General features: G+C 67.4%; 52 protein-coding genes (1 of these 52 cut by a window edge). 41 read left to right on the forward strand and 11 right to left on the reverse strand.

From position 1 onward, the window contains the following. From ALI44B_RS00280 to ALI44B_RS16320, 5 genes are all read left to right on the forward strand, one after another. Positions 1–929 (forward strand): aldehyde dehydrogenase family protein (locus ALI44B_RS00280; RefSeq protein ID WP_143458856.1); only part of this gene is annotated, 929 nt, incomplete at its 5' end. Then, positions 926–1,786: an aldehyde dehydrogenase family protein gene (locus ALI44B_RS00285; RefSeq protein ID WP_077052807.1), complete on the forward strand. Its 861-nt coding sequence runs from the start codon at positions 926–928 to the stop codon at positions 1,784–1,786. The genes ALI44B_RS00280 and ALI44B_RS00285, both read left to right, overlap by 4 nt. A 150-nt stretch (positions 1,787–1,936) precedes the next feature. Further along, positions 1,937–3,457 (forward strand): SDR family oxidoreductase, encoded by a 1,521-nt coding sequence (locus tag ALI44B_RS00290; RefSeq protein ID WP_077052808.1) that lies wholly within the window; start codon positions 1,937–1,939, stop codon positions 3,455–3,457. Between the two features lie 205 nt (positions 3,458–3,662). Continuing rightward, positions 3,663–5,915 (forward strand): DEAD/DEAH box helicase, encoded by a 2,253-nt coding sequence (locus ALI44B_RS00295; RefSeq protein ID WP_083709328.1) that lies wholly within the window; start codon positions 3,663–3,665, stop codon positions 5,913–5,915. Continuing rightward, the gene (locus tag ALI44B_RS16320; RefSeq protein ID WP_083709330.1) at positions 5,915–6,442 is read left to right on the forward strand and encodes a hypothetical protein; all 528 of its coding nucleotides are present in this window, start codon (positions 5,915–5,917) and stop codon (positions 6,440–6,442) included. Before ALI44B_RS00295 ends, ALI44B_RS16320 begins: the two co-directional genes overlap by 1 nt. Positions 6,443–6,532: 90 nt before the next feature. On the opposite strand, the gene ALI44B_RS00305 is transcribed toward ALI44B_RS16320, so the two are convergent. Then, positions 6,533–6,790, reverse strand: coding sequence for a mycoredoxin (locus ALI44B_RS00305; protein ID WP_077052809.1), 258 nt, complete (start codon positions 6,788–6,790; stop codon positions 6,533–6,535). Positions 6,791–6,884: 94 nt separating this feature from the next. On the opposite strand from ALI44B_RS00305, the gene ALI44B_RS00310 reads away from it, so the two are divergent. Continuing rightward, positions 6,885–7,913: a 6-phosphofructokinase gene (locus tag ALI44B_RS00310; RefSeq protein ID WP_077052810.1), complete on the forward strand. Its 1,029-nt coding sequence runs from the start codon at positions 6,885–6,887 to the stop codon at positions 7,911–7,913. A gap of 96 nt (positions 7,914–8,009) precedes the next feature. Here ALI44B_RS00310 and ALI44B_RS00315 read toward each other — a convergent pair whose 3' ends face one another. Continuing rightward, the gene (locus tag ALI44B_RS00315; protein WP_077052811.1) at positions 8,010–10,145 is read right to left on the reverse strand and encodes a S9 family peptidase; all 2,136 of its coding nucleotides are present in this window, start codon (positions 10,143–10,145) and stop codon (positions 8,010–8,012) included. Positions 10,146–10,230: 85 nt separating this feature from the next. On the opposite strand from ALI44B_RS00315, the gene ALI44B_RS00320 reads away from it, so the two are divergent. From ALI44B_RS00320 to ALI44B_RS00330, 3 genes are all read left to right on the forward strand, one after another. Then, a complete protein-coding gene (locus ALI44B_RS00320; protein WP_077052812.1) occupies positions 10,231–11,070 on the forward strand; it encodes an aldo/keto reductase in 840 nt (279 codons plus the stop codon). 246 nt (positions 11,071–11,316) lie between these two features. Then, positions 11,317–12,489, forward strand: a complete 1,173-nt coding sequence (locus tag ALI44B_RS00325) for an inorganic phosphate transporter (protein WP_077052813.1) — start codon at positions 11,317–11,319, stop codon at positions 12,487–12,489. Then, positions 12,486–12,818 (forward strand): peptidase, encoded by a 333-nt coding sequence (locus ALI44B_RS00330; RefSeq protein ID WP_077052814.1) that lies wholly within the window; start codon positions 12,486–12,488, stop codon positions 12,816–12,818. The genes ALI44B_RS00325 and ALI44B_RS00330 overlap by 4 nt, the downstream gene beginning before the upstream one ends. A gap of 63 nt (positions 12,819–12,881) precedes the next feature. Here the strand turns inward: ALI44B_RS00330 and ALI44B_RS00335 are convergent, their stop codons facing one another. Beyond that, positions 12,882–14,156: a uracil-xanthine permease family protein gene (locus ALI44B_RS00335; RefSeq protein ID WP_077052815.1), complete on the reverse strand. Its 1,275-nt coding sequence runs from the start codon at positions 14,154–14,156 to the stop codon at positions 12,882–12,884. 95 nt (positions 14,157–14,251) lie between these two features. On the opposite strand from ALI44B_RS00335, the gene ALI44B_RS00340 reads away from it, so the two are divergent. The 3 genes from ALI44B_RS00340 (at position 14,252) to ALI44B_RS00350 (ending at position 18,650) form a co-directional block, all read left to right on the forward strand. After that, entirely contained in the window at positions 14,252–15,742 is a 1,491-nt protein-coding gene (locus ALI44B_RS00340; protein ID WP_083709331.1) for an NCS2 family permease, read from the forward strand. A gap of 75 nt (positions 15,743–15,817) precedes the next feature. Continuing rightward, positions 15,818–16,789, forward strand: a complete 972-nt coding sequence (locus ALI44B_RS00345; protein WP_077052817.1) for a phosphodiesterase — start codon at positions 15,818–15,820, stop codon at positions 16,787–16,789. A gap of 325 nt (positions 16,790–17,114) precedes the next feature. Next, positions 17,115–18,650, forward strand: a complete 1,536-nt coding sequence (locus ALI44B_RS00350) for an aspartate ammonia-lyase (protein WP_083709344.1) — start codon at positions 17,115–17,117, stop codon at positions 18,648–18,650. Here ALI44B_RS00350 and ALI44B_RS00355 read toward each other — a convergent pair. Then, on the reverse strand, positions 18,588–19,466 hold the full coding sequence (locus ALI44B_RS00355; protein ID WP_077052818.1) for a fumarylacetoacetate hydrolase family protein: 879 nt from the start codon (positions 19,464–19,466) through the stop codon (positions 18,588–18,590). The genes ALI44B_RS00350 and ALI44B_RS00355 overlap by 63 nt on opposite strands. 83 nt (positions 19,467–19,549) lie before the next feature. Between ALI44B_RS00355 and ALI44B_RS00360 the strand changes: the two genes are divergently transcribed. The 3 genes from ALI44B_RS00360 (at position 19,550) to ALI44B_RS00370 (ending at position 22,279) form a co-directional block, all read left to right on the forward strand. Further along, entirely contained in the window at positions 19,550–21,052 is a 1,503-nt protein-coding gene (locus tag ALI44B_RS00360; RefSeq protein WP_083709333.1) for a PrsW family intramembrane metalloprotease, read from the forward strand. A gap of 327 nt (positions 21,053–21,379) precedes the next feature. Then, the gene (locus tag ALI44B_RS00365; protein ID WP_077052819.1) at positions 21,380–21,754 is read left to right on the forward strand and encodes an FKBP-type peptidyl-prolyl cis-trans isomerase; all 375 of its coding nucleotides are present in this window, start codon (positions 21,380–21,382) and stop codon (positions 21,752–21,754) included. A gap of 18 nt (positions 21,755–21,772) precedes the next feature. Next, positions 21,773–22,279 (forward strand): adenine phosphoribosyltransferase, encoded by a 507-nt coding sequence (locus ALI44B_RS00370; RefSeq protein WP_079728407.1) that lies wholly within the window; start codon positions 21,773–21,775, stop codon positions 22,277–22,279. A 107-nt stretch (positions 22,280–22,386) separates the two neighbouring features. Here the strand turns inward: ALI44B_RS00370 and ALI44B_RS00375 are convergent, their stop codons facing one another. After that, positions 22,387–22,794, reverse strand: coding sequence for a DUF1304 domain-containing protein (locus ALI44B_RS00375; protein WP_077052860.1), 408 nt, complete (start codon positions 22,792–22,794; stop codon positions 22,387–22,389). A gap of 119 nt (positions 22,795–22,913) precedes the next feature. On the opposite strand from ALI44B_RS00375, the gene ALI44B_RS00380 reads away from it, so the two are divergent. After that, entirely contained in the window at positions 22,914–23,963 is a 1,050-nt protein-coding gene (locus ALI44B_RS00380) for an LLM class flavin-dependent oxidoreductase (RefSeq protein WP_238591935.1), read from the forward strand. A 104-nt stretch (positions 23,964–24,067) separates the two neighbouring features. Here the strand turns inward: ALI44B_RS00380 and ALI44B_RS00385 are convergent, their stop codons facing one another. Next, positions 24,068–24,883: a hypothetical protein gene (locus ALI44B_RS00385; protein WP_077052822.1), complete on the reverse strand. Its 816-nt coding sequence runs from the start codon at positions 24,881–24,883 to the stop codon at positions 24,068–24,070. 207 nt (positions 24,884–25,090) lie between these two features. Between ALI44B_RS00385 and rpsO the strand changes: the two genes are divergently transcribed. Next, on the forward strand, positions 25,091–25,360 hold the full coding sequence (rpsO, locus tag ALI44B_RS00390; protein WP_077052823.1) for a 30S ribosomal protein S15: 270 nt from the start codon (positions 25,091–25,093) through the stop codon (positions 25,358–25,360). A 241-nt stretch (positions 25,361–25,601) separates the two neighbouring features. On the opposite strand, the gene ALI44B_RS00395 is transcribed toward rpsO, so the two are convergent. Beyond that, the gene (locus ALI44B_RS00395) at positions 25,602–26,738 is read right to left on the reverse strand and encodes an acyltransferase family protein (RefSeq protein WP_077052824.1); all 1,137 of its coding nucleotides are present in this window, start codon (positions 26,736–26,738) and stop codon (positions 25,602–25,604) included. A gap of 451 nt (positions 26,739–27,189) precedes the next feature. Here ALI44B_RS00395 and ALI44B_RS00405 point away from each other — a divergent pair, with 451 nt between their 5' ends. The 5 genes from ALI44B_RS00405 (at position 27,190) to ALI44B_RS00425 (ending at position 33,221) form a co-directional block, all read left to right on the forward strand. Further along, on the forward strand, positions 27,190–29,481 hold the full coding sequence (locus ALI44B_RS00405; RefSeq protein WP_077052826.1) for a polyribonucleotide nucleotidyltransferase: 2,292 nt from the start codon (positions 27,190–27,192) through the stop codon (positions 29,479–29,481). Positions 29,482–29,688: 207 nt separating this feature from the next. Next, a complete protein-coding gene (locus ALI44B_RS00410; protein WP_083709335.1) occupies positions 29,689–31,074 on the forward strand; it encodes an aldo/keto reductase in 1,386 nt (461 codons plus the stop codon). Positions 31,075–31,230: 156 nt separating this feature from the next. Further along, complete coding sequence (locus ALI44B_RS00415; protein ID WP_077052827.1) at positions 31,231–31,833, forward strand: histidine phosphatase family protein; 603 nt, start codon at positions 31,231–31,233, stop codon at positions 31,831–31,833. A gap of 117 nt (positions 31,834–31,950) precedes the next feature. Next, positions 31,951–32,781, forward strand: a complete 831-nt coding sequence (gene dapB / locus ALI44B_RS00420; protein WP_077052828.1) for a 4-hydroxy-tetrahydrodipicolinate reductase — start codon at positions 31,951–31,953, stop codon at positions 32,779–32,781. After that, positions 32,778–33,221 (forward strand): tetratricopeptide repeat protein, encoded by a 444-nt coding sequence (locus ALI44B_RS00425; RefSeq protein ID WP_077052829.1) that lies wholly within the window; start codon positions 32,778–32,780, stop codon positions 33,219–33,221. Before dapB ends, ALI44B_RS00425 begins: the two co-directional genes overlap by 4 nt. A 21-nt stretch (positions 33,222–33,242) precedes the next feature. On the opposite strand, the gene ALI44B_RS00430 is transcribed toward ALI44B_RS00425, so the two are convergent. Then, complete coding sequence (locus ALI44B_RS00430) at positions 33,243–34,133, reverse strand: TIGR01777 family oxidoreductase (RefSeq protein WP_077052830.1); 891 nt, start codon at positions 34,131–34,133, stop codon at positions 33,243–33,245. Positions 34,134–34,135: 2 nt separating this feature from the next. Beyond that, a complete protein-coding gene (locus ALI44B_RS00435; RefSeq protein ID WP_077052831.1) occupies positions 34,136–34,561 on the reverse strand; it encodes an OsmC family peroxiredoxin in 426 nt (141 codons plus the stop codon). Between the two features lie 85 nt (positions 34,562–34,646). On the opposite strand from ALI44B_RS00435, the gene thyX reads away from it, so the two are divergent. The 16 genes from thyX (at position 34,647) to dapF (ending at position 52,623) form a co-directional block, all read left to right on the forward strand. Continuing rightward, positions 34,647–35,372, forward strand: a complete 726-nt coding sequence (gene thyX / locus ALI44B_RS00440; protein WP_077052832.1) for an FAD-dependent thymidylate synthase — start codon at positions 34,647–34,649, stop codon at positions 35,370–35,372. An 84-nt stretch (positions 35,373–35,456) separates the two neighbouring features. Next, complete coding sequence (gene dapA / locus ALI44B_RS00445) at positions 35,457–36,431, forward strand: 4-hydroxy-tetrahydrodipicolinate synthase (protein WP_077052833.1); 975 nt, start codon at positions 35,457–35,459, stop codon at positions 36,429–36,431. Between the two features lie 25 nt (positions 36,432–36,456). Next, the gene (locus ALI44B_RS00450; RefSeq protein ID WP_077052834.1) at positions 36,457–38,133 is read left to right on the forward strand and encodes a ribonuclease J; all 1,677 of its coding nucleotides are present in this window, start codon (positions 36,457–36,459) and stop codon (positions 38,131–38,133) included. Positions 38,134–38,524: 391 nt separating this feature from the next. Next, positions 38,525–39,583 carry an efflux RND transporter periplasmic adaptor subunit gene (locus ALI44B_RS00455; protein WP_077052835.1) on the forward strand — a complete coding sequence of 353 codons (1,059 nt, stop codon included), beginning with the start codon at positions 38,525–38,527 and terminating at the stop codon, positions 39,581–39,583. Next, positions 39,580–40,269: an ABC transporter ATP-binding protein gene (locus tag ALI44B_RS00460; RefSeq protein WP_077052836.1), complete on the forward strand. Its 690-nt coding sequence runs from the start codon at positions 39,580–39,582 to the stop codon at positions 40,267–40,269. Before ALI44B_RS00455 ends, ALI44B_RS00460 begins: the two co-directional genes overlap by 4 nt. Beyond that, the gene (locus ALI44B_RS00465) at positions 40,266–41,492 is read left to right on the forward strand and encodes an ABC transporter permease (protein ID WP_083709337.1); all 1,227 of its coding nucleotides are present in this window, start codon (positions 40,266–40,268) and stop codon (positions 41,490–41,492) included. The genes ALI44B_RS00460 and ALI44B_RS00465 overlap by 4 nt, the downstream gene beginning before the upstream one ends. A gap of 59 nt (positions 41,493–41,551) precedes the next feature. Continuing rightward, positions 41,552–44,551, forward strand: coding sequence for an FtsK/SpoIIIE family DNA translocase (locus ALI44B_RS00470; protein ID WP_083709339.1), 3,000 nt, complete (start codon positions 41,552–41,554; stop codon positions 44,549–44,551). A 3-nt stretch (positions 44,552–44,554) separates the two neighbouring features. Beyond that, positions 44,555–45,178 (forward strand): CDP-diacylglycerol--glycerol-3-phosphate 3-phosphatidyltransferase, encoded by a 624-nt coding sequence (gene pgsA / locus ALI44B_RS00475; protein ID WP_083709340.1) that lies wholly within the window; start codon positions 44,555–44,557, stop codon positions 45,176–45,178. A 10-nt stretch (positions 45,179–45,188) separates the two neighbouring features. Continuing rightward, positions 45,189–45,683: a CinA family protein gene (locus ALI44B_RS00480; protein ID WP_077052837.1), complete on the forward strand. Its 495-nt coding sequence runs from the start codon at positions 45,189–45,191 to the stop codon at positions 45,681–45,683. Between the two features lie 283 nt (positions 45,684–45,966). Continuing rightward, positions 45,967–46,275 (forward strand): helix-turn-helix domain-containing protein, encoded by a 309-nt coding sequence (locus tag ALI44B_RS00485; RefSeq protein WP_077052838.1) that lies wholly within the window; start codon positions 45,967–45,969, stop codon positions 46,273–46,275. A gap of 153 nt (positions 46,276–46,428) precedes the next feature. Beyond that, positions 46,429–46,653: a DUF3046 domain-containing protein gene (locus ALI44B_RS00490; protein ID WP_077052839.1), complete on the forward strand. Its 225-nt coding sequence runs from the start codon at positions 46,429–46,431 to the stop codon at positions 46,651–46,653. A gap of 343 nt (positions 46,654–46,996) precedes the next feature. Next, on the forward strand, positions 46,997–48,052 hold the full coding sequence (gene recA / locus ALI44B_RS00495) for a recombinase RecA (RefSeq protein ID WP_077052840.1): 1,056 nt from the start codon (positions 46,997–46,999) through the stop codon (positions 48,050–48,052). Positions 48,053–48,107: 55 nt separating this feature from the next. Next, positions 48,108–49,097: a regulatory protein RecX gene (locus ALI44B_RS00500; protein ID WP_077052841.1), complete on the forward strand. Its 990-nt coding sequence runs from the start codon at positions 48,108–48,110 to the stop codon at positions 49,095–49,097. 19 nt (positions 49,098–49,116) lie between these two features. Then, positions 49,117–50,748, forward strand: a complete 1,632-nt coding sequence (gene miaB, locus ALI44B_RS00505) for a tRNA (N6-isopentenyl adenosine(37)-C2)-methylthiotransferase MiaB (RefSeq protein ID WP_077052842.1) — start codon at positions 49,117–49,119, stop codon at positions 50,746–50,748. Beyond that, a complete protein-coding gene (miaA, locus tag ALI44B_RS00510; RefSeq protein WP_077052843.1) occupies positions 50,745–51,698 on the forward strand; it encodes a tRNA (adenosine(37)-N6)-dimethylallyltransferase MiaA in 954 nt (317 codons plus the stop codon). The genes miaB and miaA overlap by 4 nt, the downstream gene beginning before the upstream one ends. A gap of 46 nt (positions 51,699–51,744) precedes the next feature. Continuing rightward, positions 51,745–52,623 carry a diaminopimelate epimerase gene (gene dapF / locus ALI44B_RS00515; protein WP_077052844.1) on the forward strand — a complete coding sequence of 293 codons (879 nt, stop codon included), beginning with the start codon at positions 51,745–51,747 and terminating at the stop codon, positions 52,621–52,623. On the opposite strand, the gene ALI44B_RS00520 is transcribed toward dapF, so the two are convergent. Further along, complete coding sequence (locus ALI44B_RS00520) at positions 52,596–53,234, reverse strand: class I SAM-dependent methyltransferase (protein WP_077052845.1); 639 nt, start codon at positions 53,232–53,234, stop codon at positions 52,596–52,598. The genes dapF and ALI44B_RS00520 overlap by 28 nt on opposite strands. A gap of 41 nt (positions 53,235–53,275) precedes the next feature. Here ALI44B_RS00520 and hflX point away from each other — a divergent pair, with 41 nt between their 5' ends. Beyond that, positions 53,276–54,841, forward strand: a complete 1,566-nt coding sequence (hflX, locus tag ALI44B_RS00525; RefSeq protein WP_077052846.1) for a GTPase HflX — start codon at positions 53,276–53,278, stop codon at positions 54,839–54,841. Positions 54,842–54,914: 73 nt separating this feature from the next. On the opposite strand, the gene lexA is transcribed toward hflX, so the two are convergent. Then, positions 54,915–55,607 carry a transcriptional repressor LexA gene (gene lexA / locus ALI44B_RS00530; protein ID WP_077052847.1) on the reverse strand — a complete coding sequence of 231 codons (693 nt, stop codon included), beginning with the start codon at positions 55,605–55,607 and terminating at the stop codon, positions 54,915–54,917. A gap of 258 nt (positions 55,608–55,865) precedes the next feature. Between lexA and ALI44B_RS00535 the strand changes: the two genes are divergently transcribed. Both ALI44B_RS00535 and ALI44B_RS00540 read left to right on the forward strand, forming a co-directional pair. Further along, a complete protein-coding gene (locus ALI44B_RS00535) occupies positions 55,866–56,273 on the forward strand; it encodes a LysM peptidoglycan-binding domain-containing protein (protein WP_077052848.1) in 408 nt (135 codons plus the stop codon). A gap of 39 nt (positions 56,274–56,312) precedes the next feature. After that, a protein-coding gene (locus tag ALI44B_RS00540; protein WP_077052849.1) for a histidinol-phosphate transaminase crosses the window boundary here: on the forward strand, positions 56,313–57,172 show its 5' portion. It continues 223 nt past the right edge of the window; 860 of the gene's 1,083 nt are visible here — the first part of the coding sequence; it begins with the start codon at positions 56,313–56,315; its stop codon lies off the right edge, out of view.

The following is a 57,172-nucleotide window of genomic DNA, read 5'->3' on the forward strand; positions in this document are numbered from 1 at the left end:
GTGCGGGCGCGACGGGCCGTGCGCTCGTGGCCCACCCGGGCATCGACAAGGTCGCCTTCACAGGTTCGACGGCCGTGGGCCGCGAGATCGCGCGCACCATCGCGGGCACCGCGAAGCGCGTCACGCTCGAACTCGGCGGCAAGGCCGCCAACATCGTCTTCGACGACGCGCCCATCGACGAAGCCGTCGAGGGCATCGTCAACGGCATCTTCTTCAACCAGGGCCACGTGTGCTGTGCCGGCTCGCGCCTGCTCGTGCAGGAATCGATCCACGACGAGGTCATCGAGCGCCTGAAGCGCCGCATGTCTACGCTGCGCGTCGGCGACCCGCTCGACAAGAACACCGACGTCGGCGCCATCAACTCCCGCGAACAGCTCGACCGTATCCGCGCGCTGAGCGACCAGGGTGAGGCCGAAGGTGCCGAGCGCTGGAGCCCCGACTGCGAGTTGCCGACCGACGGATTCTGGTTCAAGCCCACCATCTTCACGGGCGTGTCGACGAGCGACACTATCGCGCGCGAAGAGATCTTCGGGCCCGTGTTGTCGGTCCTGACGTTCCGCACCCCGGCCGAGGCCATCGCCAAGGCGAACAACACGCCCTACGGCCTCTCGGCGGGCATCTGGAGCGACAAGGGAAGCCGCATCCTGGCCGTGGCCGACAAGCTGCGCGCCGGCGTGATCTGGGCGAACACGTTCAACAAGTTCGACCCGTCGTCGCCGTTCGGCGGCTACAAGGAATCGGGCTACGGGCGTGAGGGCGGCAAGCACGGGCTCGGCGCCTATCTCGCGACCGCGGCATCCGTGACGTCGCTGCCCTCGAGCATCGCCCCCTCTGTGCCCGCCGAGCTGACGACGCCCGCCGAGCCGACCGCCGCCGCACAGGCACCCACGACCGAGACCACCACCGCCCCGAACGGAGCAGCAGAATGAGCCGCCTGACCGTGCCCAAGACGTACAAGCTCTACATCGGCGGCAAGTTCCCGCGCAGCGAGTCCGGCCGCACCTACGAGGTGCGGGCGGCCGACGGCGGGTTCCTCGCCAACGCCGCCAAGGCCTCGCGCAAGGATGCCCGCGATGCCGTGGTCGCCGCGCGTGCCGCGGTATCCGGATGGTCAGGTGCAACGGCCTACAACCGCGGGCAGGTGCTCTACCGTATCGCCGAGCTGCTCGAGGGGCGTCGCGCCCAGTTCATCGACGAGATCGTGCAGGTCGAAGGCGTCTCGCAGGCCGAGGCCGCCGCGCAGGTCGACGCGGCCATCGACCGCTGGGTCTGGTACGCCGGCTGGGCCGACAAGTACCAGCAGGTCACGGGCAACGCCAACCCCGTGTCGGGCCCGTACTTCAACCTGAGCGTCGCCGAGCCCACGGGTGTCGTGGCCGTCATCGCGCCCCAGGAGAACAGCCTCATCGGCCTGGTCGGCGTCGTCGCCCCGGCTCTCGTCGCGGGCAACACCGTCGTGGTCGTGGCCTCAGAGACCGCGCCCCTGTCGGCCATCAGCCTCGCCGAGGTGCTCGCGACGAGCGATGTGCCCGGGGGAGTCGTCAACATCCTCACGGGTTCGCCCGCCGAGATGGCGCCGTGGCTCGCCGGTCACGCCGACGTCAACGCGATCGACCTGACGGGTGCGACCGAGCTCGACTGGGTCGACCTCGAGATCGCGGCCGCCGAGACGCTCAAGCGCGTGCTGCGGCCCGCCGGCGGGGTGGATGCCGCAGCCCCCGCCCTCGAGCGCATCACGTGGCTCACCGAGACGAAGACCGTCTGGCACACCAAGGCGCTCATCTAGCGCAGCCGGCCGCAGCCGGGCGTACCCGCGCCGCATCCCGCCGCCGCGCTCCGCGCACCCCTCGACGGCCCCGCCCCGTGCTCGCATGCACAGGTCGGGGCCGTCGTCAACGCACCCGGCGGTGTCGGTCGTCGCGCGTAGGGTCGGAACATGGACCAGCCACACGCATCTTCCCGCCACATCCTCGTCACCGGAGCGACCGGTTACATCGGCGGGCGCCTGGTTCCGCGCCTGCTCGAGGCGGGCCACACCGTCACGGTGCTCGCGCGCAGTCCGCAGAAGCTGAGCGACGTGCCGTGGGCATCCGAGGTGACGGTCGTCGAGGGCGACCTCTCCGACCGCGAGGCCGTGCGGCGCGCGGTCGACGGCGTCGATGTCGTCTACTACCTCGTGCACTCCATGGGGCAGAAGGGCGACTTCGAGCAGGCTGATCGCGAGGCGGCCGCCACCATGGCCGAGGCATCGGCGCGCGCCGGTGTTGCGCGCATCGTCTACGTGGGCGGGCTGCATCCCGACGACCCCGATCTGTCGCGCCACCTGCGCTCCCGTGTCGAGGTGGGCAATGTGTTCCTCGAGTCTTCGGTGCCTTCGATCGTCTTGCAGGCAGGCGTCGTGATCGGTTCGGGCTCGACCTCGTTCGAGATGATCCGGCACCTCACCGATGTGCTGCCCTACATGCCCGCGCCCAAGTGGGTGCGCAACAAGATCCAGCCCATCGCCGTGCGCGATCTGCTCTACTACCTGGTCGAGGCGGCCGTCGTGCCGGGCGAGATCAACCGCACGTTCGACGTGGGCGGCCCCGACGTGCTGCGCTACGGCCAGATGATGAACGGCTACGCCCTCGAGGCCGGTCTGCGCCAGCGCGGCATCGCGGCCCTGCCCGTGCTCACTCCGTGGCTCGCGTCGCAGTGGGTCAACCTCGTCACACCCGTGCCGCGCTCGCTGGCCGTGCCGATCATCGCGTCGCTGCAGCAGAACTGCGTCATGCGCGAACACGATATCGACGGCGTCATCCCGCGCCCGCCCGAGGGTCTTCTCACCTACCGCCAGTCGGTGCGCCTGGCGCTGCAGCGCGTGAAAGACGGCGAGGTCGAGACCAGCTGGCGCAACGCCTCGGTCGAGGGCGCGCCGAGCGATCCGCTGCCGAGCGACCCCGACTGGGCCGGGCACACGGTCTGCATCGACAAACGCCAGCAAGAGACGGATGCCTCGCCCGCCGAGCTCTGGCGCGTCATCGAGGGCATCGGCGGCGAGAACGGGTGGTACTCCTTCCCGCTGGCCTGGGCCATCCGCGGCTGGATGGACCGCATCGTCGGGGGAGTGGGCCTCCGCCGCGGCCGCAGCAACCCCGCGCGCCTCAACACGGGCGACGCCCTCGACTTCTGGCGCGTCGAGCACATCGAGCGCGGCCGCCTGCTGCGCCTGCGCGCCGAGATGCGGGTGCCGGGTGGCGCCTGGCTCGAGATGGGTGTCGAACCGCGCGGCGACGGCGGATCGACCTACACGCAGCGCGCCGTCTTCTTCCCCAAGGGTCTGGGCGGCCGGCTCTACTGGTACTCGCTGGTGCCGTTCCACGGCGTGATCTTCACGGGCATGGCCAACCGCATCACGGCGGCGGCCCTCGCTCAGACGAAAAAGGATGCCCCGGCAAAGGAGGACGTCGCGGCCTGAGTCTCGGCGAGCCCGGCGCGGCACACTGGCGCGGCACACCGGCGCCACACCGGCGTCATCCAGGCCCCGCAGAGTAGACTCATCGTGCGCCCGTCGTTTGTGATGCCGAGCCGCGAGTCTTCTCGCGTTGATCGATCATCCCCGCGCCGCCCGCACTCATCGACCACCGGCCGCTCGGCCGGTACTTCGACTGCTCAGGAGGAGCATGCCGTACTCCGGCTTCGGCCAATCATCGGGGGGCCGTTCTGCCGGCTCCCGTTCGTCAGGGGGCCGTTCGACGGGCCGCGCCACCACACGTGGCGGTTCATCGGGCCGTTCGGGCCGCGGACAGGGTTCCCGCCAGTCGTCCCGTCACGACGACGCCGCGCCCATCATCCCGATCCTCGCCCGCAAGGTGCGCGAGGTCGAGGCCAAGGCGCAGAAGGGCAAGGTCGGCCCCACCAACCGCACCAAGTTCCAGGTCATCGCGTTCCTGGTGCGCGAAGAGCGCGCCAAGGTCAAAGCCGACCAGGAGATGGACCCGGCTATCCGCACCGAGCTGCTCAAGCGCCTCGACGGCGTGGCCACCATCCTCGCCAAGACCGCCGCGCGTGACACCTCGCTCATCACCCTGCTCGAGGCGGATGCCGCCACCACCCCCGTTGCCCAGAAGCTGCGCCGCGACTGGCTGCTCGAATCGGGCGCCGAGCTGAGCCCCGACGAGCTCATCATCACGACGACGAAGCCCGCACCCGCCGAGGTCGTCCCGCCCGAGCTCGCGCAGCGTCAGGTCATCCCGCAGTCGGTCAAGGCGCGTCAGCTCGCCAACCCGTTCCTGCCGCCCGACTTCAGCAAGGTGCAGCCCACCGAGGCCCCCCGTCGTCGCCTCGACGGCTGGGAGCTCATGGGCCCGCTCTACAAAGCCTTCGAGATGGGATCGGGTGGGTCCGTCGCGTCGATGGAGCTGCCAGAGGCCCCCAAGCTCGACCGCATCTCGCCCCCCGGCCGCGAGGTCATGAAGCACCAGGCGCGTTTCGTCGAGAGCGTGCGCCTCGGCCACCGCAGCTTCCTGCTCGCCGATGAGCCCGGCCTCGGCAAGACCGCGCAGTCGGTCCTCGCCGCCTCGGTGGCCGACGCCTACCCCCTGCTCGCCGTCGTGCCCAACGTCGTCAAGATGAACTGGGCGCGCGAGGTCGAGCGGTGGACGCCGAACCGCCGGGCCACCGTCATCCACGGCGATGGCGCCACGCTCGATGCCTTCGCCGACATCGTCGTCGTCAACTACGAGGTGCTCGACCGGCACCTCGCCTGGCTCGGCACCCTCGGGTTCCGCGGCATGGTCGTCGACGAGGCGCACTTCATCAAGAACCTGCACTCGCAGCGCTCGCAGCACGTGCTCAACCTGGCCAACCGCATCCGCAGCAATACGCCGGGCGGCGACCCGCTCATGCTGGCGCTCACGGGAACGCCGCTGATCAACGACGTCGAAGACTTCAACGCCATCTGGCAGTTCCTCGGCTGGGTCAAGGGCGACCGTCCCTCGCCCGAGCTCATGGAGCGGCTCGAAGAGACGGGTCTCACGCCCGCCGACCACGGCTTCTATCCCGCGGCCCGCACGGCCGTCATCGACATGGGCATCGTGCGCCGGCGCAAGACCGACGTGGCGAAGGACCTGCCCGACAAGCTCGTGGCCGATCTGCCCGTCGAGCTCGACGACGAGGTGGGTCGCAGCATCCGCCAGGCCGAGCGCGAGCTGGGCGACCGCCTGCGCGCCCGCTACGACCGCATCATCGAGGCGCGCCCCGACCGCCCCGACCGCATCACGCGCTTCGGCGAGCCCGACGAAGACATCATGCGCCTCGTGGCGCAGGGTGAACTCGACGAGGCCAAGGGCTCGGGCGGCGCCGAGAACGTCTTCACCATGGTGCGCAAGATCGGTCAGGCCAAGGCCGGGCTCGCGGCCGATTACACGGCTCAGCTCGTTCGTTCGGTCGGCAAGGTCGTGTTCTTCGCCAAGCACATCGACGTCATGGACACGGCCGAGCGCGTCTTCGCCGAGCGCGGCCTCAAGACCGTCTCGATCCGAGGCGACCAGACGACGCCCGTGCGCCAGAACGCCATCGACGCATTCAACGGCGACCCCGACGTGCAGGTGGCGGTGTGTTCGCTGACCGCCGCCGGCGTGGGCCTCAACCTGCAGGCCGCCTCGAACGTCGTGCTCGCCGAGCTCAGCTGGACGGCCGCCGAGCAGACGCAGGCCATCGACCGCGTGCACCGCATCGGCCAGGGCGAACCCGTCACGGCGTGGCGCATCATCGCGGCGCACACCATCGACACCAAGATCGCCGAGCTCATCGACTCGAAGCAGGGTCTCGCGGCCCGCGCCCTGGACGGCAGCGATCAGGATGTCGCGTCGAGCGATTCGGTGCAGCTCAACGCCCTCATCCACCTGTTGCGGTCGTCGTTCGAGGTCATCTAGTGGCGGGGCGCACCTCACGCCCGGCCGCGGGTGGCGGCGACGAGCGCAAGAGCGCGTTCCAGCGCGGACGGGAGGCGGCGGCGCGGGGCGACTCGTTCCGTTCGGGATCGGGCTCACGTTCCGGCTCCAGTGCTGGCTCCAGTGCCAGTTCCGGCGCGCGCGGTCGCGGCCGCACGCCCGAACCGATTCCGACGCGCCCGGCGCTCGCGCCCGCCCTCGTGGCGGCCATCGCGCTGTTCGCGGGTGTCGCCCTCATCGGCAACACGTGGTTCGTCGTCATCCTCTATGTCGTGGCCATCTTCGCCGCAATCATGGCCGTCTATGCGGTCCAGGCGGGCAAGCCGTTCTGGCTCGCGCTCTTCGTGCCCGTCATCGCGCTGTGGAACCCGATCTTCCCGTTGCCCTACGCGGACTGGTTCGCGCAGAGCGAGGGGCTGCCGTGGATCGTCGCCCAACCGGTCGCGGCCGTGCTGCTCGTCGTCGCGGGCATCTTCATCCGGGGCGAGCGCATTCCCGAACGGGACTGAGCGCGAGCATCCATCGCACGCACGCACGCACGCACGCAACGAAAAAGGGCCCATCGCACACGCGATCGGCCCTTTTTCGTCACCGGGGAACTACACGCCGAGGCGCTGCTTCACCTCGATGACGGACGGGTTCGTGGCGGTCGAGCCATCGGGGAAGATGACGGTGGGCACGGTCTGGTTGCCGCCGTTGGCCTTCTCGACGATCTCGGCCGTGCCGGGGACCTCTTCGATGTTGACCTCGGTGTAGCCGATTCCCGCCGACGTCAGCTGCTGCTTCAAGCGGTTGCAGTAGCCGCACCACGAGGTGCTGAACATGGTGATGGTTCCGTTTTCGGGGGTGTAATCCATGATGTCGATCCTCTCAGACGCTGGGGCGCGCTATCTTGGTTGAAGCGCAGAAGCTGCCTCTTTCATTCCCCCAGCACTAGAGGAACAGAACTTTATGAGAATTGGTGTGCTCACCAGCGGTGGAGATTGTCCGGGACTCAACGCGGTCATCCGCGGGGCCGTGCTCAAGGGCACGAAGATCTACAACCAGGAGTTCGTCGGCATCCGCGACGGCTGGCGGGGGGTCGTCGAGGGTCTGACGATGCCGCTCGACCGGCACAGCGTGCGCGGATTGTCGAAGCAGGGCGGCACGGTGCTCGGCACGAGCCGCACCAACCCGTTCGAGGGCCCGCACGGCGGCCCCAAGAACGTGCAGGCCACGCTCGACCGCCTCGGCATCGACGCGCTCATCGCCATCGGCGGCGAAGGCACCCTGGCCGCGGCCAAGCGCCTCACCGACGAGGGCCTCAAGATCGTGGGCGTTCCGAAGACCATCGACAACGACCTCGACGCCACCGACTATTCGTTCGGGTTCGACACGGCCGTCGAGATCGCCACCGAGGCCATCGATCGCCTGCGCACGACGGGCGAGTCGCACAAGCGTTGCATGGTGGTCGAGGTCATGGGCCGCCACGTCGGCTGGATCGCGCTGCACGCCGGCATGGCCGCCGGGGCCCACGCCATCCTCATTCCCGAGCGCCCTCAGTCGGTCGACCAGATCTGCGACTGGGCGAAGAGCGTCGCCGACCGCGGCCGCGCGCCCGTCATCGTCGTGTCAGAGGGCTTCACGCTCGACACCATGGAATCGGCGCACTCCGAGAAGGGTCTCGACGCCTTCAACCGCCCCCGCCTCGGCGGCATCGGCGATGTGCTCGCGCCCATCATCGAGGAGCGCACGGGCATCGAGTCGCGCTCGACCGTTCTCGGTCACCTGCAGCGCGGCGGCGTCCCGAGCGCCTACGACCGCGTGCTGTCGACGCGCCTCGGCATGGCGGCGATCGACTCGGTCATGAACGGCGAGTGGGGCACCATGGTGGCCCTCCGCGGCACCGAGCTCGTCAACGTTCCGTTCGCCGACGCCCTCGGCGGGTTGAAGAAGGTTCCCGCGGCGCGCTACGACGAGGCCGCGATCCTCTTCGGTTGATCGGCGTCGTCACAGAACGGCTTGCTCACAGAACGGGCCCCGGATGCTTCAGCGTGACGCTGAGACATCCGGGGCCCGTTTCGTGCCGCTCGGCTCTTAGACCTCCGAGCTCGCCTCGTCGGCCAACCCCAGCACGTCGAGAATCCACGCGAGTTCATAGGCGCGCTCGTGCCAGGCGTTGTAGCGCCCGCTCACGCCGCCGTGCCCGGCGCTCATCTCGGTCTTGAGCAGCACGGGCGCCCCGACCTCGCGCAGGCGCGCCACCCACTTCGCGGGCTCGACGTAGAGCACGCGCGTGTCGTTGATGCTCGTCACGGCCAGGATGCGCGGGTATTTCACGTCGTCGCGCACGTTCTCATACGGGCTATAGGACTTCATATAGGCATACACGTCGGCGTTATCGAGCGGGTTGCCCCATTCATCCCATTCGATGACCGTAAGGGGCAGCGACGGGTCCAGGATGCTGGTCAGCGGGTCGACGAACGGCACGGCCGCCAGAATGCCCGCGAAGGTCTCGGGCGCCAGGTTCGCGACGGCGCCCATGAGCAGGCCCCCCGCGCTGCCACCCTCGGCGACGAGTCGCTCGGGCGTCGTGTAGCCGGCCTCGATGAGGTGGTTCGCGGCATCCACGAAGTCGGTGAACGTGTTCTTTTTCGTGAGCGTCTTGCCGTTCTCGTACCAGGTGCGGCCCATCTCGCCGCCGCCGCGCACATGCGCGATGGCGAAGACGACGCCGCGGTCGAGCAGCGAGAGCCGGGCGACCGACATCGACGGATCCATGCTGGCCTCGTAGGAGCCGTAGCCGTAGAGCTCGAGCGGCGCGGGCAGCGTCACGCCCTTCTTCCAGACGAGCGAGATGGGCACACGCGTGCCGTCGGCCGCCGTGGCCCATTCGCGCTTCTGTTCGTAATCGGAAGCGTCGTAGCCGCCGCGAACGGGCTGCTGCTTCAACAGCACGCTCGTGCCCGTGACCACGTCGTAGTCGAAGACGGTGGAGGGTGTGACGAGGGAACCGTAGCCGTAGCGCACGGTGGGCTGCGACCACTCGGGGTTGGACGACGCGCCCACCGAGAACAGCGGTTCGTCGAACGACAGCTCGCGCGGCACGAGGTCGTCGATCGACGAGTCGGAGTCGATCGGCCACACGGCCAAGCGGGTGAGGCCGTCACGGCGGTAGCCGAACAGCAGGTGCTTCTCGAACGCCTCGACGTCCTCCAGGCGCACATCGTCGCGGTGGGGGAGGACGGCGCGCGCATCGGCGGGACCCGTTCCGGGGTTCGACGGCGGCACCGTCACGAGCTCGAAGTTCAGCGCTCCGTCGTTGTGCAGGATGAGGAGGTGGTCTTCGCCCCCGATCACGGCGTGCTCGACCGAGTATTCGACGTCGTCGCGTCGAGGCCACACGACCGTTGCCTCGCCCTCGGGGTCGGCGGCGTCGAGCAGGTGCCACTCGCTCGTCACGCTCGACGACGACACGAACACGATGTATTTGCCCGAACGGGTCGTGCCGGCGCCCACCCAGAAGCTCTCGTCGGGTTCGGTGAAAACGGCCACATCGTCGGATGCCGCGCTGCCCACCCGGTGACGCCACACGGTGTCGGGCCGCCAGCTGTCGTCGACGGTCGTGTAGAAGATGTAACGTCCGTCGGGCGAGAACGACGCCCCGTGGAACGTGTTGGGGATCTCGTCTGGCAGGTTCTGCCCGGTCTCGAGGTCGCGGATCTTGAGCGTGAACCGCTCGTCGCCCGACGTGTCGACGCCGTAGGCGAGGTAGCGCCCGTCGAGCGACACGTCGTAGGAGCCGATCGAGAAGAAGTCCGAGCCGGCCGATTCGACGTTGCCGTCGAGCAAAATCTGTTCGCCCGGAACGGGTTCGCCGGCGACGAGCTGCGGCGGCGTCCAGTCGTTCGGCGAGTCGAGCGGAGCGCGGCAGTTCAGCGTGTACTGCTGCCCCTCGACGCTCCGCGAGTAGTACCACCACGAGCCCTCGCGCACGGGAACGCTCAGGTCGGTCTCCTGCGTGCGGCTCTTGATCTCGTCGAAGATGCGCCCGCGCAGGCCCTCGAGGTGCGCGAGCTGCTGCTCGGTGTAGGCGTTCTCGGCCTGGAGGTGGCCGATGACGGCGGGGTCTTCTTTGTCGCGCAGCCACTCGTACGGGTCGATCACGGTGTCGCCGTGGTGTTCGCGGGTGCTCGGTCGTCGGGCCGCGGTGGGCGGCGTCAGTTCTGGCATGACTTAAAGCTAGTCCGCTCGGGCGCGCTCGTCCGATCGCGCAAGGGGCTGTGCGCTCCGCTCGGGCGGGCATAGTGTCGTTTTCATGACGACTATTCCGGTTCATGCACTCAACGACGGCAACCAGCTTCCGGCCATCGGCTTCGGAACCTACCCCCTGAAGGGCGACGAGGGCGCGGATGCCGTGGCCAGCGCCCTCTCGTTCGGCTACCGTCTTCTCGACACCGCGGTCAACTACCGCAACGAGGATGCCGTGGGGCGCGGCATCCGCCAATCGGGTCTGCCGCGCGACGAGGTGCAGGTCACGACCAAGCTGCCGGGCCGCCACCACGCCTACGAGGATGCGCTGCGCTCGTTCGAGGAGTCGCGCAAGCTTCTCGGCGTCGAATACGTCGACCTCTACATCATCCACTGGCCGAACCCGTCGGTCGGCAAGTTCGTGGATGCCTGGAAGGCGCTCGTGACCCTGCAGAACGACGGCCTCGCCCGCTCGATCGGCGTGTCGAACTTCACCCCCGAGCACATCGGCCAGATCGTGGATGCGACGGGCGTCGTGCCCGCGGTCAACCAGATCGAGGTGCACCCCTACTTCCCGCAGGAGGAGCTCATCGCCTTCCACCGCGAGCACAACATCCTCACCGAGGCGTGGTCGCCGCTCGGCAAGGGTTCGGCACCGGGGGAGGAGCAGGTGGTGCAGGATGCCGCCGCCGCCCATGGCGTGAGCCCGGCCCAGGTCCTGCTGCGCTGGCACACGCAGCGCGGCGTCGTGCCCATCCCGAAGTCGTCGAAGCCCGAGCGCCAGCGCGAGAACCTCGACATCTTCGGCTTCGAGCTGACCGACGACGAGGTCTCGGCCATCACGGCTCTCGGCCGCGCGGACGGACGCCTCTTCGGGGGTGACCCGAACACGCACGAAGAGCAGTAGACCACCGAGCGGGAGGCGATGCATCCCGCAACTGCCCGGGTCGGCGCACATATCGGCGCATATGCCGAGTGTGCCGCCCCGGGCGGTGTCATGCCCGCCGGTGGTCCCGTCAAAGTTGACGCCCGCCGCGCGGGGTGTAAGTATCAATACGGCCTCGCCAATTGGCAACCTCACCCGCACGAATTCTCCCCGAACTTTGGGTGAACGGTGCGTGGCGGGGGCGTCCCGACCCAGAGAATCGTGCCGGTGGATATCACCCTCATTGTTGTACTCGTCGTAGCGTTCGCGCTCTTCTTCGACTTCACGAACGGTTTCCACGACACCGCGAATGCGATGGCCACGCCCATCGCCACCGGTGCCATGAAGCCCAAGGTCGCCGTCGGTCTCGCCGCCATCCTCAACCTGGTGGGAGCCTTCCTCTCCACCGAGGTGGCCAAGACCATTTCCGGTGGCCTGATCAAAGAGGGCGACGGTGGCGTGCTGATCACGCCAGAGCTCATCTTCGCCGGCCTCATCGGCGCCATCGTCTGGAACATGGTCACCTGGCTCTTCGGGCTGCCTTCCTCCTCGTCGCACGCACTCTTCGGTGGCCTCATCGGTGCCGCCATCGTGGGCTTCAGCTTCGGCGCCATCGACTACGGCGTCCTGCTGTCCAAGGTCATCCTGCCCGCCCTCATCGCGCCCGTCACGGCCGGCCTGATCGCCTTCACGGCCACGCGCCTGGCCTACGCCATGACGCGCCGCTACGACGGCAAACCCGACGGCCGAGACGGTTTCCGTTACGGCCAGATCTTCACCTCCTCGCTCGTCGCCCTGGCGCACGGCACCAACGATGCGCAGAAGACCATGGGTGTCATCACGTTGACGCTCATCACGGTCGGCGCCCAGGCCGCCGGCACGGGCCCCGAGTTCTGGGTCATCGCGGTCTGCGCCCTGGCCATCGCGCTCGGCACCTACATGGGCGGATGGCGCATCATCAAGACGCTCGGAACGGGCCTCACCGACGTCAAACCCGCCCAGGGCTTCGCGGCCGAGACGGGCACGGCGGCCACCATCCTGGCCTCGTCGCACCTGGGCTTCGCGCTCTCAACCACGCAGGTCGCCTCGGGTTCGGTCATCGGCTCGGGTCTCGGTCGACGCGGCTCGAAGGTGCGCTGGGGCACGGCCGGCCGCATCGCACTCGGTTGGTTGCTCACCCTGCCCGCCGCCGGCATCGTTGGCGCGCTCGCGGCCCTGATCGCGCATCTTGGCCCCATCGGCATCGCTATCGACGCCGTTATCGGCATCGGCGTGATCCTCGGCATCTTCCTGCGCTCGCGCAAGGACAAGGTCGACCCGCATTCCGTCTCCGAGGTCGCGGCATCGGGTCAGGCCGTCAAGATCAAGCGGAACCCCAAGCCCAAGAAGGTGCGCAAATGATCGACTGGGGTGCGTTCCTCATCGTCTTCGTCTCGGCCATCATCGCGACGATCGTCGTCGTGGGCCTGTATTCGCTCGGGCTGCGGTTGCTGACACGCGCGGGCCGCGTGCCCGTCGTCGGCCCCGCCGAGTTCACCGACGCCATCACGGTCATCACCGAGGCCGAGGCGCAGCACGCCGCCAAGCGTGCGGCCAAGGCTGCCCGCAAGAACCCGCTCACCGACGCGCAGAAGAACGTGGCCCGCTTCGGCGCCTACCTGTGCTTCGCGGCGTGTGGCGCGGCCGTGCTCTATGGCATCTACCTGATCGTCCCGTACTTCCACCAGTAGTGCGTTGGCTTAACGAGAAGAGCGGATGCCGAGGCATCCGCTCTTCGCCGTTCGTGGCGTGTATCAGTCGGTGCCGCGCACGCGACCGATGGCGTTCATGACGTGATAGATCACGATGGCGGCGATGGTGCCGAGCGCGATGCCGTTGAACACCAACGAACCGGCCGTGAACGAGAAGTTCGCGATGCCGACGATGAGCGCCGTGGCGGCCGTGAACTGGTTCTTGGGCTTCGAGAAGTCGACGCGGTTGTCGAGCCAGATCTTCACACCGATGATGCCGATCAGGCCGTAGAGCGCCGTCGTGACGCCGCCCAGCACACCCGCCGGCACGGTGGCGATGAGCTCACCGAACTTGGGCGACAGGCTCAGCAGGATGGCGAAGATGCCGGCCACCCAGTAGGCGGCCGTCGAGTACACGCGCGTGGCGGCCATGACGCCGATGTTCTCGCCGTAGGTGGTCGTGCCGGAACCTCCGCCGAAACCGGCCAGCAGCGTGGCGAGGCCGTCGGCGAAGAGCGCGCGGCCGGTGACCTTGTTGACGCTCGGGTCGGTCATCTGGGCGACGCCGCGGATGTGGCCCACGTTCTCGGCGATGAGCACGAGCACGACGGGGATGAAGGCCGGCACGACGGCCCAGAGCGCCGGGTTCTGGAACGGGTTGTCCATGACCTGGAACGCGGGGAGCCCGATCCAGTCGGCCTTCTCGACCTTCGTGAAGTCGAGCTGTCCCTGGAACGCGGCGGCGATATAGCCCACGACGACGCCGACGAAGATCGAGAGGCGCCCGAGCATCCCTCGGAAGAGAACGGTCGTGAGGATGACGGCGGCCAGCGTGATGAGGGCCGTCAGAGGGCCCTTGTTGTAGTTGTCGAGGGCCGCGGGTGCCAGGTTGAGGCCGATGAGCGCGACGATGGCGCCCGAGACGACGGGAGGCATGAGGGCGTCGATCCAGCCGCTGCCCGTGACGCGCACGATGAGGCCGACGATCGCGAGCAGCAGGCCGACGAGGAAGATGCCGAAGAGCGCGCTGCCCATGCCCTGCGCGGTCGTGGCCACCGTGATGGGCGCGATGAACGCGAACGACGAGCCGAGGTAGCTCGGCAGGCGGTTGCCCGTGATGAGGAGGAACAGCAGCGTGCCGACGCCCGAGAAGAACAGCGTGGCGCTCGGCGGGAAGCCCGTGAGCACGGGCACGAGGAACGTCGCGCCGAACATGGCGACGACGTGCTGGGCGCCGAACCCGATGGTGCGCGGCCAGCTCAGGCGCTCGCCCGGCTGAACCACCTCCAACGCTCCGACGTTCTTACCGTCTCCGTGCAGTTTCCAGGGCAGCGCCATCGTTTTCCAGCTTTCGTCGCGGGGCGGGGGTGGGGTCCGGCGACGTTGCCGGCGAGAATTGCTCTCGTTACCGTATCGGTCCCTAGCGCATTACGATGAAATCTTCCCGCACATTCTCCGAGAGGACGCCTTCGGTGGCATCGACTCCCACGCGTACGACCCCCACGCGCTCAGCCCCCAGCCGGATCGACACCTTCTTCGACATCACGAAACGTGGGTCGAACATCGCCACCGAGATCCGCGGTGGTGTCGTCACCTTCGTGGCGATGGCCTACATCGTCATCCTCAACCCCATCATCCTGTCGAGCGGTCAGGATGTCGCGGGCAACGCCCTTGGCTTCCCGCAGGTCGCGGCGGTCACGGCGCTCACCGCCGGCGTCATGACGATCCTGTTCGGCATCGTCGCCCGCCTGCCCTTCGCATTCGCGGCCGGACTCGGCATCAACTCGTTCCTGGCCGTGAGCGTCGTCGGTCAGGTGACGTGGCCCGAGGCCATGGGCCTCGTCGTCATCAACGGTCTCATCATCGTGCTGCTGGCCGCCACGGGCCTTCGCCGCCTCATCTTCAACGCCGTGCCCGTGCAGCTCAAGATCGCCATCACGGTGGGCATCGGCCTCTTCATCGCGTTCATCGGCTTCGTCGACGCGGGCTTCGTGCGCACGACGGGTTCGGCATCCCCGCCCATCGGTCTCGGCATCGCGGGCTCGGTGGCCACCATCCCGACCGTCATCTTCGTGGTGTCGCTCCTCATCACGGGCATTCTCGTGGCCCGCAAGGTCAAGGGCGCGCTGCTCATCGGCATCGTGGCGTCGACCATCATCGCGGTCATCGCCGAGCTCATCTTCAAGGTGGGTGCCTCGAACGGCGGCGAGAACCCGGCCGGCTGGAACCTTAGCGTGCCCGCCCTGCCCGCGCAGATCGTGAGCCTGCCCGACCTCAGCCTCATCGGCCAGGTCAGTTTCGGCAGCTTCGAGCGCATCGGTGCCCTGGCCGCGCTCATGCTCGTCTTCACGCTCGTCTTCACCAACTTCTTCGACGCCATGGGCACCATGACGGGTCTGTCGCGCGAGGCGAACCTGGCCGATGCCGATGGCAACTTCCCGCGCCTGCGTTCCGCCCTGATCGTCGAGGGCATCGGTGCCGTTGCGGGTGGCGCCACCTCGGGGTCGTCCAACACGGTCTTCATCGAATCCGGTGCCGGCATCGGCGAGGGTGCCCGCACGGGTCTCGCCAACGTGGTCACGGGTCTGCTCTTCATCCTGGCCATGTTCTTCACGCCGCTCACGCAGGTCGTGCCGACCGAGGTCGCTGCCGCCGCGCTCGTGATCGTCGGAACGCTCATGATGGCGCAGATCAAGGACATCGTCTGGACCGAGTTCTCGGCCGCCCTGCCCGTGTTCCTCACGGTCACGGTCATGCCGCTCACGTACTCCATCGCCAACGGCATCGGCGCGGGCTTCATCTCCTGGGTCATCCTGCGCGCGTTCAGCGGCAAGGCCCGCGAGATTAGCCCTCTGTTGTGGGTCGTGGCGGCCGGTTTCGCGATCTTCTTCGCGCGCGGCCCCATCGAGATGCTCATCGGCTAGCTGCCGGCCGGCTCTGTTCGGCCGAAGCCCCATCGACGGCCCCGTGCTGTCGGTGGGGCTTCGTACACTGGATGCATGAGCGCCCAGTTCGGTCAGTACCCACCCGCCCGTCAGACCATCGTTCACCTGAGCGATCCTCACTTCCTGGGCGGCAATGCGCCGCTCTACGGGGTGGTCGACACCGAGCAGCACCTCGCTCAGACGCTCGAGCAGATCCGCGCCATGCAGATCCGCCCATCCGCCTTCGTCTTCACGGGCGACCTGGCCGATCTGGGCGAGCCGGATGCCTACGCCCGCCTGCGCGCGCTCGTCGAACCGGTCGCGGCCGACCTCGGCGCGCAGCTGATCTGGCTCATGGGCAACCACGACGAGCGGGCGGAGTTCCGCGCGGGACTGTTCGGGGCTGTCGGCTCGTCGCAGGCGGCAGGCTCGACGCCAGAGACGGATGCTCCCGGCGCCAGCGTTTCAGCCTCGGCTCAGCAGGTCACCGATGCCCCCGTCGACGTCGTGTACGACCTCGACGGCCTCCGCTTCGTCGGCCTCGACTCCTCGGTGCCGGGCTGGCATCACGGCGCGTTGGCCGACGAGCAGCTCGAGTGGTTGGCAGACGTTTTGTCGGAACCCGCCGAGCACGGCACGATCGTGGGGCTGCATCATCCGCCCGTGCCCTCGCCGCTGTCGTTCTTCGACATTCTCGAGCTGCAGGAGCAGCACCGCCTCGAGAGCGTCCTGCGGGGCAGCGATGTGCGCGCCATCCTGGGCGGGCACCTGCACTACAGCACGAACTCGCTGTTCGCGGGCATCCCCGTGTCTGTCGCCGCGGCGACCTGCTACACCATGAACCTCACGCGCCCGCTCGATCACCCGGGCGGCGTCGACGGCGGCCAATCGTTCAGCCTCGTGCACGTCTACGACGATCGCGTCTCGTTTTCCACCGTGCCCGTGGGCGACTACCCGCCCTCGAATACGTTCCCGGCCGATTTCGTCGAGCGGATGTCGCGCCTCGCCCCCGCCGAGCGCCTCGAGGCCTTCTCGCGCAAACGCTGAGCCCGCCGCTCGCGCGTGTGTCGCGTTCGCCGCCCGCCTGGCCGCCGGTTGTTCGCCAAACGCCTGATTCGCTGGCCCCGGCGGTGCGTTCTCCCCAGCGGCGGAACGCCGTTTTTCTCCACAGGTGCGCGTCAGGCCGAGACACCGTGACGGCCCCCGGAGTAGGGTGGAGGCATCCGGTCACGAGCCGGATTTTCTCTGCGTCGGCCACAAATTCGGCGCGCCCCGATGAGGCAATGGAGCCACAGTGAACCCTTTCCGAAGTGCGAAGAAGACGGCGACCGCCACGCGCGCGATCGACCACCCCTACCTGCAGGAGGCCGAGATGACCGAGACCGATACCGCCACGCGCGTCGAGTCCGACTCGCTCGGCAGCATGCAGATCCCGGCCGACGTCTACTGGGGCATCCACACGGCCCGCGCGCTCGACAACTTCCCGATCTCGAAGCGGCCCATCTCGGTCTATCCCGACCTCATCGTGGGCCTCGCTTGCGTCAAGCAGGCGGCCGCGCGCGCCAACGTCGAGCTCGGTTCGCTCGATGCCGACAAGGGCGAGCTCATCGACCGCGCCTGCCAAGAGGTCATCGAGGGCCGCTTCCACGACCAGTTCGTCGTGGGCGTCATCCAGGGCGGCGCCGGCACGTCGACCAACATGAATGCCAACGAGGTCATCACCAACATCGCGCTCGAGCTGGCGGGCCGCGAGAAGGGCGACTACGCCTTCCTCTCGCCGATCGACCACACCAACCGCTCGCAGTCCACCAACGACACCTACCCCACGGCCATCAAGATCGGTTTGGCGCTGTCGCTGCGCACGCTCCTCACCGAACTCGAGCTGTTGCGCCGCTCCTTCTCGGTCAAGGCCGACGAGTTCCGCCACGTGTTGAAGGTCGGGCGCACGCAGCTGCAAGACGCCGTGCCCATGACTCTCGGGCAAGAGTTCCACGGCTTCGCGACCACCCTGGGCGAAGACCACGAGCGGCTCGGCGAGACCACGTGGCTGCTGGCCGAGGTCAACCTCGGGGCCACGGCCATCGGCACGGGCATCACTGCCGACCCGCGTTACGCGTCCACCGTCATCCGCCACCTCAACGAGATCACGGGCCTCACGCTCGAGACCGCGCCCGACCTCGTCGAGTCGACGAGCGACGCGGGCGCGTTCATGTCGTTCAGCGGCACGCTCAAGCGCTCGGCCATCAAGCTGTCCAAGATCTGCAACGACCTGCGCCTGCTGTCCTCGGGCCCGCAGGCCGGCTTCGGCGAGATCAACCTGCCGGCCAAGCAGGCGGGTTCGTCGATCATGCCGGGCAAGGTCAACCCCGTCATCCCCGAGGTCGTCAACCAGGTCGCGTTCTCGGTCGTCGGCGCCGACATGACCGTCACGATGGCGGCCGAGGCCGGTCAACTGCAGCTCAACGCGTTCGAGCCCGTCATCGCGCATTCGCTCTTCCAGTCCATCACGTGGATGGCGGGGGCCTGCCACACCCTGCGCGTCAACTGCATCGACGGCATCACGGCCAACCACGAGCGCCTCGAGACCATGGTGGGTTCGTCGGTGGGCGTCATCACGGCCCTCACGCCCTACATCGGCTACACGGCCGCCGCGGCCCTCGCCAAGACGGCCCTGCTCACGGGTCGCAACATCGCCGACCTCGTCGTCGAGTCGAAGCTCATGTCGCGCGAAGAGGTCACCAAGCAGCTGTCACCGGCGCGCCTGTCGGGCCTCGAGGTCATCACGACCGCCATCCCCGTCATCGACGGCAGCGCGGCGAGCGAAAAGGCCTCGACGCAGGCGCACTCAGATCATGCGGCAATGGGTGGTGAGTTCGCCGATACCCTCGACGGACACGGTGACCGTTGACCGGTCCCGCAGAAACACCTGGGGGTCGCGGCTATAACCCGCGCCCCCGGGGCTGCCCGTCGAGATGAGGGTGCCCGGCAGCAGCGTGATCGAGCGAGAGATCTGCTCGATCAAGACGGCCACGCTCCGCACCATGTGCGACGTGTCCGAGTCCTGCATCACGTGACCGTCGAGCACCGTGCCGACGTGCAGGTTCTGCGGGTCGGCGATCTCGTCACGCGTGACGACGAGCGGCCCGGTCGGCGTGAAACCGTCGAAGCTCTTGCACCTCGTCCACTGCGCCTCGGAATACTGGATGTCGCGCGCCGTGATGTCGTTCACCACCGTGTAGCCGAACACGTAGTCGAGCGCGTCCTCGCGGCTCACGTTCTTCGCCGGCCTGCCGATGATCACGCCGAGCTCGGCCTCGTAGTCGATCGACTCCGACAGGCTGCGCGGCCACGTCGTCGTGCCGCCGTGCCCCGCCAACGAGTTCGTCCACAACGAGAACAGCGTGGGGGAGTTGTCGGTCTTCAGGTTGAGCTCGCTCGAATGCGCCGCATAGTTGAGACCCACGGCGATGACCTGCGGCGGGCGCAGAACCGCGGAGGCGTGCGTGAAGCCGCTCAGCGGATAGACCCGATCGTGCTGCCATCCGACCGCCTCGACGGCCGCGCGGATGCGAGCGTCTTCGGAGTCGCCACGCTCGATGAGCTGCTGCAGATCGACGGGGGAATCCTCGACCAGATCCTCGACGTATTGGACGAGGTCGTCGTGTCGCACCACCAGCCTCGTCGTCTCGGAACGGTCGTCGGCAATGAGATGGGCGTACTTCACCCCTTCAGGCTATCGGGTCGGATGACCCCCGTTCGGGTTTTGTGCGATTCGTTCACCCAGGCTGGAGCGCTTATTCTAGGTCGATGACGTACCCGACCCCGGGCGACGACCCGAACTCGTCGCACGGCCGGTTGCCCTCCGGCCCACCCATCCTCAACGCGCCCCCGGGCGCGCCTTCCGCCCCGAACAGCGCCCAGCCCGAGCAGCAGCATGCCTACGCGTCGCCCGATCGCTCGAGCCAGCAGGCGCCGCTCGCCCCGCAGGAACCGCCGCTCACACCGCGCGATCCCTACGCCACCGACGGGCGTGTCCCGGGCCCCGGTGCGCAAAACGGACCCGCCTCCGCCCCCAATTCGGGGCGTTATTTCCCTCCGCAGCCCGTCTATGGCGGCCCCGGATTTACTCAGCCGGCGCGCGACGCTCAGCCGCAATACGCGCAGCCGGCCAAGGCGCCCTATTTCGTGCAGCCCGTCTGGTCGCAGCGCGTCAAACCGTCCTCCGTCATGGCCGTTCTCGCGCTCTCAGCGATAGCCGTGCTCGGCCTGCTGCTCGGCGGGCTCATCATTTACTTCGTGTCGCAGCTCGGCGCCATGGCCGTCGGGCTCTCGTTCTTCGGCGCGCTCATCCCGCTCGCCGTGGTGCTCGCGGCCGTCGCCTGGGTCGACCGCTGGGAACCCGAGCCCCGTCTCGCCCTCGTCTTCTCGTTCCTGTGGGGAGCGGCGGCCGCCGCATCCATGGCCCTGCTGGTCGGCCTCGGGGTCGAGGTCGCCGCCTATCTGGCCACGGGTTCCGGGCCGGGGGCGTTCTTCTCGGCGGCCATCCAGGCGCCCATCGTCGAAGAAACCGCCAAGGGTCTCGGCATCCTCATCGTCTTCTATGCCGCGCGCCGCCACTTCGACGGCCCGCTCGACGGCATGGTCTATGCGGCCGTCATCGCCGCCGGGTTCGCCTTCACCGAGAACATCCTCTATTTCGCGCAGGCACTGTGGGATGGCGGCTTCAGCGGTTTGAGCGTCACCTTCGTACTGCGCGCCGTGCTCTCGCCGTTCGCGCACGTCATGTTCACCACCATGACGGGTCTCGCCCTCGGTTTCGCCGCCCGACGTTCCACCTCTCTCGGCGCTCTGCTCTACTTCCTGGTCGGCCTCGTGCCGGCCATTTTGCTGCACGCCCTCTGGAACGGTGCGCTCTTCTTCATCGACTCGCTCGGCAGCTACATCGTCTACTACCTGCTCGTGCAGGTGCCGCTCTTCGCGGGCGCGGTGACGCTCACGGTGCTCGTGCGCCGGCACGAGATCAAGCTGACGCAGGCGCGCCTGAACGAATATGCGGCAGCCGGCTGGTTCACGCCCGCCGAGGTCACGATGCTGGCCACCTGGTCGGGTCGCCGTCGTGCCCGCGCGTGGGCGGCGACGCTTCCGGGCGACAAGGGCAAGGTCATGCGCCAGTTCGCGCGCGACGCCACACGCCTCGCCTACACGCGCCAGCGCATCATCACGGGCCGCAACCACCTGGTCAACCGCCGCACCGAACAAGAGCTCCTCGCCGCGGTCACGACCGACCGCGCAGTCCTCCTCGGCCCCTAGCCAACCCCGCCGCACAGGCCCTGAGGCTCGGAGCCACAGACAAGCGGCGTGGTCGCGTCACACGGCGCACAAGCCCGGTCGCGCCCGGCACCCAAACCAACCGGCCCGGCTCACCCACCCTCGCGAGGCAGATCGTGGGCAAATACAGACTCATCGCCCGGTGCAGCGGCAATGCCTGCGAGTCTCCCGGGCGACGAGTTATGTTCTCAGGATGCTCCCGTCCGCCCATAATTGCAACACTTTTTTGCCGACCGGATGACGCGCCACACGGCCTTCCCACCCCGCCCCGTTTTTGACTCCCGAGCCCCGCTCGGCTTGGATGGAACCATGACTGATTCTGCGAAGAGCAAGCCCGAGATCGAAGCCCCCTCCGGCCCCGCGCCCGAGACCCTCGAGGTCGTCGACCTCATCATCGGCGAAGGTGACGAGGCGGCCGCGTCCTCGACCGTCGACGTGCACTACCTGGGCGTTGCCTACGACTCCGGCGAGGAGTTCGACTCCTCGTGGAGCCGCGGCCAGTCCATCAACTTCCCCCTGCGCAACCTCATCGCCGGCTGGCAGGAAGGCATCCCCGGCATGAAGGTCGGCGGTCGCCGCCAGCTGACGGTTCCGCCGCACCTGGCTTACGGCCCGGCCGGCGGGGGACACCCGCTCTCGGGCGAGACCCTCATCTTCGTCATCGACCTGTTGGGTGTGAAGTAACCCTTGACCGTCGAAGAGATGGTGCTCTCGCTGAGTGACACCATCCCGGACTTCCCGAAACCGGGAATCCTGTTCCGCGATCTGACCCCCGTGTTCGCCGATGCCGACGCCTTCCGCGCGGTCATCGACGACCTGGCGGGTCGCTTCGCGGGGCGGTATGACGCGGTGGCGGGCGTCGAGGCGCGCGGCTTCTTGCTGGCCTCGGCGTTGGCGTATGCATCCCACACGCCGTTGGCCATCGTGCGCAAGGCCGGCAAGCTTCCGGGCGAGGTGCTGAGCGAGGACTACGGCCTCGAATACGGCGCCGCCACGCTCGAGATCCGCCCCGGTCAGCTGCCGCAGGGCTCGCGCGTGCTGATCCTCGACGATGTGCTCGCGACGGGCGGGTCGTCGAACGCGGCAGCCACGCTCATCGAGCGCGCGGGTTACGTCGTCGCGGGCATCGGCCTGGTGCTCGAGCTCGACGGTCTCGGCGGGCGCCAGGTGCTCTCCGACTACGACGTCTACTCGATCGTCGCCGAATAGCCCGCAGCCGGGCGACGAGCACGGCACAGACGCACCACATCAGAAACGCGCCGCCCCCGAGGGACGGCGCGTTTCGTGTGTCACGACGCTAAGAGGAACGTGAGTGGTCAGACGAGACCGGGGTTCAGCCATCCGACGATGTAAAGGATGACGGTGATGAGCGGCAACGTGCCCTGCACGATGGCGGGCTTGATGCGGCCGGGGCCAGTGGTAGTCAAGACGATCGCGGCGGCCAGCATGGATGCGACGGAGAACAACCCGATCGCGAAGCCTGCCTGCTGCACGCCCACGCCGTAGAGGATGCCGCCGAGCAGGGCGCCGACCGCGAGGAAGAGGTTGTAATACCCCTGGTTGTACATGAGCGCCTTGACGGCGGGCTGGTCGGCCTCCTCCTGCGACGACAGGCCGAAGCGGCGCCAGACCGTCGGCCGGGAGAACGCGTAGGACTCCCAATAGAAGATGACGATGTGCAGAACGGCCGAGAGCGTCGCCGCGATAGTTACCAGGATCACCATGACCCGAGCGTAGGACGCCGGGGTGCCCCGCGCCGGCACGCCGCGCCGCTCTCATTTCGGCCGATCCGGGAATGGAGCAGCCTCCGGCGCGTTGTCTCTACGGTGAGAAAGGATGTGCGTTGAAACTCTCCGTACTCGACTTGGTGCCCGTTCGCACCGATCAAAACTCCTCAGAGGCGATCGCCGCGTCGATCGGGCTGGCTCAGGCCGCCGACCGCCTGGGGTACACCCGCTACTGGGTGGCCGAACACCACAACATGGCGTCGGTCGCCTCGACAAACCCGCCCATCATCATCGCGATCCTGGCATCGCGCACCGAGCGCATCCGCGTGGGATCGGGCGGCGTCATGCTGCCCAACCACGCGCCGCTCGTCGTCGCCGAGCAGTTCGCGGCCCTCGAGGCCGTTGCCCCGGGCCGCATCGACCTGGCCCTCGGCCGCGCCCCCGGCAGCGATCCCGTCGTCACGGCCGTGCTCAACCGCTCGGGTGCCACGTCCGACGTCAACGCGTTCCCCAACTCGGTCGGCGACATCATCGCGCTGCTCTCGCCCGAGGGTGCCACGGTGCGCCTGACGTCCGGCCAGGAATACGGCCTCAAGGCCACGCCGCGCGCCACGAGCGTTCCGGATGTCTGGCTGCTGGGTTCGAGCGACTACTCGGCGCAGCTGGCCGCCTCCCTGGGCCTGCCCTACGTGTTCGCGCACCACTTCAGCGGCGAGGGCACCGAACGCGCGCTCGACCTCTACCGCTCGCAGTTCCGCCCGTCCGAGTTCCTCGAGGCGCCCCGCACCTTCTTGACCGCCAACGTGGTCGCCGCCGACACGGTCGACGAGGCCGCTCTCCTCGCGCTGCCGCAGATGCAACAGATGGCCCGCCTGCGCACCAACGATCCGCTGGGCGCCCTGCTCACGGTGGAGGAGGCGCTCGCCGCCGACGTCACCGACCTGCAGAAGGAGTTCGTCGAGCGCATGCGTGGCACCTGGATCATCGACGACGGCGCCGGTGCGGCCGCGCGCCTGCGCCAGCTGGGCGAGCGTTTCGGTGTCGACGAGGTCATGGTCTCGCCGGGCGCCTCGGCCCGCCGGGGCACCGCTCCGGATGCCGCACCCGCCCGTATCCGCACGCTCGAGCTGCTGGCCGAGCACCTGCTCACGAGCGACGCGGCTTAAGCCTCAGCGCCGATCGAGCACGAAGAAGGGCCCCGGATGATTCCGGGGCCCTTCTTCTGTGTCCGACGCTCCTCTTCGACGGGGAGTGCTCGGTGACCGGCTGGCTAGAACCCGCCGAAGTCCCCACCACCGAAGTCTCCGCCGCCACCGAAGTCACCGAAGCCGCCTCCGCCGAAGTCTCCGCCGCCGTCGGCCGAGATCGTGTCGGCACCGGGGTCGCCGCCCGCGTCGGATCCGGCACCCGAATCGGCTCCGGCATCCTGCGAGCCATCGCCCGAGCCGTCCTGCGAGCCGTCGCCCGAGCCGTCGCCCGAGCCGTCACCCGACGCGTCGTTGCCACCCATGTCGTTGGGCAGGAACGCCGACATGAGCGCGGACGCCACGAAGAAGCCGGCCACGGTGCCCATCAACGAACCGGCGAACATGCTGCCCATGCCGGGCCCGCCGCGACCGCCCTGGTTCGAGAACGAACGCTCGAGCGTGCCGGGCTGGCGCATTTCGGACCGCGTCGCCGACGACGCAAGAGCCGCGGGGGAGTCGTCGCGCGGGGCGTCGCCCTGGGGCGCGTTCTGGCTGAGCTCCTGGAACACCTGCTGGCGTTGTTCGGGGGTCAGCTTGCCGAACGCCTCGCGGTGAACCTCTTCGATCTGCTCGGGGGGAGCCGTGCGCAGCAGGTAGCGGTAACGCTCGATGGCGATCTCGTCCTCGCTGCGCGGCTGGCCGTTGGCTCCGGCACCCTGCTGCCCGGGGTTCTGCTGCTGGCCGGCGCCCTGCTGTGGGTAACCACCCTGCGGCTGGTCGTAGGACTGCTGCCCGTAGCGGTACTGCCCCTGGCCGTACTGCCCGCCGGGGTTCTGCTGATTCTGCGGGTTCTGCTGGTTCGGTTCTTCGCGTCCGAGAAGTCGGTCGAGGAATCCCATGTCGGTGGCCCTTCAGCTATGAACGAGGTATGTTCACCCGAGCCTAGGCACGCGGCATCCCGGATGTCTGTGCCCCCACTGTGAGAGCACTGGCAGCGCCCAGCCTCTGATAGACTCGCTCAGTTGCCGTCTGAACGGCCGCGGATAAAGAGAGCCACAGCATCCCGCTGGTAGGCACCGCGCAACGAGAGAAAGGGGATCGGCTCTATGGCACTTAATGGAGGAGCTAAGAAGGCGATCATCGAAGAATATGCGACCCACCCTGGCGACACCGGTTCCCCCGAGGTTCAGGTAGCCATCATGAGCGCTCGAATCAAGGAATTGACCGAGCACCTCAAGGAGCACAAGCACGACCACCACTCGCGTCGTGGCCTGCTTCTGCTGGTTGGTCAGCGCCGTCGTCTGCTCGGCTACCTCGCCGACGTCGACATCGCCCGCTACCGTACGCTCATCGAGCGTCTCGGACTGCGCCGCTAATTCTCGCAAGAGAACGAAGGCACAGCGGGTCTCTTCGCTGAGACCGCGATCTTCTTCGCGAATGGCCGTCACCTTCGGGTGGCGGCCATTCGTCGTTTCCGCCGCTGGTCCGCAGTGCGCGGCAACTCGCCGCTTGCGGGGTCGTCGGTCCCCGGCGAGCGGCATCGTGACGCCCCCCGCCTCACAGCCCATGCCGACCCCGCCCCATGCCGACCCGCCCCATGCCCCTCACGACACCGGGCTACGGCGTGCGGCGAGACCCCGTCGGGTCGGTGCGCGACGGCCCCACGCGCTCCTCGTCGGCCGGGCGCACGAACAACCAGCGCGGTTTCGGCTCGATGAGCGGTCGGAACACGCGGCGCACGGGCGCGGTCGACAGGACGACGGCGATACCGACGGCCGCGAGGAGCATGATGACGAGCCAGACATCCGGATCGAGCCCCTGCCGCAGCATCCCGGACTGCCGGATGGGATAGAGCACGAAGCTGTGCAGCAGATAGACGTACATGGTGGCCTGGCCGAACGACGTCATCCAGGTCTGCCGCCGCGGCACGAGCACGAAGAAGGCTGCGCTCAACAGCACGGCCAGGGCGATCAGGCCGAGTCGCACGAGCCCCGCCCACCACACACCCTCGCCGAGCCCCTGATACGAGTCGTCGTAGAAGAACCACAGCCGCAGGTCGATGTCGCGCCACACGTCGATGAAGGCAACGAGAACGGCCGCGAGCACGGCGAACAGCCCGAGGGCCGCAGCGCGCACGGGCCACGTCTGCCGCTCGGTCACACGCCACCGGTCGACAAGCTTCCACGACCGCAGCTTCCAGCCCAACACGAAGAACGGCAAGATGCCGAGCGTGCGGCTGAGCGAGAACGTGCTGTCGACGTTGTCGAGATAGCCCACACCCACCGAGATCACGACGGCCCAGAGAAGTGGCCAGCGGATGAGCGCAAGATACGGCAAGATCAGCCGGAAGATGCCGAGCGCCAGCAAGAACCACAGCGTCCACGACGGCTGGGTGGGGTTCACGTTGAGCTCGCCCTCCACCCAGAACTGCACGAGCGTCCAGATGCTCTCCATGATCAGATAGGGCAGCAGGATGTCGGTGATCACGCGCGCCATCTGCCGCCGCCCGGGCGGGTCCGACTTCGAGAAGTAGCCGCTCACGATGGCGAACGCGGGCATGTGGAACGCGTAGATGAGCAGATAGACCGTGAGTGCGGCATCCGAATCCTCGGTCAGGCGCTGAATGCCGTGGCCCATGACGACCAGCACGATGCAGGCGAACCGCGCGTTGTCCCAGAACGGCACGCGTTTCTTCTGAGGGCGGGCGGCGGATGTTGTGCCGCCCGGCTCGGTCTCGTCGGGGGAGAGCGTCATGACTCCTCGTTTCGGTCGGCACCAAACCTATCGCGACGTGCACCGCCCGGCCCGTCTTTTCAGCCCTCGAATTCGCGTCCGACCCGGCCCCAACCGGGCCCGCCGCGGCCGCCCGTTCCTGAATGCAATATGTGCGCCTCCGGTGCAAACGAACCCTTGTCTGGTAGAATTTCGATGTCCGGTCACCTCTGATCGGGCATGAGTAACACGGAGCAGGCCGGCAGGAAGCTGGTCCTCGGTGGTGAACTCCCTTCCCTCGGTCGACAGATCTGGTGCCCGCACCCGGTCCGATCCGCGCGGATGGTGGCTTTCTACTGGAGATCAGCCAAGTCCCAAAAGTTCGGCGACTTGAGTACGTACTGCCTGTTCCTGCTTTGGTATGTCTGAATCGGGCGCGAATGACCGCGCCCACTGCCGCGTGAACCCGCGGCACCAACGTAAGGAGTGACCTGTGGAAGGTCCAGAAATCAAATTCGCCGAAGCTGTGCTGGATAACGGCGCCTACGGCAAGCGAACGGTCCGTTTCGAGACCGGTCGCCTCGCGCAGCAGGCTCAGGGAGCCGTCGCTGCCTACCTCGATGAAGAAACCATGCTTCTCTCGGCCACCTCGGCCTCGAAGCACCCGAAAGACAACTTCGACTTCTTCCCGCTGACGGTCGACGTCGAAGAGCGCAGCTACGCTGCCGGCAAGATCCCCGGTTCGTTCTTCCGCCGCGAAGGCCGTCCCTCCACCGAGGCCATCCTCGTGTGCCGCCTCATCGACCGTCCGTTGCGTCCGTCCTTCGTGACCGGCCTGCGCAACGAGGTCCAGATCGTCGTCACCGTGCTGTCGATCGCCCCCGGCGAGTTCTACGACGCGCTGGCCATCAACGCGGCATCCGCCTCCACCCAGATCTCGGGCCTGCCCTTTAGCGGCCCGATCGCCGGTGTGCGCCTCGCCCTCATCCCCGGTGCCAACAACGGTTCCGGCCAGTGGGTCGCGTTCCCCAAGGCTGAGCAGCTCGAAGAGGCCGTCTTCGACCTCATCGTCGCCGGCCGTGTCGTCACCGACGCCGAGGGCAACGAAGACGTCGCGATCATGATGGTCGAGGCCGAAGCCACCGAGAACAGCTGGAACCTCATCCAGGGCGGCGCCATCAAGCCCAACGAAGAGGTCGTGGCCGAGGGCCTCGAGGCCTCGAAGCCCTTCATCAAGGAGCTCGTCGCGGCGCAGAACGTTCTCGCCAACCAGGCTGCCAAGGAGATCGCCGACTACCCGGTGTTCCTGCCCTACAGCAAAGAGACCTACGACCACGTTGCAGGCCTCGCCTACGACGACCTGGTCAACGTCTACCAGATCGCCGACAAGGTCGAGCGTCAGAACGCCGACGACTCGCTCAAGGAGCGCGTCAAGGCGTCGCTCACCGAGCGCGTCGAAGCCGGCGAACTCGACGGCGAAGTCCTGCGCGACTTCTCGGCGGCCTACAAGTCCGTCACCAAGGTGGTCGTCCGCGGCCGCATCCTGCGTGAAGGCGTTCGCATGGACGGGCGCGGCCTGGCCGACATCCGCCCGCTCGATGCCGAAGTCCAGGTCATCCCGCGCGTGCACGGTTCCGCCGTGTTCCAGCGTGGCGAGACCCAGATCCTCGGTGTCACCACCCTCAACATGTTGAAGATGGAACAGCAGATCGACTCGCTCTCGCCCGTCAAGAGCAAGCGTTACCTGCACCACTACAACTTCCCGCCCTACTCCACCGGTGAGACCGGTCGCGTCGGCACCCCGAAGCGTCGCGAGATCGGGCACGGCTTCCTCGCCGAGCGCGCCCTCGTTCCGGTTCTGCCGAGCCGCGAAGAGTTCCCCTACGCCATCCGTCAGGTCTCCGAGGCGCTGTCCTCCAACGGCTCGACCTCGATGGGCTCCGTCTGCGCGTCGACCCTGTCGCTGCTGAACGCCGGTGTGCCGCTGCGCGCGCCCGTCGCCGGCATCGCCATGGGCCTCGTGTCCGACACCGTCGATGGCCAGACGCGCTACGCGGCTCTCACCGACATCCTCGGTGCCGAAGACGCGCTCGGAGACATGGACTTCAAGGTCGCCGGCACCAGCGAGTTCGTCACCGCGATCCAGCTCGACACCAAGCTCGACGGCATCCCTGCCTCGGTGCTCGCTGCCGCTCTGACGCAGGCGAAGGACGCCCGCACCACGATCCTCTCCGTGCTCAACGCGGCGATCGACGCTCCCGACGAGATGGCGCCCACGGCTCCTCGCGTCATCAGCGTGCAGATCCCCGTCGACAAGATCGGCGAGCTCATCGGACCCAAGGGCAAGACGATCAACGCCATCCAGGACGAGACCGGCGCCGACATCTCGATCGAAGAGAACGGCACCGTCTACATCGGCGCCGTCGACGGTCCGTCGGCCGAGGCTGCTCGTGCCCGGGTGAACGCCATCGCCAACCCGACCAACCCCGAGGTCGGCGAGCAGTTCCTCGGAACCGTCGTGAAGATCGCCGCCTTCGGCGCCTTCGTCTCGCTGCTTCCCGGCAAGGACGGCCTGCTGCACATCTCCGAGGTGCGCAAGCTCGCGGGTGGCAAGCGCGTCGAGAACGTCGAAGACGTGCTCGGTGTCGGCCAGAAGATCCTCGTCGAGATCACCAAGATCGACGACCGTGGCAAGCTGTCGCTCGCTCCCGTCGTGGCTGAGGAAGCTGACACGCAGTCGAGTGCTGCCGCCAGCGAGGGCCCCGAGGCTCCGGCCGAAGGCTAATCCCTTCCCGGTCGCCCACGGCGATTCACGAACGCGCTCGTCCCTCACGGGGCGAGCGCGTTCGTCGTTGTCGAATCGTTATGATCCAATCTGTCAAGGGCGCGGGCGATATCCGGTGCGGATGTCTGAAGTGACCTACCCTCGAAGTAGGCGATGGGGGTCGCCTGGTACGTGTCCGGGCAACACCGCAGGCGAGAGGGGGCGGAGATGGCGAAGTTCATCCCGCGGCTCTTCACCGTGTCCGAACCGGCCGAGGCGACGGTCGAGGAGACCGATTCGGCTCCTCCCGTGACCTCCGGTGTCGCCGTGCGAAGTGGCCGCCATGCCGCCCGGGCGAATGTCGTGACCGCGACGGCAGAGGCTGTGGCGGAAGCCGAAGCCGAGTCGCTGGCGACCGGCGGTATCGACGCGATAGCTGCTATCGAGGCGCGTCTGCGGGCCTCCGCGCCCGTCGTCACGGGCACCACATCGGTTGTGGCGCCCGATACCGATACCGATGCCGCATCTTCCGCCGGGAGTCCCGCTGTCGCCTCGCAGAAGACGCGCCGGGCGAACGCCGTGCCGACCTCGGCGCAGGCTCTCGTCGCGACACCGGCGCAGACAAGTGCTCGTGCCGATCTGCCCGCGCACCCCTCCGCTCCGATCCCCGTGCTGGGCGACGGCGTGGGTGCGAGCATCCGCAACACCGTCGGCGATAGCGAGCTCGAGGTGTTCCCTGTGTCGCTCGGCACCAGCGTGTTCGGCTGGACGGCCGAGTCGACGGCATCCGAAGCGATCCTCAATCGCTACGCCGATTTCGGCGGCAACTTCATCGACACGGCCGACAGCTACTCGGGCGGCCGCAGCGAGCACATCATCGGGCGCTGGATGTCGAGGCGCCGCAATCGCGACGACATGGTCGTGGCGACGAAGATCGGCCGTCACCCCGACAGCCCGGGCCTCGGCCCCGTGAACATGGTGCGCGCCGTCGAGGCCAGCCTCGAGCGCCTCGACACCGACCACATCGATCTGCTCTACTTTCACGACGACGACGACTCCGTGCGCCTCGAAGATGCGCTGGGCACGGCGCAGTGGCTCATCGAGACGGGCAAGGTGCGCTACCTGGGCGTCTCGAACTTCACGCCCGAGCGCCTGATCGAGGCCCGCATCCTCGCCGCCGCCGGCTACCCGCGCTTCGAGGCCGTCGAAACGCACTACAGCCTGCTCACTCGCGAGCGTTACGAGGGCGGGCTGCAGCTCGTCGCGCAGGGCCAGGGGCTCGGCGTCATGCCGTACTACGCGCTGGAGAATGGTTTCCTCACGGGCAAGTACCGCTCGCGTGCCGACTTCGCCGATCGTCTGCGTTCCGCCAAGGCCGCCGAGCACCTCGGCCGCCGCGGCCTGCGCGTCTTGAAGGCCCTCGACCAGATCGCGCTCGAAATCGGCGTGAGCGTCACGACCATCGCTATCGCGTGGCTGCAGCACCGACCGGGGGTCGCAGCGCCCGTCGTGAGTGCATCCCGACCGGAACAGGTCGACGCCATCGTGCAGTCCGCCGGCGTGCAGCTCACGCGCACGCAGGTGCTCGATCTGGAACGCGCCTCGCGCATCTGAGGCTGCATCGGGTTTACTCGAGATGCTCTGCGGGCTCCCAGGCGCGCACCCCACCCCTGTCGTAAGCTGAATGCTGGAAAACGTACCCCGTCGACACCGACGATCCCGGCGCCGAAGGCGGGACCGCGGGCCAGGCGGGGCCAAGGAGTAGCACCGGTGTCACACTATATTTACCTCGTCCGCCACGGAGAACAGCAAGACGCTGAGCACGGCATGCCCGACGGGCCGCTGTCCGCCCGGGGCCGACGTCAGGCGCAACTCCTGGCCGAGCGGCTGGGGGGAGTGCCCATGGACAATGCGTGGCATTCGCCCCTGCAGCGCGCGTCCGAGACGGCCAAGATCATCGCCGAGCGCCTGCCGGCCCTTGAGCCCGAGCCCTCGGCCCTGCTGTTCGACTGCGTGCCCTCGGGCAAGACGGCCAACACGCCCGCGGCCTACGACGCGTTTTTCGGGTCGGTGACCGAAGAAGAGGTCGACGCGGGTTCGGCACAGATGTCCGACGCCGTGTCCGAGTTCCTGGCGCCCGTGCGCGGAGAACGACACGATCTGCTCATCACCCACAACTTCGTCATCGGATGGTTCGTCCGCGAGGTGCTCGAAGCGCCCGAGTGGCGGTGGACGACGTTGAACCAGGCGAATTGCGGGCTCACGATCATCCACCAGAAGGCCGGACGGCCGTGGACCCTCGTCACCCACAACGACCTGTCGCACCTGCCATTCGAGATCCGCACCGGGCTGCCCGACACTATCCCGGCCTAGAGCGGGTTCGCCGGCACGGCACGGCTCGGCTCCGGCACGGCTCCGCTCCGGCACGTCTTCGGCACGGCGCGGGCGCAAGCCCGGGCGGCGGCGCGCGGCGCTTGGTAGGTTTGAGGCATGACAACGAGAGTCGCCGTCGTCGGCGCCACCGGAAAAATGGGCACCCTTGTTCGCGAGCTGGTCGAGCAGACCGACGGCTTCGAGGTCGTGGCCGCGCTCGATTCTTCGTCGCCGCTCACCGAGATGGACGATGCCGACCTCGTGGTCGACGTCACATCGCCGGCGGTCAGCCCGCAGGTCGTGCAGCATGCCGTCGAGCGTGGCCTCAAGGTGCTCGTCGGGTCGTCCGGCTGGTCGAGCTCGCGCATCACGACGCTCGAGACGCAGGTCGCACAGTCCACGAGCGGTGTCGTCATCATCCCCAATTTCTCGCTCGGCTCGGTTCTGGCCACGGCGTTCGCCGCGATGGCGGGCCGATTCTATGACTCGATCGAGATCATCGAGGCGCACAGGTCCTCCAAGGTCGATTCGCCGAGCGGCACGGCCGTGCGCACCGCCGAGCTCATCCAGGCGGCCCGCGCCGGCCAGGGGCCCGTCGAGGCGCCGCACACCGATCAGCGGGCTCGCGGACAGCAGGTATCGAGCATCCCCATTCACAGCCTGCGCATGCGCGGCGTGGTCGCCAAGCAGGATGTCGTGTTCGGCGGCACGGGCGAAGTGCTCACCATCTCGCACGACACGCTCGATCCCTCGGCCTACGAGCGCGGCATCGTCATAGCGCTCGAGGCGGCGCGATCGGCCGTCGGGGTGACCGTCGGCCTCGACAAGCTCCTCGATCTCGACCTGTCGTCCTCGCGGGGCGCGGATGCTGCACTCACCGTCGATGACCCTGCTGCCGGCCCCGAGAACACCTCGGGCCAGGCCGCTCAGGCAGCGACGCCTCGATGACCACGCGCCTGCTCGTCGGCGTCATGGCCGTGCTGTTGCTGCTCTACATCGTTCTGGTCGGCCAGCGGGCCGTGTTGCTCGTGGCGACGGGCGAGCCCATCGCCATCGTCATGGGTGTTGCCCTGCTCGTCATCCCGATAATCGGCCTGTGGGCGCTCGCGCGCGAACTGCTGTTCGGTGTGCGCGCCGACAAGCTCGGACGCCGACTCGGCGACGAAGACGCGCTGCCCGACGAGGAGCTGCCCGTGCGGCCGTCCGGTCGCCCCCTGCGCGAGGCCGCCGACGAGGTATTCCCGCGCTACCGCTCCGAGGTGGAGCAGAACCCCGAGGACTGGCGTGCCTGGTATCGCCTCGGGCTCGCCTATGACGGCGCGGGCGACCGGCGCCGCGCGCGCCAGGCGATCCGCGAAGCCATCAGTCTCGAGCGCCGCGCCGCTTAGAGACAGACGGCTCGCGGCAGGCTAGCCCGCCGCGAGCGCCGCGTCGACGGCCTCCTCGACCGTGCGGTGCGTGAAGGTGAAACCCGTGCGCTCGAGAACGCCCGGTTCGATGCGCTGATCGATCAGCAACAGGTCGTCGGCGGCCTGCTGCAGCGCCGCCTTGAGCGCGAACTTCGGCGCCCGCAGCAGGAAGGGCCGTTCGAGTCGCCGCGCCAGATGGAACATGAGGTCGTTGGCGCTCGACGGCGTGGGGCCCACGAGGTTCACCGGCCCGTCGATGTCATTATCGAGGACGTGTCGGATGCCCCGCACCTCGTCGTCGAGGCTCACCCACGGCCAGCGCTGCGTGCCCGAGCCGAGCGGCCCCGCCACGCCGAGCTTGGTCAGTGGCATGAGCGGTTTGAGGATGCCTTCGAGAGCCAGCACGACTCCCGTGCGCAGTCGCACGGTGCGCACCGAATCGGGTGCCTTCATCGCTTCGGCTTCCCAGCGCACGCACACACCCGCGAGGAACCCCTCGCCGTAGTTCGATTCCTCGGTCAACGTCTCGCCGGGCCGTGAGCCGTAGTAGCCCGACGCCGACCCGCTCGCGAAGACGGGCGGGGGAGTGCTCGTGCGGTGCAGCGCCTCGACGAGTGTGCGCGTCGCCTGCACGCGCGAGGACAGGAGCGTGCGGCGGTACGACGCCGTCCACGGCAGCTTCGAGATTGACGCGCCGGACAGGTTGACCACGGCGTCGACGCCGTCAAATGCCGACACGTCGAGTCGCCCGGCGGCCGGGTCCCACGAGACCTCGCCGGCGCCGGCGTTATCGCGCCGCACGAGATGGACGACCTCGTGCTGATCGTCGCGCAGCGAGCGCGTGAGGGCCGTGCCGATGAGACCGGATGCTCCGGCGATGAGAACGCGCATGTCTAGGCCAGGCTCGCTTCCAGCGTGATGGTGATGCCCGTGAGCGCCTGCGACACCGGGCAGTTGACCTTGGCGTCTTCGGCGATGCGCTCGAACGTCTCTTCGTCGAGACCCGGCACGACGGCCGACACGAGCAGGTGGCTCGAGGTGATGCCCGTGCCCGGCTGGAACGTGACGGCGGCCGTGGTCTGCACGCGCTCGGGAGGCGTGCCGTTCTCGGTCAACGCGTTCGAGAAAGCCATCGAGTAGCACGCGGCGTGAGCGGCACCGAGCAGCTCTTCGGGGGTCGTCACGCTCTCCGAACCCTCGGACCGTGCCTTCCAGTCGACCGGCAGGCTCGCGGCCTTCGACGAGTCGAGGGTGACCGTTCCCGAGCCCTCGAAAAGCGTTCCGTTCCAGACCGTCGTGGCTTCGCTGGTAACCGCCATGGTGCACCTCCGTGAGTTGTTCAGGCGCTCCGTACGCCTGCCGTCAGCCTAACGAGGGCGTCCGACATCCGGGTAGGGTTGACGCGTGCCAGAGATTGAATTCCGTTCCGATGTGACCGTCGAGCTCGTGCGTTCGAGCGCCTCCGATTCGGATGTGCTTTTTGCCGCGCGCGTGTCGACGCAGGGCGAGCAGACGCTCGAGGCCGCGCAAGACGGGCAGGAGGCGACATCCCGCGACCGGGGTCTCATCAACTACCTGATGCGTGACCGCCACGGCTCGCCGTTCGAGCACAACTCCATGACCTTCTATGTGCAAGCTCCCATCTTCGTGTTCCGCGAGTTCATGCGGCACCGCATGGCCAGCTACAACGAAGAATCGGGCCGCTATCGCGAGCTGCGTCCCGTGTTCTACGTGCCGTCCGAAGAGCGCAACCTCGTGCAGGTCGGCAAGCCCGGCGCCTACGACTTCCTGCCCGGCACCGCCGAGCAGACCGCGCTCGTGCGCGACGAGACCGTTCGCGCATCCACTCAGGCCTTCGAGGCCTACCAGCGCATGCTCGATGCCGGTGTCGCCCGAGAGGTCGCGCGCATCGTCTTGCCGCTCAACATCTATTCGTCGATGTATGTCACGGTCAACGCGCGATCGCTCATGAACTTCCTGTCGCTGCGCACCAAGCGCGAGGGCAGCCAGTTCCCATCGTTCCCGCAGCGCGAGATCGAGATGTGCGCCGAGAAGATGGAAGACGTGTGGCAGAAGCTCATGCCGCTCACGCACGAGGCGTTTCAGAGCAAGGGTCGCGTTGCGCCGTAGTGCTCGGGGCGTTCGAGTCGTTCGAGGTGCCGGCACCGGGGCGGCGGATGTCGCCGGCCCCCGTCGAACCGGTAACCTAAGACCGTGAGTGTTGAGAATCCTTTCGGGCAGGTCCTCGTCGCGTTGGTGACACCGTTCTTGAGCGACGGAGAGGTCGACTGGCCCGGCGTCGAGAAGCACATCGACGACGTCATCACGGCCGGTGCCGACGGCATCGTCGTCACGGGCACGACGGGTGAGACATCCACCCTCACCGACCCCGAGAAGCTGCGCCTCGTCGAGGTGGGCAAATCGGTGTCGGCCGGCCGCGCCAAGATCATCACGGGCGGTGGCTCCAACGAGACCGCGCACGCCATCGAGCTCTACAAGGCCAGCGAAAAGGCCGGGGCCGACGGCGTCATGATCGTCACGCCCTATTACAACAAGCCGACCCAGGCGGGCATCCTCACGCACTTCCGCATGATCGCGGATGCCACCGATCTGCCCGTCATCCTCTACGACATCCCCGGTCGCACGGGTGTGCCCATCAAGTACGAGACGATCCTGCGGGCCGCCAAGCACCCGAACATCCTCGCCGTGAAAGACGCCAAGGGCGACTTCAGCGAGGTCAGCCGCGTGCTCAACCAGACCGACCTCATGTACTTCTCGGGCGACGACGCCAACGCGTTGCCCCACATGGCGATCGGCGCGGCGGGTCTCATCGGCGTGACGGCCAACATCGCGGCGCGGCCCTATCGCCAGATGGTGGATGCCGTCAACGCCGGCGATCTGCATACCGCCACGCTCGCACACCAGCAGCTCGAGCCGCTCGTGCGCGCCGTCATGACGCACGTTCCCGGCACCGTTGCCGCCAAATACATCCTGCACGGCCTCGGCCGCATCCAGACCCCGCGCGTGCGCCTGCCGCTCGTCGGGCCGGAAGAGGCTGAAGCCGCGCAGATCGAAGACGAACTCGCCCTCGTGCGAGACATCCCGGGTGTCGACCTCTCGAGGTTCCGCCCAGACCGCAATGCGGCCGCCGGAGGTGCCCTGCCGAAAGTGCACGGCACCACACGGTAGCCCCATAACTCAACAAGGAGGGCGCATGCCCGTTTCCGTATACGAACCGCCGGCTCTCGAACCCGGCACACTCCGCGTCATCCCGATCGGCGGTCTCGGCGAGATCGGCCGAAACATGACCATGTTCGAGATCGACGGCAAGATCCTCATCGTCGACTGCGGCGTACTCTTCCCCGAGGAGCACCAGCCGGGCGTCGACCTGATCCTGCCCGACTTCAGCCCCATCAAAGATCGCCTGGGCGACATCGTGGGCGTCGTGTTGACGCACGGCCACGAAGACCACATCGGCGCCGTCCCCTACCTGCTGCGCCTGCGCAACGACATCCCGCTGATCGGCTCGGGGCTCACGCTCGCGCTCGTCGAGGCGAAGCTCAAAGAGCACCGCATCAAGCCCTACAGCCTCACGGTGACCGAGGGTCAGACCGAGAAGCTCGGCCCGTTCGACCTCGAATTCGTGGCCGTCAACCACTCGATCCCGGATGCCCTCGCGGTCGCCATCTCGACGAGCGCCGGCACGGTCCTCGCCACGGGTGACTTCAAGATGGACCAGCTGCCGCTCGACGGCCGCCTGACCGACCTGCGGGCCTTTGCGCGCCTCGGCGAGAAGGGCATCGACCTGTTCCTGGTCGACTCCACCAACGCCGACGTTCCGGGCTTCACGCCGCTCGAATCATCCATCGGGCCCGTGCTCGACCAGGTCATCCAGAAGGCCACGCGCCGCGTCGTCGTCGCCAGCTTCTCGTCGCATGTGCACCGCGTGCAGCAGGTCCTCGATGCCGCCGCCGCCAACGGCCGCCGCGTCGCGTTCCTCGGCCGCAGCATGGTGCGCAACATGGGCATCGCCGCCGACCTCGGCTACCTGAAGGTGCCGAAAGACGTGCTCATCGACTACAAGAAGGCGAAAGACCTTCCCGACGACCGCATCGTCTACATGTCGACGGGTTCGCAGGGCGAGCCCATGGCCGTCCTCAGCCGCATGGCCAACCTCGACCACGCGATCGAGCCCGGCCCGGGTGACACCGTCATCCTCGCGTCGAGCCTCATCCCCGGCAACGAGAACGCCGTCTACCGCGTCATCGACGGGCTGACCAAGCTGGGCGCCAACGTCGTGCACAAGGGCAACGCCAAGGTGCACGTCTCCGGTCACGCGGCCGCCGGCGAGCTGCTCTACTGCTACAACATCCTGAAGCCCAAGAACGTGCTGCCCGTGCACGGGGAGTACCGCCACCTGGTGGCGAACGCCAAGCTCGCGATGCAGACCGGCATCCCCGAAGAGAACACCATCCTCGGTGAAGACGGCACGGTCGTCGACCTTAAGGATAGCGTTGCCAAAGTCGTCGGACAGCTCGACCTCGGCTTCGTCTACGTCGACGGGTCGACCGTCGGCGAGATCACCGACGCCGACCTCAAGGACCGCCGCATCCTGGGCGAAGAGGGTTTCATCTCGATCATCGTCGTGGTCGAGGCCGCGACGGGCAAGGTCGTGGTCGGGCCCGAGATCCACGCGCGCGGTTTCGCCGAGGACGACGCCGTGTTCAACGAGGTCAAGCCCAAGATCGTGTCCGCCCTGGCCGAGGCTGCGAAGAGCGGAACGCGCGACCCGCACGCCCTGACGCAGGTCGTGCGCCGCACCGTCGGCCGCTGGGTGAACACGTCCTACCGTCGCCGCCCCATGATCGTTCCCCTCGTCATCGAGGCGTAGAAGCGATAGCCCCCCGAAGCCCCGCCGGTCTGGATGACGGCGGGGCTTCGTCGTGCGACGGCGCGGCCTTCGCCGTTCGGGTGGGTGCGCGAAACTCTGCATTCCGACACGCCGCCGGGGGACAACTTTTCCCGCAGCGTCGCAAGGGGCCCGGCGGTGTTCCGGTGGCGGAATCCCGGGGGCGTCGGCGGGCTCGTTGACTGCATCCCGATCTGGGGGCCCTCGTGAGCCCCGTTCGGCCCGCACGGGTGCCATCGCGCTGGATACCATCGAGCCACGGACTGTCGGCACCCACGAAGGGTGCAGCATCCGTCGTCAGTCCGACCTCGCGGTGCGGGCGAGCCGAAAGATCTTCGGCGGGGGAGGGCCTGCGGGCCGCAAGGGGAACGTTATGGGTGTGTGGCGACGGATCATTCTGCCGATCGTGCGGGTCGTGTTGGTGGCGGCGATAGCGGTCGCCCTCGTGAAAATCGCCTTTTTCCCGGATGCCTCGGCCGAGAGCGCGCCGGCAGAAGCCTCGGCGTCGATCGAAGAACCCATCGTGACGGCTGAGTTGTCCTCTCTGCAGAATTCACTGACCGTGCCGGCCAGCGTGCGAGCCGACACAGCCGTCGACGCAAAGGCCACGCTGCAGGGTTCGGTCTCCGAGCTGACCGTCGTGGTCGGGCAGAAGGTCTCGGCGGGAGAGCGCATCGGGGCTGTTCGTCAGGAGACGCCCGTCGACCCGATAACGCGCGTCGCCCCCGACGGCACCGAAAGCGTCGTGCCGCAGAAACCCAAGGTGGTCGCCGAAGCCATCGTCGCGCCGGCTGCCGGCACGATCAGCGCGCTCCCGGTCATCAGAAAGCAGGAGGTGGCGGTGGGCGATGTGGTCGCAAAGATCACGCCAGATGCGTTCATCGTGCAGGGTTCACTGAAACCCGAGGACCTCTATCGGCTGTCGTCGATTCCGGGTGAGGCGAGTGTGAGCCTCAAGGGTGGTCCCGGCGAATTCACTTGCACGTCGCTGCAGATCAGCGACCCGGCGACCGCTGGGGACGGCTCGGCCGTGAACAGTGCTGATCCGTCCGGCGAGGCAGCCGGCGGTGGCGGTGGTACGGGGCTGACCTGCCGTGTTCCAGCCGAGGTCCGAGTGTTCTCGGGCCTGACGGGCGCGCTCACCATCCAGGCCGGTTCGGCGGAGAACGTTGTGACGCTGCCGACGACGGCCGTCAAGGGCAACGCCGACAGCGGGTCCGTGTGGGTGCAGAACGCCGAGGGCGAGGCCGAGGAGCGGCCCGTCAAGCTCGGAATCACCGACGGGGTACAGATCCAGATCGTCGAGGGCATCGCCGAGGGTGACGCGGTGTACGAGTTCGTCCCCGGCACGGATGCCACCGACCCCGAGTCGACGGGGTGCGCCCTCCAGCCCGACGGCAGCGAAGTCTGCGACGAGGGTCTCGTCCCGTGAGCCTCGTCGCGGCACAGGGGATCGGGCGCGTCATCGAGCGCATCGATGACGAACCCCTCACCATCCTCGCCGACGTCTCGTTGAGGGTCGAGGCAGGCGAGCGCGTGTCGATCGTCGGACGATCGGGGTCCGGCAAATCCACCCTCCTCAACCTTCTCGGCATGCTCGACCTCCCGACCAGCGGCTCGCTCGAGATCGCGGGGGAGGACGTGTTGAGCCTGTCCAATCGCCGGCGCGACCGCCTGCGCGGTGCGAACATCGGCTTCGTCTTCCAGCAGTTCAACCTGCTCGACGGGCGGACCGCCTCGGAGAACGTCCAATTGCCGCTCGTCTACGCCGGCGGGTCGAGCTATTGGCGGCGTGAAGCGCTCGCCGACGAGATGCTCGACCGCGTGGGGTTGTCCCACCGGCGGCGGTCGCTGCCTCACAACCTCTCGGGCGGCGAACAGCAGCGTGTCGCCATCGCGCGCGCGCTGGTCAGGCGGCCGAGACTGATCCTCGCCGACGAGCCGACAGGTGCGCTCGACGTCGAGACGGGCATCTCGATCATGGGGTTGCTCGACGAGATCGTCGCCGAAGAACAATCCGCCATCGTCACCATCACCCACGATCCGGCCATCGCCGCGCTCAGCGAGCGTCACTATCGGCTGGCGTCCGGGTCCCTCGAAGAGGCGGTATTCGCGTGAACGCCGTCGTGACGAACATCCTCGGTGTGCTGGTCGAAGCCTGGCAAGAGATCCGGGTGCACCGGGCACGAGTTCTCCTCTCGCTCCTCGGGGTTGCCATCGCCGTGTGCGCGTTGAGTGCTTCTGTGGCTGCGGCGAGCCTGGCCCAGCAGGCCATAGCCGAACAGAATGAAGTGTCGGGCGGGCGCGATGCCACGCTCTCGGTCAATGCCTACCCCTCGGATGCCTCACCCGCGGCTCTAGACGCCGTCGACGATGCCTGGGCGAGATCGGTCGACAGGCACCGCATGAACTTTGTCTCCAACGTCACCAATACGGGTCTACCGATGCGCTTCCCGGGCGGCGCGATGGACACGAACTTCACGGTCGTTAGCCCGTCCTACCTCGAAATGCACCGGGTTCGGCTCGCCGAAGGCTCCTGGTTTGCGGACGACGACGACGATCGCCTCGTGCCAGCTGTCGTTGTCGACAAGTATTTCTACGAAGCGCTCGGCTCGCCCTCGCTCGCGAGCCACCCCGTGGTGTCGATCGACGGAGATCCCGCGCACCGAGTCGTCGTCATCGGCACCTTCGTGCCGCCCTACGACAGCGGCATGCCGGCGGCGTACATCCTGCCCGGCGGGGCCGAGAAGGTTTTGCCGCCGGACATCCTGGCGGGCAGCGGCCGCACCTTCGAGGCGTGGGTCCCTCCGACCGACGTCGACATGTTGCGGGGTCAACTCGAAAGCGAGCTGACAGCATCACTGGGATCATCGGTGAGTATCGACGTCTCGCGCACCGATGCGGGCGCCTACACCAACGGTGAAGACCCTCTGCTGCCGCTCCGCATGCTGACTAACGCCGTCGCTGTCGTCATCCTCATTCTCGGAGCCCGGAGCTTGTTGAACATCTCCGTCGTCACCATGCGTCAGCGCATACGTGAAGTGGGCATACGTCGGAGCTTCGGGGCCTCATCTGCGCGTGTGTTCTCGGCGGTGCTCCTCGAGAGCGTGTTGGGCACGCTGGTCGCGGGTGTCGCGGGTGTCGCAGCGGCGATCCTCATCATGAGTCTCCCGGCCGTGCGGGGGCTCTTCGCCGCCGGGGGATTGAGCGACCCGCCGCCGTTCCCGATGGATGCCGCGCTCCTCGGAATCGGCGCGGCGCTCGCCGTGGGGGTGCTCGCCGGGGCTCTGCCGGCGACGATCGCCGTGCGGGTCAAGGTCATCGACGCGATCCGTTCGTGATGGCCGACCGGCCGCGTCAATACGGGCGATCGTCGGTGGTGCGGGCTAGCGTGGACGGTATGGCTCCGAGTTCAGTACCGACGGGCCGCGGCCGCACGAAGGCTAGCGGCAGCGCATCCAGTGCGCCCAAGAAGGGCGCAGCGACGAAAACGTCGGCATCCGCACGAGCCGGTTCCGGCACCGCGGCGGCCAAGGGGGCTGCCGCCAAGACCACCGCCTCGGCGAATAAGACCTCCTCCCGCACGGTCGCCTACCCGACCGCCGACGAACAGGCGCCGAGCACCAACATCCTCGCCCGCGCCTGGATGGGGCTTGCTCACCTCGCGGGCGGCGGGGCTCGTGCCTTCGGTCCCGAGAACCTCGCCAAAGACGAGCGCCGCGACGGCGTTCCCTTCTTCATCCTTCTTCTGGCCGTCGCCGGTGTCGTCATCGAATGGTTCGGCGTCAACGATCCCGTCGCGCAGAATCTCGACGCCTACACCTTCGGCGGCATCTTCGGCCGCGCGGCGTTCATCATGCCCATCGTCATGTTCGCCCTGGCCGTGTGGCTCTTCCGACACCCCAGCTCGGTCAACGACAACGGCCGCATCGGCATCGGCGTAGGCCTCGCGGTCGTCTCGATCTCCGGGCTGTGCCATTCGTTCTCGGCCCTTCCCAACCCGAGCGACGGCATGCCCGCCCTCGCGGCCGCCGGTGGCGTCATCGGCTGGCTCTCCGGTGCGCCGCTCACGGCCCTGCTCACACCCATCGGCTCGGGCATCATCCTGTCGCTGCTCCTCTTGCTCAGCCTGTTCATCATCACGAAGACGCCGCCCAACAAGGTCGGCCAGCGCTTCCGAGAGCTCTACGCGTGGATGTTCGGCACCGACGTCGTCGAAACCGCCGAGCGAGACGCGGCCAAGCGTTCTGCTGCATCCGACGATGACGAGGCCGTCGACGCTGCCGACACCGATTCGCTTCCCTGGTGGCGCCGCAACAAGAACCAGCGCGAAGAAGACCCCGACTTCGAGGCGTCGTCGGACGATGCCGTCACCGAATTGCTCGGCGGCAAAGCAGGCCGGGGCGTCGGAGGCTTCGACACGGCGCTCGAGCGGCCCGACGACGAGCGCCCCGCACCCATCGTGCCCGCCACGCCTCTTCCCACCGACGAGGGCATGACGGCCGTCATCGGCGATCTCTCCCGCGCCGAAGCAGCACTCGGCGAGTGGGAGCACTCGAAACGCCTGGCGAGCGCCGGTTCAGCTACGCCGAGCACCTCCGGACTGCGCGACGACGGGCCCGAGAGTGTCACCGAGGTCCTGCCCGGTATGGGCAGCATCGGTCTGCTCGACGAGGACGGCCTCGGCACGCCCGAGCCGTCCGATTCCCCCGAGAACCCCTACCGGCTGCCGTCCGTCACCACGCTCGCCGCGGGTGAGCCGGCCAAGCAGCGGTCCGAGGCCAACGACGAGGTCGTCCGCTCCATCACCGAAGTCCTGACCCAGTTCAGCGTCGACGCTCGGGTCACGGGCTTTTCCAGAGGCCCGACCGTCACGCAGTACGAGATCGAACTCGGCCCCGGCGTCAAGGTCGAGCGGGTCACGGCGCTGTCGAAGAACCTCTCCTACGCCGTCGCGTCGAACGAGGTCCGCATCCTGTCGCCCATCCCGGGCAAATCGGCCATCGGTGTCGAGATCCCCAACAGCGACCGCGAAATCGTCACCCTCGGCGATGTGCTCCGCTCGGGAGCAGCCGTCAAGAGCACGCACCCCATGACGATCGGTGTGGGCAAAGACGTCGGCGGTGGCTACGTCGTGGCCAACCTCGCCAAGATGCCTCACCTCCTAGTCGCGGGTAGCACGGGCTCGGGTAAGTCCAGCTTCGTCAACTCGATGATCACGAGCCTTCTGATGCGGGCGAAGCCCAACGAAGTGCGCATGGTCCTCATCGACCCCAAGCGCGTCGAGCTCGCGCCCTATGCCGGTGTGCCGCACCTCATCACGCCCATCATCACGAACCCCAAGAAAGCCGCCGAGGCGCTGCAGTGGGTCGTGAAGGAGATGGACATGCGTTACGACGACCTGGCGTCGTTCGGCTTCCGGCACATCGACGACTTCAACAAGGCCGTCGTCAACGACGAGATCGTGCTCCCCGCGGGCAGTGAGCGCGTCCTCAAGCCCTACCCCTACCTCCTCGTCGTCGTCGACGAGCTCGCCGACCTCATGCTCGTCGCACCGCGCGACGTCGAAGAATCGATCGTGCGCATCACGCAGCTGGCGCGTGCCTCCGGCATCCACCTCGTCCTCGCCACGCAGCGACCTTCGGTCGACGTCGTTACGGGTCTGATCAAGGCCAACGTTCCCTCGCGCCTGGCCTTCGCCGTGACGAGCGTCACCGACTCGCGAGTCATCCTCGACCAGCCGGGCGCCGACAAGCTCATCGGCCAGGGCGACGGCCTCTTCCTTCCCATGGGCACGTCCAAGGCCATCCGCGTGCAGGGCGCCTGGGTCAACGAGGCCGAGATCGAGAAGGTCGTCAAGCACGTCACACAGCAGGCCCGACCTGACTACCGCAAAGACGTCGAAGCTGTGGTCGAGCGCAAAGAGATCGATGCCGACATCGGTGACGACCTCGAATTGCTTTTGGCGGCGGCCGAACTCGTCGTCTCGACCCAGTTCGGCTCGACCTCAATGCTGCAGCGCAAGTTGCGCGTCGGCTTCGCCAAGGCGGGCCGTCTCATGGACCTCATGGAATCCCGCGACATCGTCGGCCCCTCCGAGGGCTCCAAGGCCCGTGACGTGCTGGTGACCGCCGAGCAGTTGCCCGCACTGATGGCGCGCATCAAGGGAGAAGACGGCCCGTCCGGGTCCTCCTTCACGCCGCCGACATCGGCCGGCGGCAACGCTAGTGCAGGCATGTCCACCGGGGCCCCGTCAGCAACTCACGCTCCGGCCGACACCAACCCCGACGATTCGGATGACCGCTACCACGACGATCCCGTCGCGAGGATGTCTCATGGGTATCCTGAGGTGGAGGGCGAACCTGATGAAGACGCCTGGCAGCTGACCGGCAGGGAGTAACACATGGCGTCACACGGCGCATCGTTCGATCAGGGCGCAGGCACGCCGCTGAATGCAGGGTCTCGCCCCTCGAATCTGAACCTGCCGAATGCCATCACGGTGGCTCGAATCATCCTGGCCCCGATCTTCGTCTGGCTGTTGCTGGCCGACAACGGCGCGAACGGCACGCTGCGTTGGGTGGCGGGCATCCTCTTCATCCTGGCTATTGCCACGGACGGCATCGACGGGGCGATCGCGCGCCGGCGCAACCTGGTCACCGACCTCGGCAAACTCCTCGACCCCATTGCCGACAAGGTGCTCACCGGGGCTGCGCTGGTGGCCCTCTCAAGTCTCGGCGAGCTGCCCTGGTGGATCACGGCCGTCGTGCTCGCGCGTGAGGTCGGCATCACGGTGCACCGCATGATCCTCGCGAGCGACCATGTCGTCGCGGCCGCATGGATGGGCAAACTCAAGACGGTCATGCAGGCGGTCGCGATCTCCCTCGCGCTGCTTCCGCTCGCGGCGCTCGTGGGCGATTGGGTCATCGTGCTCAATGTCGTCACCATGACGGCGGCCGTGCTGCTCACCATCGCCAGCGGCATCGACTACGTGCTCACCGAAGTGCGCGGGCGCCGCGCTGCGCGATAGCCATCCCCACATGACCACCGCTTCCGACTCCGCCACGATCATCGCCCTGCTGCGCGAAAGGTCCTGGTCGATCGCGGCCGCCGAATCCCTGACGGGTGGTCTGCTCGTCTCGGCCCTGATCGACACGCCGGGAGCCTCCCGCGCCGTCCGCGGCGGCATCGTGGCCTACGACACGTGCCTCAAGCACTCGCTTGTCGGCGTCGACGCTCAGCTCCTCGCCGAACACGGCGCCGTGCACCCGGATGTCGCGCGCCAGCTCGCCGACCGCGTGCGTCTCGCCGCGGCCATCGACGGCGTTTCGGCCGACGTGGGTATCGGCACGACGGGCGTCGCGGGCCCCGATCCGCAAGACGGTCAGCCGGTCGGAACGGTCTTCGTCGGCATCAGCATCCGCGGCACCGTGGATGTCGTCGCGCTCCAACTCGAGGGAACGCGCGACGAGATCCGCCGCGCCACGGTGGAGCACGCCCTGCGCAGGCTGCGAGAGGCGCTCGAGTCCGCCTGACGGGTGCGCCGTGGACGGTGGCGCGACATCCGTTCGATACGCGGATGTCGGGCTGGAATAGTTCTCGTTTCGGTCGCGTTACAGGTTAGTGATTCACAAGAAAAGCCCAGTGATCGTGGTTAGTGTTTTTTTCACGGCAGCAGGTATTGTTAGCCATCCCCGAAGCGCATGCTCCGGCGGTCGAAAGGGCACCAGGCCCGAGGGCTCACGGGTTTCGTCCCTGAGGTTCAGGGCACAAAGTGGTTTGGTCCCTGAGGTTCAGGGCACAGAGAGGGAGGCTGCAATGGTTTTAGTTCGTCAAGAGATCGGCGACGTTCTTCGCGACTTCCGCCTTCAAAAGGGGCGTACGCTTCGTCAGGTCGCGAGCAAGGCAAGTGTCGCGCTGGGCTACCTCAGTGAGGTAGAGCGCGGTCAGAAAGAGGCGTCGAGCGAGATTCTCGCGTCGGTTGCCGAAGCGCTCGAGACTCCGATCTCCACAATCATGCGCGAAGTCGGCGACCGTCTCGCCGTCATCGAGGGCATCGATCCGATTCCCGACACCGTTCCCGACGCTTTCGTCGCTGAACTGGATGCCGATCTGGTCACTCGCTAACACTGCCCTCCTCGACTGCCCGGCTCCGGCCTCAGCTTCAAAAACCCCGCCTGACATCAGGCGGGGTTTTTGCGTCCCCACCAAGTTCAGAGCGGACGTGATTTGGAGCGGACGTGGTTTGGACTGTCGGCTGTGGTTGGTAGCGTTGCAGTCGTGAAAATGAGTGAGTTCAAGCAGGCGATCGCCGATGAATTCGGCGCCGGCTACGGCCGTGTGCTCGCCGCTGATCTCGTGCTCGGCGATGTCGGGTCCCGCACCGCGAATCAGGCCCTCTCCGACGGCGTTCCGCCACGTGAGGTCTGGCTGGCGCTCTGCCGCGCCACCGACGTGCCGCGCGAGCGTTGGTATGGCGTGGGCACGCCGCCCCCGCGCGCCTAGACAGCTTTCGCGCGCGCTCACTTTCTCGCCTGCTGCCTTTCTCGCTGGTTAGCTTTCTCGCCCGCGCCAAAGGCGTTGGGACGGGCTTCTCGCATAGCCGACGGACCGAAGTGGTATTCGACACGCCCGCGCTCATCTCTCGAACATCCGTTCGGATCGCGCTATGCTCCTCACAAGAGCGGAATCCCGATTTTCTCCACAGATCAGACCGTGCCACCTGCAATGTCGGTGGTGGGTCGTACTGTCGAAAACGTCGAGGAGAAACCTCCAGCCTTGTCACCGGCCGTCCTGGTCGCGACAGCCTATAGGCGCATCGAGAACGAGCAGAGAAAAGAGTGACGACATGCCTTCACCCGCAGATCGTGAAAAATCATTAGAAACCGCGCTGGCCCAGATCGATCGCCAGTTCGGCAAGGGATCCGTTATGCGGTTGGGCAGCGACGAGCGCGCCCCCGTCGAGGTCATTCCGACCGGGTCGATCGCGCTCGATGTCGCGCTCGGCATCGGGGGCATTCCTCGCGGCCGCATCGTCGAGATCTACGGCCCTGAGTCGTCGGGTAAGACGACGCTCACGTTGCACGCCATCGCCAACGCTCAGCGTGCCGGCGGCATCGCCGCCTTCATCGACGCCGAGCACGCTCTCGATCCCGAATACGCCCGCAAGCTCGGCGTCGACATCGACGCGCTGCTCGTCTCCCAGCCCGACACAGGTGAGCAGGCTCTCGAGATCGCCGACATGCTGATCCGCTCCGGCTCGATCGACCTGGTCGTCATCGACTCCGTCGCGGCCCTCGTGCCGCGCGCCGAGATCGAGGGCGAGATGGGCGATTCGCACGTCGGTCTCCAGGCTCGACTCATGTCGCAGGCGCTGCGCAAGCTGACCGGTGGCCTGAGCCAGACCAAGACCACGGCCATCTTCATCAACCAGTTGCGCGAGAAGATCGGTGTCTTCTTCGGCAGCCCCGAGACCACCGCCGGCGGTAAGGCGCTCAAGTTCTACGCCTCCGTCCGCATGGACATCCGTCGCATCGAGACGTTGAAAGACGGCACCGAGGCCGTGGGAAACCGCACGCGTGTCAAGGTGGTCAAGAACAAGATGGCGCCGCCTTTCAAGCAGGCCGAGTTCGACATCCTCTACGGCATCGGCATCTCGCGAGAGGGCAGCCTCATCGACTTCGGCGTCGAGCACGCCATCGTGAAGAAGTCCGGCGCCTGGTACACCTACGGCGGCGACCAGCTCGGCCAGGGCAAGGAGAAGGCGCGCGACTTCCTCTTGAAGAACCCGGATATCGCCAACGAGATCGAAGACAAGATCAAGTCGAAGCTCGGCATCGGTGGGGCCGCACCGCTCGAAGAAGCAGAGACGACCGATCAGCTCACCGCGCGCCGCGGCGCCTGATCGATGCGCGACACTGTCGCGCATCACCCACCCGTAGAGCGAGAAGGAGGTCACCATGGTGGTCAGATTCACAGCAGGATCAGCTGACGACAGCGATGCGGGCCAGCACGAACTGGCCCCGGTGATCTCCTTCTCGGCCTCGCGGAAGGCTAAACGAGGTGAAGAACACGGTCGGGCTCGGGGAAACCATCCCGCCGGTTCTGCCCTCGACCCCGTCGCTGACGGCGAGCCGGGTGACATCGACGGCGCCGGCGAGCCCGGCACCGAGACGGTGGCCGCGGTATCGCTGTCGGGCTCGCGCCGTTCCTCCACGCTTCACGATGCGGCGCCCCTGGCGCCTGAAGCGACGCTGTCAGCACCGAGCTCCACCCGGCCCTCCCGCGCTCTCGGCAACGAGCATGCGGCCCAGGGTTCCCTGAACGAGGGTTCTTCGGCCGGGGGTAGCGAGTCAGAGAACTTCGAGAGCGAGCCAGAGCGGAGAGCTCCCGTTGCGAGTCTTGCCCGCAAGCGCGGCGGCGCCGAGTCATCGGTGATCGATGACGACATGGTCGACGAACTTCCGCCTTCTATCGAAGACGTCGAGAATGCGATCCTCAAGAAGCTGCGGCGTCGGGGGCTCAGCGAGGCCGAGATCCTCGCCGAGTGCCTGGCGCTCGACCTCACGGCGCACCAGGCAAACGAGATGCTCGAGCGCCTGCGTGAGCTCGGCTATGTCGACGATCGCGCGCTGGCCGAGCAGCTGCGTTACTCGCATTACGAACGCAAGAGCCAGAGCCGTCAGGTCGTCGCGCGACTCATGAGCACGCGCAAGATCCCCGCCGAGGTGATCGACGAAGTACTCGAAGACATCGGCTCGGATGACGAACTCAGCGCCGCGCGCGCGGTTGCCGAAAAGCGCGCGTCGCAGATGACATCGCTCGATGACGCCACGATGGAGCGCCGCCTGGTGGGCTTCCTCGCGCGGCGGGGATATCCCGGTGGGGTCGTGCGCACGGTCGTCGGTGAGATCATCCGCGGGCGCCGATCCAGCGTTCGCTTTCGCTAGTCCGTAAGCTAGTCACATCATGAGTGACCTGCTTGAAGCACCACGCCACATCAGCCCCTCCGTCGCGGCCCACAAGTCCGACGGCAGTGCGCGCACCTATGAGGTGCGCACGTTCGGGTGTCAGATGAACGTGCACGACTCCGAGCGCCTGAGTGGTTCGCTCGAGGCCGCGGGATACGTCAAAGCCGACGGCGTCGAGGCCGACATCGTCGTCATCAACACGTGCGCCGTTCGCGAGAACGCCGACAATAAGCTCTATGGCAACCTCGGGCACCTGGCCTCCGTGAAGAAGCGCCACGAGGGCATGCAAATCGCGGTCGGCGGCTGCCTGGCGCAAAAAGACAAGAACACGATCCTTGAGAAGGCCCCCTGGGTCGACGTCGTCTTCGGCACACACAACATGGGCGCGCTTCCCAACCTGCTCGAGCGCGCGCGCCACAACGACGAAGCACAGATCGAAATCCTCGAATCGCTCGAAACGTTCCCGTCCACGCTGCCCACCAAACGCGACTCCAGCTACAGCGGCTGGGTGTCCATCTCGGTCGGATGCAACAACACCTGCACGTTCTGCATCGTGCCGTCGCTGCGCGGCAAGGAGAAAGACCGCCGCCCGGGCGACATCCTCGCCGAAGTGCAGGCCCTCGTCGACGACGGGGCCATAGAGGTCACCCTGCTCGGCCAGAACGTCAACAGCTACGGCGTCGAGTTCGGCGACCGCCAGGCCTTCGGCAAGCTTCTGCGCGCGGCCGGCCAGATCGAGGGGCTCGAGCGGGTTCGATTCACGAGCCCCCACCCCGCGGCGTTCACCGACGACGTCATTGACGCCATGGCCGAAACGCCCAACGTCATGCCGCAGCTGCACATGCCCCTGCAATCGGGTTCCGATCGCATCCTCAAAGCCATGCGCCGGTCCTACCGGTCGAGCAAGTTCCTCGGAATCCTCGACCGCGTTCGCGAGAAGATGCCGCACGCCGCGATCTCCACCGACATCATCGTCGGGTTCCCCGGAGAGACCGAAGAAGACTTCGCCGAAACGCTGCGCGTCGTCGAGGCCGCTCGGTTCGCAACCGCATTCACGTTCCAATACTCGGTGCGCCCCGGCACACCTGCGGCGACCCTGCCCGACCAGATTCCCAAGGCGATCGTGCAAGAGCGCTACGAGCGACTCCTTGCCCTGCAAGACCGCATCTCCCTCGAAGAGAACCGCGGCGTCATCGGCCGTCAGGTCAACGTGCTCGTCGCGACAGGCGAGGGCAAGAAAGACTCCGAGACGCTGCGCATGAGCGGCCGCGCCGAAGACTCCCGCCTCGTGCACTTCGACCTGCCCGACGGGTCCGACATCCCGCGTCCGGGAGACGTCGTCACAGTGACCGTGACGCAAGCCGCTCCGTTCCACCTCATCGCCGACTCCCTCGACGGTGCGCCCCTCGTCGTCCGGCGCACCCGCGCGGGCGACGCGTGGGATCGCGCCCAAGCCGACAGCTGCGGCGTGCCGGCGCCCGCAAGCGGGGGCGCGGGAACATCCTCATCGGCCACCGGGGGAGCGGTCTCCCTGGGGTTGCCCACCCTCCGCGTCGGCTCGCGCGAGCCACTCACCAGCCCCGGCGTCGGCACCATGCCCATCTACCACCCCGACGACGCCCAGCGGTGACGAACGGCTTCACCCCCGGCGACGCGCCGCTCGTCGTCGTCGTCGGGCCGACCGGCACCGGAAAGAGCGACCTCTCACTGGCCATCGCCGAGCGCCTCACGGGCACACCCGATGACGTCGAAATCGTCAACGCCGACTCGATGCAGCTCTACCGCGGCATGGACATCGGCACCGCGAAGCTGCGGCCCGACGAACGCCGCGGCATCCCGCATCACCTCCTCGACGTGCTCGACGTCACCGAAGAAGCGACGGTCGCCCGCTACCAGCCCGCCGCACGAGAAGCCATCCGAGATATCCTCGCGCGCGGCAAGACCCCCGTGCTCGTCGGCGGCTCGGGGCTCTACGTCTCCAGCGTGATCTACGAGTTCACCTTCCCGGGCACCGACCCGGCCATCCGGCAGCGACTTGAAGCCGAACTCGACGCCGTCGGCCCCGGCATGTTGCACCGGCGCCTCATCGACATCGACCCGGTCACCGCCGAACGGGTCGGCCCTCACAACGGTCGCCGCATCGTGCGCGCCCTCGAGGTGGCCGAAATGACGGGGGATGCCCCGAGCGCCGCGCTCCCCGACAAACCGACCCCCTGGCATCCCACCGTCATCCTCGGCCTCCGTGCGCCGCGGGAGGAACTCGTCGCCCGCCTCGACCGCCGTGTCGATCGCATGTGGGCCGATGGCCTCGTCGCCGAAGCAGACGCCCTGCGGCACGCCGGCATCGAGCAGGGCGTGACCGCCAGCCGGGCCATCGGCTACGCCCAAGCGCTCGCACAGCTCTCGGGCGAACTCACCGCCGACGAGGCACGGGCCCAGACAGCGGCGCTCACCCGCCGCTACGCCCGGCGGCAGGTCAGCTGGTTCAAACGCTACCCGCACGCGCACTGGCTGGACTATGACGACCCGAACCTCGTCGACGAGGCCGTCCGGCTCATCACGACCCGTCCGGCCGTCTAGGCGTCCTGGGCCCGGGCAGGCGCTCGGTTCACCATAAACTGGTCCCATGTCGACGCTGCACTTCACCAAAGGCCACGGTACGGGTAACGATTTCGTCCTGTACTCCGACCCCGATGGTGAGCGCGAACTCACACCCGCGCAGATCGCGGCCATCTGCGACCGTCATTTCGGTGTGGGTGCCGACGGCGTCATCCGTGCCGTCCGGTCCGCGCGTATCGACGCGGGGGCTGCAGCGTTGGCCGAAGATCCCGATGCCGAATGGTTCATGGACTACCGCAACGCCGACGGTTCGATCGCAGAGATGTGTGGCAACGGCATCCGCGTCTATGTGAAGTACCTCATCGAACAGGGTCTCGCCACGATCGAGCCCGGCAGCACGATCGCCATCGGCACGCGCGCCGGGGTGCGAGACGTTCAGGCATCGAACAACGGTTTCCAGGTCGACCTCGGCCGGTGGCGCCTCGACGGCAACGAGCCCCTCGTGCGCGCGAAGAACCTCAAGGTCGCGCGCCCCGGCCTCGGAATCGACGTCGGCAATCCGCACGTCGTGGTGGCCCTCGCCGACGACAGCGAACTCGACCAGGCCGACCTGAGCTACATCCCGCACCTCGAACCCGAACAGCTCGCCGGCGCAAACGTCGAGTTCGTGGTCCCGGCCGAACCGCTCGTGAGCGACGGGGTCGCCCGCATCCGTATGCGCGTGCACGAGCGCGGCAGCGGCGAGACCCTCTCGTGCGGCACGGGCGTCGCTGCGGCGGCTCTGGCCACGCGTCACTGGGCGGGCCAAGCGGCTCCGAACCACTGGCGCGTCGACGTTCCCGGCGGCACCCTCGGGGTGCGCATGTTCCCGACGCAGGACGGCGAACACGTTTCGCTGTCGGGCCCCGCCGAACTGGTCTACTCCGGGTCGCTCGAGATCAACTGAGCACCCGAGCGGCGGGCGCGCAACACGCGGTACCCCTTGCCGGTGGCGGTGCGGGTTACGTGGAAATCGCTCGGCAGCGTGTCCGAGAGCCAGCGGTGCAGGCTGTCGGAACCGAGGTTGCGCTGCACGACGAGCCAGGCATCCGACGACGGCTCGAGCCGCGGCAGCCACTTCTCGAGCATGCCGTGCAATTCGTTCTTGCCGACCCGGATGGGCGGATTCGACCAAATCGTCCGAAAATGCACGTCGTCAGGAACATCTGAGGGCAGAACAGCGTTGATGTTAGTAACACCGGCCCTCTCGGCATTCCGACGCACCAGATCGAGAGCGCGCTCGTTGACGTCGACGGCCCAGACCCGCGCATGCGGGCTCGACAACGCCAGGGTCAGAGAAATCGGCCCCCACCCACATCCGAGATCGAGGAAGTCGCCACCCGGCGGCGGCTCGGGAGTGTTGCCCAGCAGAACCTGGGTTCCCTGATCGAGACGATCGGGACTGAAAATGCCTGACGCCGTGACCAGATCGAGGTCCCGCCCCGCGAGCTTCACCGACAACGGTCGGAGTTTCAGCTCGCTCTCCGGAACCCCGGTGAAGTAGTGATCGCTAGACATACAGGCAACCTACAAGAGGAAGAGGAAGTAAGGTTAACCGGATGAATGAACCCCGCACGCTCCCCGAAGACGAGGCGCGCAACGATGACGTCGTAGCGCGGGTCCTCAACAGTGCCGCCAGCACATCGGCGGGCTTCACGCTCTTCGGCGCAAACCGTGCGGCAGCTCTGCAAGACGAGTCCACGGCTCGCTACTCAGACCCGAATGGCGACAACCACGACGGCGACCAGTTCGACCGCTCCGACCGGCAGGCGCTTCGCCGCGTGGCCGGCCTGTCGACCGAGCTCGAAGACGTTACCGAAGTCGAATACCGACAGCTGCGACTCGAGAACGTTGTTCTCATCGGTGTCTACTCACAGGGCACGCTGAGCGACGCCGAAAACTCCATGCGCGAACTCGCGGCGCTGGCCGAGACGGCGGGCGCGCTCGTCCTCGACGGCCTGCTGCAGCGACGCCCGCACCCTGACCCGAGCACCTACCTCGGCAGCGGTAAGGCCGAAGAACTGCGCGGCATCGTGCAGGCGCTCGGCGCCGATACGGTGATCGCCGACACCGAGCTCGCACCCAGCCAGCGACGCGCGCTCGAAGACGTGGTGAAGGTCAAGGTGATCGACCGCACGGCCGTGATCCTCGACATCTTCAGCCAGCACGCCAAGAGCCGCGAGGGCAAGGCCCAGGTCGAGCTCGCGCAGCTCGAATACCTTCTGCCGCGACTGCGCGGTTGGGGTGACTCGATGAGCCGCCAGGCCGGTGGTCAGGTCGGTGGCGCAGGTGCCGGTATGGGCTCGCGCGGTCCGGGTGAGACGAAGATCGAACTCGACCGTCGCCGCATCCACACCCGCATGTCGAAGCTGCGCAAGCAGATCATCGCCATGAAGCCGGCTCGTGAGGCGAAACGCGCCAATCGGCGCCGCAATGCTGTGCCGTCGGTCGCCATCGCCGGCTACACGAACGCGGGCAAGTCGAGCCTGCTCAACCGGATTACGCGCGCCGGTGTGCTGGTCGAGAACGCCCTGTTCGCCACGTTGGATTCCACCGTGCGCCGCGCCGAAACCGAAGACGGCCGCTTGTACACGTTGGCCGACACCGTCGGTTTCGTGCGCAACCTGCCCCACCAGCTGGTCGAGGCGTTCCGTTCCACCCTCGAAGAAGTCGCCGATTCGGATGTCATCGTCCACGTCGTCGATGCGTCGCACCCGGACCCCGGCAGCCAGATCGCCACGGTTCGGGATGTCATCGGCGAAGTGGGTGCGCGAGACATCACTGAGTTGATCGTCTTCAACAAGAGCGATCTGATCTCCGAGGACGACAGGCTCGTTCTGCGAGGCATCGAACCGAACGCGATCTTCGCCTCGGCGCGAACGGGCGAGGGCATCGAAGAGATCCTCTCGCGCATCTCCGACCTGCTGCCGCGGCCGGCCGTCGACCTCGAAGTCGTGCTGCCCTACGATCGCGGCGAGCTCGTCGCGGCGTTGCACGAACGCGGCCAGGTGCTCGACACCCGTTACGAAGAAGAGGGCACGCGCGTGCATGCCCACGTTTCGGAAGAACTGGCAGCGCAGCTCGGCGAATTCACCGTGGCACGTCAGCAGACGGCCGCGGAGTAGAACGCACCGCAGGACACACGAAGGCCCCCTCGAATGATCGAGGGGGCCTTAGTCGTGCGCTGCGGGGTGAGGCCTAGACGGCCCGCAACACTGCGACGATCTTGCCCAGAACATCGGCCTGGTCGCCCAGGATCGGCTCGAAGTTCGAGTTGCGGGGGAGCAGCCAGGTGTGGCCGTCGCGCTGGCGGAACACCTTCACCGTGGCCTCGCCGTCGAGCATCGCCGCGACGATGTCGCCGTTCTCGGCAGTCTGCTGCTGACGCACGACTACCCAGTCGCCATCACAGATGGCGGCGTCGATCATGGACTCGCCCTGCACCTTCAGCATGAACAGATCGCCTTTGCCGACGAGCTGACGGGGGAGCGGGAAGACCTCTTCGACCTGCTGGTCGGCCGTGATCGGAACGCCGGCCGCGATGCGACCGACGAGGGGCACCATGGCGGCGTCGCCGACGGGTGTCGCGTTCTCGAAATCGACCGAGGGCGACGATGTGGGCAGGTCGATGAGGATCTCGAGCGCACGAGGGCGGTTCGGGTCGCGACGCAAGTATCCGCTGAGTTCGAGCTGGTTGAGCTGGTGGGTCACGCTCGACAGCGACGCCAGGCCGACGGCATCCCCGATCTCGCGCATGCTCGGCGGATAGCCCCGCTGGCTGACCGATCGTTGGATGACCTCGAGAATGGCGATCTGCTTCTCGCTGAGGCTCTTGCGGCGGCGCGTTCCGCCCTTCTCGCCGGGGTCGGCACTCGGCTTGTTGAGGGTCATCTCGCTCCTGTCGCACCAATGTCAGTGGTCCCTGGTTGAGTAACAACCATCAGTCGAAACTGTATCCACATCAGGGCGGCTGAACAAACATCTGTTCGAGTGTGTCGCCGAATTCGAAACCTAAAAGTTCGAATCAAAGGTTGAATGTTCGAACATTCGAAGATATATTCGGAACAGAGATTCGTTCCCGGCCCTCCCGGCCGAGGGTCGGGAACGCTCTCGTCAACGGACACGACCCCGTGACCCCAGGAGGACACCATGTACACCGCAACCGCTCAGCGCCCCACCGCCTTCGGCATCACCGAATTCGGTGCCCAGGTATCGCCGCGCGTCGCAACGACGTCGGCGCAGTCCACCTCCCCGCGCCTCAAGATCACCCGCCGCGGCCGACTCGTGCTCGGCACGCTGGTCGCCGTGCCCCTCGTCATCGGCGCCGTCGCGGTCGGCATGAACGCGGGAGGGGCTGTCGCGAACTCTTCGTCCAGCCACACCTCGTTCGATTACGAGACCATCGCGTCGGGCGAGACGCTCTGGCACCTGGCCGAAACCGTGGCCCCCACGGCCGATCCGCGTGACGTGATCGCCGACATCATGCGCCTCAATGGTCTCGAGACGGCGAGCGTCGTCCCCGGCCAGCGCATCGCCATCCCCACGCAGTACAGCTAGACGCGGTAACACGTCGGCAGCGGCACCTAAAATAGTGGGGTGACTTCTCTCGACGATCTGCCCGTCCGCGACGACCTGCGCGGCAAGACCCCTTACGGCGCCCCTCAACTCGCGGTGCCCGTAGCGCTCAACGTCAACGAGAACACCCATCCGATTCCCGAGGGTGTGGCGACCGATATCGTCGCCTCGCTCGCCGCCGCCATCCTGGGCGTCAACCGCTACCCCGATCGCGAGTTCACCGAGCTGCGCACCTCGCTTGCCGGCTACCTCGGATACGACCTCACGCCCGAGAATCTCTGGGCGGCGAATGGGTCGAACGAGGTCTTGCAGCACATCCTGCAGGCGTTCGGTGGCCCCGGCCGTTCGCTGATGGGCTACGTGCCCACCTATTCCATGTACTCGATCCTCGCGTCGGGCACCGGCACGCGCTGGATCGCGGCCGAGCGTGACGATCGCTACGAGCTCACCCCCGAGACCGCGGTTGCTGCCATCGAGCGCGAACAGCCCGACATCGTCTTCCTCTGCTCGCCCAATAACCCGACGGGCACTCCGCTCTCGCTCGAGACCATCGAAGCCGTCTACGCGGCGAGCACGGGCATCGTCGTCGTCGACGAGGCCTACGCGGAATTCTCCACGACGGGGGAGGAGAGCGCGCTCTCCCTTCTCCCCGGCCGTCCGCGACTCCTCATCTCCCGCACGATGAGCAAGGCTTTCGCCTTCGCCGGTGTGCGCGTCGGATATCTCGCGGCCGACCCAGCGGTCATCGACGCCCTCCGCCTGGTGCGGTTGCCCTACCACCTGTCGGCCCTCACACAGGCGGCTGCCACCGCTGCGCTCCGCCACAGTGGTGAGATGCTGCGCATGGTCGACGAGATCATCGGCCAGCGCGACCGCATCGT

The organism is Leifsonia sp. ALI-44-B (assembly GCF_001984125.1).
Taxonomy (GTDB): Bacteria; Actinomycetota; Actinomycetes; order Actinomycetales; family Microbacteriaceae; genus Okibacterium.

Bases quoted from the DNA above. Each gene is read 5' to 3' on its own strand.
- ALI44B_RS00285 (WP_077052807.1), top strand. From the start codon at position 926: ATGAGCCGCCTGACCGTGCCCAAGACGTACAAGCTCTACATCGGCGGC.
- ALI44B_RS00290 (WP_077052808.1), top strand. From the start codon at position 1,937: ATGGACCAGCCACACGCATCTTCCCGCCACATCCTCGTCACCGGAGCG.
- ALI44B_RS00295 (WP_083709328.1), top strand. From the start codon at position 3,663: ATGCCGTACTCCGGCTTCGGCCAATCATCGGGGGGCCGTTCTGCCGGC.
- ALI44B_RS00305 (WP_077052809.1), bottom strand. From the start codon at position 6,790: ATGGATTACACCCCCGAAAACGGAACCATCACCATGTTCAGCACCTCG.
- ALI44B_RS00310 (WP_077052810.1), top strand. From the start codon at position 6,885: ATGAGAATTGGTGTGCTCACCAGCGGTGGAGATTGTCCGGGACTCAAC.
- ALI44B_RS00315 (WP_077052811.1), bottom strand. From the start codon at position 10,145: ATGCCAGAACTGACGCCGCCCACCGCGGCCCGACGACCGAGCACCCGC.
- ALI44B_RS00320 (WP_077052812.1), top strand. From the start codon at position 10,231: ATGACGACTATTCCGGTTCATGCACTCAACGACGGCAACCAGCTTCCG.
- ALI44B_RS00330 (WP_077052814.1), top strand. From the start codon at position 12,486: ATGATCGACTGGGGTGCGTTCCTCATCGTCTTCGTCTCGGCCATCATC.
- ALI44B_RS00335 (WP_077052815.1), bottom strand. From the start codon at position 14,156: ATGGCGCTGCCCTGGAAACTGCACGGAGACGGTAAGAACGTCGGAGCG.
- ALI44B_RS00340 (WP_083709331.1), top strand. From the start codon at position 14,252: ATGAAATCTTCCCGCACATTCTCCGAGAGGACGCCTTCGGTGGCATCG.
- ALI44B_RS00345 (WP_077052817.1), top strand. From the start codon at position 15,818: ATGAGCGCCCAGTTCGGTCAGTACCCACCCGCCCGTCAGACCATCGTT.
- ALI44B_RS00350 (WP_083709344.1), top strand. From the start codon at position 17,115: ATGACCGAGACCGATACCGCCACGCGCGTCGAGTCCGACTCGCTCGGC.
- ALI44B_RS00360 (WP_083709333.1), top strand. From the start codon at position 19,550: ATGACGTACCCGACCCCGGGCGACGACCCGAACTCGTCGCACGGCCGG.
- ALI44B_RS00365 (WP_077052819.1), top strand. From the start codon at position 21,380: ATGACTGATTCTGCGAAGAGCAAGCCCGAGATCGAAGCCCCCTCCGGC.
- ALI44B_RS00370 (WP_079728407.1), top strand. From the start codon at position 21,773: ATGGTGCTCTCGCTGAGTGACACCATCCCGGACTTCCCGAAACCGGGA.
- ALI44B_RS00375 (WP_077052860.1), bottom strand. From the start codon at position 22,794: ATGGTGATCCTGGTAACTATCGCGGCGACGCTCTCGGCCGTTCTGCAC.
- ALI44B_RS00385 (WP_077052822.1), bottom strand. From the start codon at position 24,883: ATGGGATTCCTCGACCGACTTCTCGGACGCGAAGAACCGAACCAGCAG.
- rpsO (WP_077052823.1), top strand. From the start codon at position 25,091: ATGGCACTTAATGGAGGAGCTAAGAAGGCGATCATCGAAGAATATGCG.
- ALI44B_RS00395 (WP_077052824.1), bottom strand. From the start codon at position 26,738: ATGACGCTCTCCCCCGACGAGACCGAGCCGGGCGGCACAACATCCGCC.
- ALI44B_RS00410 (WP_083709335.1), top strand. From the start codon at position 29,689: ATGGCGAAGTTCATCCCGCGGCTCTTCACCGTGTCCGAACCGGCCGAG.
- dapB (WP_077052828.1), top strand. From the start codon at position 31,951: ATGACAACGAGAGTCGCCGTCGTCGGCGCCACCGGAAAAATGGGCACC.
- ALI44B_RS00425 (WP_077052829.1), top strand. From the start codon at position 32,778: ATGACCACGCGCCTGCTCGTCGGCGTCATGGCCGTGCTGTTGCTGCTC.
- ALI44B_RS00430 (WP_077052830.1), bottom strand. From the start codon at position 34,133: ATGCGCGTTCTCATCGCCGGAGCATCCGGTCTCATCGGCACGGCCCTC.
- ALI44B_RS00435 (WP_077052831.1), bottom strand. From the start codon at position 34,561: ATGGCGGTTACCAGCGAAGCCACGACGGTCTGGAACGGAACGCTTTTC.
- ALI44B_RS00450 (WP_077052834.1), top strand. From the start codon at position 36,457: ATGCCCGTTTCCGTATACGAACCGCCGGCTCTCGAACCCGGCACACTC.
- ALI44B_RS00455 (WP_077052835.1), top strand. From the start codon at position 38,525: ATGGGTGTGTGGCGACGGATCATTCTGCCGATCGTGCGGGTCGTGTTG.
- ALI44B_RS00470 (WP_083709339.1), top strand. From the start codon at position 41,552: ATGGCTCCGAGTTCAGTACCGACGGGCCGCGGCCGCACGAAGGCTAGC.
- pgsA (WP_083709340.1), top strand. From the start codon at position 44,555: ATGGCGTCACACGGCGCATCGTTCGATCAGGGCGCAGGCACGCCGCTG.
- ALI44B_RS00480 (WP_077052837.1), top strand. From the start codon at position 45,189: ATGACCACCGCTTCCGACTCCGCCACGATCATCGCCCTGCTGCGCGAA.
- ALI44B_RS00485 (WP_077052838.1), top strand. From the start codon at position 45,967: ATGGTTTTAGTTCGTCAAGAGATCGGCGACGTTCTTCGCGACTTCCGC.
- recA (WP_077052840.1), top strand. From the start codon at position 46,997: ATGCCTTCACCCGCAGATCGTGAAAAATCATTAGAAACCGCGCTGGCC.
- ALI44B_RS00500 (WP_077052841.1), top strand. From the start codon at position 48,108: ATGGTGGTCAGATTCACAGCAGGATCAGCTGACGACAGCGATGCGGGC.
- miaB (WP_077052842.1), top strand. From the start codon at position 49,117: ATGAGTGACCTGCTTGAAGCACCACGCCACATCAGCCCCTCCGTCGCG.
- dapF (WP_077052844.1), top strand. From the start codon at position 51,745: ATGTCGACGCTGCACTTCACCAAAGGCCACGGTACGGGTAACGATTTC.
- ALI44B_RS00520 (WP_077052845.1), bottom strand. From the start codon at position 53,234: ATGTCTAGCGATCACTACTTCACCGGGGTTCCGGAGAGCGAGCTGAAA.
- hflX (WP_077052846.1), top strand. From the start codon at position 53,276: ATGAATGAACCCCGCACGCTCCCCGAAGACGAGGCGCGCAACGATGAC.
- lexA (WP_077052847.1), bottom strand. From the start codon at position 55,607: ATGACCCTCAACAAGCCGAGTGCCGACCCCGGCGAGAAGGGCGGAACG.
- ALI44B_RS00535 (WP_077052848.1), top strand. From the start codon at position 55,866: ATGTACACCGCAACCGCTCAGCGCCCCACCGCCTTCGGCATCACCGAA.